We start from the raw sequence: 54,739 nt of genomic DNA, 5'->3' as shown, positions 1-54,739 counted from the left end.
CGCGCTTGTCGCCCTTCTCGTACTCGAAGGTTCCGGTCATGGAGTTGGCAATGACCTCAGCATCGGCACCGACGTAGGCCGGACGAGACAGGATCTCCACCGCTTCCGGACGGTTGGCGTTGTTGTTCTCATCCAGCCACTTGGCGGCACGGATCATCGCCTTGACCACACGAATATGAGTGTTGGGATACTTGTCGGCCCACTCTTTGGATACACCGAACACCTTCTCAGGATTGTCCTTCCAGATCTCGTAGTCGGTTATCACCGGCACGCCGATACCTTTGAAAACCGCCTGCTGGTTCCACGGCTCACCGACGCAGTAGCCGTAGATGGTGCCCGCTTCCATGGTTGCCGGCATCTGCGGCGGCGGGGTTACGGAGAGCAGCGCATCGGCCTGCAGCTGACCACTGATATCACCCTTTTCCGGGGCGTAGTAACCGGGGTGGATACCGCCGGCGGCCAGCCAGTAACGCAGCTCGTAGTTATGGGTGGAGACCGGGAATACCATGCCCATGTTGAACGGCTTGCCCTCGGCCTTGTACTTATCCACAACCGGCTTGAGGGCGTCGGCCTTGATCGGATGCACCGGCTTGCCGTCGGCACCGACCGGGATATTCGGTTTCATCTGCTCCCAGATGTCGTTGGAAACGGTAATCCCGTTACCGTTCAGGTCCATGCTGAACGCTGTGATAATATCGGCCTTGGTACCGAATCCGATGGTGGCGCCGAGCGGTTGACCGGCCAGCATGTGCGCGCCGTCGAGCTGACCGTCGATGACACGGTCGAGCAGCACTTTCCAGTTGGCCTGGGCCTCCAGGGTCACATACAGACCTTCATCCTCGAAATAGCGCTTCTCATAGGCGATCGCCAGTGGCGCCATATCGGTCAGCTTGATGAAGCCGAACTTCAGCTCCTCCTTCTCCGGGTACCCGATCTCGGCCAGTGCGGCGGTTGATGCGGACAGGGTGGCCAGGCTGATGGAAGCAGCCAACAGCATTTTCTTGCACAGCGAGCGTCGATTCAGAGTTGTTTTCATATTCAATCCTCTTGAAACACAAAAAAGGGCGCCGCTCCTGTCCCCGGGATTGATCACCCAGAAACCGGAACGGCGCCCTTGCCGTAATCGTCTGCTTGTTAAGACCTGAGGCGGTCTGCATTAACACTTCAGGGATTCGCACCTGCCGCCTTTGGCAGTGCAGCCCTCGTTACCAATAATTCTGCAGAGTACGTGCCAACTAGTTTTTCATGTTTAATATCAGTTGATTAGAATAGAAACAAACAACATACCGACTACAGCTGCACAAAAAACACGCACCAGCAGCATGCATATTGCACCTGCACTGATCAAAAATGGCGCAGCCCGAAGCAGAGTCCGTCGATAAAGCCGTTTTCGTTCGGTACCATCCCGCCCCGGGTCCCTGACAGCGCACTCTCGGCGCCATCCCGCCCCTCGATACGGTAATCGGCGACAGGGGCGTTCAGGCCCAGCGCTGCAGCAACCTCACGGTAAAGTGCGGTATTGAACACCTGATCCAGTACCGGGTGGTCCAGCGGCCCCTGCCACTGCCCCGCCTCCCGCATCTGCCCCAGCAACCAGGCGCCCTGCGAGCGCCAGGGGAAGTTGGAATCAGCACCGGAGAAGCGCTGCTCCAGCTGCTCGCTGAACAGCCCCCGGTTCTTCAGCGGCTCAATTTCGAGATCCAGGTAGGGTGGCAGGGACAACCACTGGTAGAGGAGATCGCTATGCTGATGGGACTCGAGCCAGTGGCACGCCTTCATCAAGGCCAGCAGCACGGCCCGATAGGTGTGAGGATACTCGGCGGCCCACTGCCGGGTGACACCGAACACCTTCTCCATCATGTTGCGCCAGACCTGATGGCCGGTGGCCACGATCCTGCCCACGCCGCGCACCTCGGCCAGCGAATTCCAGGGTTCGCCAACACAGCAGCCGTCGATCTGGCCCGACTTGAGCAGGTCGACCATCTGCCGCGGTGGTGCACCGATGAATTCCACCTGGCGCGGCGCGATCCCGGACACGTTGAGCCAGTAACGCAGTTGATAGTGGTGGCAGGAGTAGGGATAGACCGTCGCCAGTTTCAGCGGCCGCTCCAGGCCGGTCAGGTGGGCGCGCAACAGGCGTCCATTGAGCAGCGGATCCGGTCCCTGCGCGTCCGGCTCGATGCCGGCGGCATCGGCCAGCGCCGTCGCCAGGGTAATGGCGTTGCCGTTGCGACTCATCACCAGCGCGGTTTCCATCGCCACCGGCGGCGCACCAAGACCGAGCGACGACGCCAGCGGCATGGGGGCGATCATCTGCGCACCGTCGAGCAGACCATAGGCCACCTTGTCACGCACACTGGCCCAGGAGTTCTCGCGCTGCAGCCTCACCTCCAGCCCCTGCTCGGCGAAGAATCCTTGCTCCCGCGCCACTACCAGCGGCGCGCTGTCGAGTAGGGCAACGAATCCGAGGGTCAAACTGTTTTTCTCCGGCACCAGCCGATCCATATCCACGCTTGTGCCGCTCATAACACCTCCAATACCTTAATCACGCTGCGCGCCACATCCACCAGTTTCTGGGAGCGATCCATCGCCAGCTTGCGCAGGGTGCGAAACGCCTGCTCCTCATCGCACCCTTGATGTTTCATTAACATCCCCTTGGCTTTCTCGATAACCTTGCGATCGTCGAGTTCGGTGCGTGTCTGCAGCAACTCGGAGCGCAGACTCTGAAACTCCTCGAATCGGGCAATCGCCACATCGAGAATCGGCTTTACCCGGTTCGGCTTCAGCCCATCGACGATATAGGCGCTGACGCCGGCTTTGATCGCCGCTCGAATGTTGTCGGGATTGTCATCCTTATCGGCAAAAAACACGATCGGCCTCGGGTTCTGCTGGTTGACCACCGACATATGCTCCAGCGTATCCCTGTCCGGAGAGTCCATATCGATGATGACGATATCCGGCTGTACCCGCTCGACATGGTGGCGCAACGCCGCCGTTGTGGTCAGACGGCAGACCACGGTATAACCCTGGGCCTGCAGCTCCTGCTCAACCATGGCCGCACGTTCGGTCTCGTCGTCGACGAGCATGACCGATAAACCTTCATTTCCCACGCTGGGAACGCTCCTGTTAATGCTATGGATGAATTCACACTCTTATAAAAGGAATAGCGCGTAGCAATTCATATTCCAAATGCGGACGGCGCATTTTTCGCGTCCGCCTCCCCACATCCGGATCAAAGTCGCCTCATCATGGTGCACTCGACCATTCACAACGCCCCATCAATGACCACTCACCGGCACGAATCACCCTCGCGTACAGCAGGAAGGCTTTGATAATCCATTGTTTTGTGAGTGTGGCATCGCTTTTGCTTTAATCCCCTGCAGTCAAGTACAGAATGAGTAGACAGCGGGGCGCAATCTAACGGCCCGGCTGACGGAAGGCAAAGGCGCCTGACCATCGTTTCCCTTAAGGGTAGAAGCGATCGTCAGGCGCCTTTTTTTGTGGGATTTTTGCCGATGATCAACAACACTACCTGCCCCTATTGTGGCGTCGGTTGCGGTGTAAAGGCCGAGGTCCGCGACCGAGACATTATTGCCGTTTCGGGAGACGCGGAGCACCCGGCCAACTTCGGCCGTCTCTGCGTCAAAGGCAGTGCGCTGCACGAAACCACCGGCGCAAAGGATAGACTGCTGACGCCGAGGGTAGACGGACAGGACGCGAGCTGGGACAGCGCCCTGGACAGCGTCGCCGGTCGTCTGCAGCAGATCATCGAGCGTGATGGTCCAGGTGCGGTGGCGATGTATCTGTCCGGCCAGCTGTTGACCGAAGACTATTACGTGGCCAATAAACTGATGAAAGGGTTTATCGGTTCCAGCCACGTGGATACCAACTCCCGCCTGTGCATGTCCTCCACCGTGGCCGGTTACAAACGCGCCTTCGGCGGCGACCTGATGCCCTGCAGCTATGAGGATATCGACAGCGCCGAGCTGATGATTCTGGTCGGCTCCAACGCGGCCTGGAACCACCCGATCCTGTTCCAGCGCATGGCCGCCGCCAAGAAAGCCAATCCGGCACTGCGCGTCGTGGTCATCGATCCACGCCGCACCGCCACCTCGGACCTGGCCGACCTGCAGCTTTCACTCAAGCCCGGCAGCGATGCACTGATCTTCGATCTGCTGCTGTCCGAGCTGGAGCGTCGCAGCCGCCTGGATACCGACTACATTGCCGCACATACCGAAGGCTTCGACGATGCACTGGCCGCAGCGCGCGCCAGTGCACCCGATATCGCCAGCGTGGCTCTGGCTACCGACCTGGCAGAGGCGGAGCTGGCACAGCTGATCGACTGGTTCTGCAACACCGAGAAAACCCTGACCCTCTTTTCCCAGGGGATCAACCAGTCCAGCAGCGGCACCGACAAGGTCAACGCGATCATCAACTGCCACCTGGCCACCGGCCGACTGGGCAAACCCGGTATGGGACCCTTCTCGCTGACCGGACAACCCAACGCCATGGGCGGACGCGAGGTCGGCGGCCTGGCCAACCAGCTCGCCGCACATATGGATTTCGCCAGCGAAGCCAATATCGACCGGGTCCAGCGCTTCTGGCAGGCACCAAACATGGCTCGTCAGGAGGGTTACAAGGCGGTCGACCTGTTCGATGCGATCGAGCGCGGCGAGATCAAGGCGGTCTGGATCATGGCCACCAACCCGGTGGTCAGCCTGCCGGAAGCGGACCGCGTACGTCGTGCACTGGCGCAGTGCGAACTGGTGATCGTGTCCGAGTGCATGGCCCAAACCGACACCCTGGAGCTGGCCCATATCGCCCTGCCCGCTACCACCTGGGGCGAGAAGAGCGGCACCGTCACTAACTCCGAGCGTCGCATCTCGCGCCAGCGTGGGCTGTTAGCAGCACCGGGCGAGGCGCGTAACGACTGGTGGGCCATCGCCGAGGTTGCCAAGCGCCTGGGCTATGCCGCCGCATTTGACTACTGCACACCGGCGCAGATCTTCCGCGAACATGCGGCGCTGTCCGGGTTCGAGAACCAGGGCTCGCGCGGTTTCGACATCAGCGGGCTGAGCCAGATCAGCGATGCGGAGTACGACCAGCTGCAACCGATCCAGTGGCCGGTCAACGCTACCAACCCCGAGGGTAGCGAACGCCTGTTCAGCGATGGCAAGTTCTTTACCCCCTCCGGCCGTGCCCGCTTTCTGGCCATTACCCCGCGCCCACCGGTGCAGCAGCCCAATGCCAGCCTGCCGCTACAGATCAATACCGGTCGCATCCGCGATCAATGGCACACCATGACCCGGACCGGACGGGCCGCCCGTCTGCTGCAGCACCGTCCCGAACCCTTTATCGAGATCCATCCCCTGGATGCCGAGCGCTTCGGCATTCGCGACGGCGAGATTGCCGAACTGTCCAACGAACTGGGCCGTTATGTCGCCCGCGCATCGGTATGCGAGCAACAGCGGCCTGGTGAGGTATTTATCCCTATGCATTGGAGCCGTCAGTTTTCCGGCAGTGCCATCAGCGGTTCACTGATCGCCTCGGTAGTCGATCCGGTGTCCGGTCAACCCGAAGCCAAGCAGGGGCGCGCCGCCATTCGCGCACTGAATACAGGTTGGCAAGCCAGACTGCTGGTGCGCAACTCCATCGCCCTGCCCACTGGCTACTGGACACGGGTACCGCTGGAGCACTGCACCAGCTACCGACTGAGCGACACCGGCCTTGTGGACAACTGGGATGCCTGGTGCCGCCAATATCTCGGTAGCGCACCGGAGCTGCGTCTGGATGACCGCCATGAAGGCCGCTACCGCGCCTGTGGTCTGGAGAATGACAGGCTCAACTGGATGCTGCTGGTCGAGCGCGACAACAGCCTGCCCGATCTGGACTGGCTCGATCAGCAGTTCGCGCTCGATAACCTCGATATTGAACTGCGCCGGCAGTTGCTGGCGGCCACGGCCGCCGGTGCTCAGCCCTGCGGTGCCGTGGTGTGCAGCTGCTTTCAGGTGCGCGAACCCAACATACGTGCCGCTATCCAGGCCGGCGCTACCTCAGCCGAACAGCTCGGTGAGCAGCTCAAATGCGGCACCAACTGCGGCTCCTGCATTCCCGAACTCAAAGCACTGATTACAGACGAAAAATGCGCCGCACCCGCAACCGAACAGACAACCGCGGAGGTTGAAAATGCTGTGGAATACTAGCCTTTCCCTGTTCGATCAACTTATGAGCAGAATCACCGACTTCGGTTCCCGTCCTGCGCTGCACGAAAAACCTGCCTCTCGCCATACCAACACAGGCGTAGAGCATGGCCAGGTCCACTTGATCGGCTGCGGTCCCGGCGCTCTGGACCTGCTCACGGTACGGGCGTTCCGCCTGATTGAGCAGGCCGAAGTGGTGATCTACGACCGCTTGGTCGGCGACGACATTCTCGATCTGATCCCCAGTTCGGCGCAGCGCTACTATGTCGGCAAAGCTGCGGGCCAGCACAGCGTGACCCAGGCACGTATCGGCGAACTGATGGTGCAGCAGGCCCAGAGAGGCAAAACCGTGTTGCGTCTGAAGGGAGGCGACCCCGCTATTTTTGCCCGCATGGCCGAGGAGATCGATGCACTCAACGCTGCCGGTATCGAGTGGCAGATCGTCCCCGGCATCACCGCCGCGTCGGGTTGTGCCTCCGCAGCCGGCATCCCGCTGACCGACCGTGCCAGCGCGCACCAGGTCCGCTTCATCACCGCGACCCACCACGCCAGCCATCTCGAGCACGACTGGGCAACGCTGGCCAGAACCGACCAGACGCTGGTGTTCTACATGGGACTTGAAGCCCTGCCCGAGATCAGCGCTTCACTGCAGAGCCATGGCCTGCCCGCAGACTGGCCGATCCTGCTGATCGAAAACGGTACCCGGGACAATCAACGCAACCTGTTGTCAACGCTCGACCTTGTGGTGGAGCAGGCCAAGGAGGCGCAATTCAAGACCCCCAGCCTGATCATCGTCGGCGAAGTCACCCGTAGCGCCAAAGCCAATGTACTGGCACTTGCCCAAAGCCTGGAAGCCGCCTGACAATAGAGCTTCCATCCACAAACAAGAAATCAGGCAGTGGCAGCAAACAGGCAACAGTATATCGGGCTGATCCTGGCCGGCGGGCGTGGAACGCGCGCCGGGGGAGCTGACAAGGGTCTATTGCAATACGAGGGCCGCGCATTGATCGAGTACTCGATCGATGCACTGCACCCTTTTTGCGATCCCATCTTTATCAACTGCAATCGCAGCCAGGAGCAATACGCACAGTACGGGTTGCCGCTGATCGGCGATCCGGACGATAGTTTTCCCGGCCCGCTACGTGCACTGGCTCAGCTGCTGCCCTCGCTGCCTGCCGGCAACCTGATCACCCTACCCTGCGATACACCGGGCATCACCGAGCAACATATTCAGCAACTCATCGATGCCAGTCGGCAACAACCAGGCGCATGGGTTTATATCAGTGCTGGCGGCCGAGACCACCCTCTACACGCGCTTTTGCCGGCGGAGTTGATTCCGGCACTCATCGAGCACGTTAACGCCACTGGCGAAGTACGGCTGATGCGTGCACTGGCACACTTTCCTCATGTGAGCGTGGAGCTGGCGGAGGATCCGGCGCTGAACCTGAACCGGCCACAAGGGGGATAATTCACGGGTACGCTGACCGACACTCAGCAGGATGTCTAACGCCCGGACATAAAAAAGGCTTGCACACTTCCGTGTTGCAAGCCCTATTTCTGCTTCCCTGCGAAACTCACTCGTCCCTGGGTGAGCGAGGTGTCAGTTTCCGTCTGACCTGTGTCCATTTCCTGTTCCCTGAACAGCAGCTTCCTGCCGCCGTGCACTCCTGTAACCCTCGTGCTCCAATAATGGTCGCTCAGGGCCGGTTTGCCTATAGGAATTTTTCCTAATTTTACCCGGGCTCAGTATTTGGATCGCCGCCACTTGCCCACAGTCGGTGCGGTGCGCTGACTCTAACCGGTTCAGCTCGGAATACTACTCGCCCAGCTTCCACCCCGAGGTGATCGGATAGCGTCGATCACGACCGAATCCACGTTCGGTGATGCGCGGCCCGACCGGTGCCTGACGACGCTTGTACTCATTGATATCCACCAGGTGTACCACCCGGTTGACCTCGGTTTCATCGAAACCCTCGGCAATAATCGCCTTGGCGCTGTAGTCGCGCTCCACGTAGAGCTCGAGTATACGGTCCAGCACATCATAATCGGGCAGGCTGTCCTGATCCTTCTGATCCGGTCGCAATTCGGCCGACGGCGGGCGGGTGATCACACGCTGGGGTATAACCGGCGAGATCGAGTTGCGGTATTCGGCCAGACGGTACACCAGGGTCTTCGGTACATCCTTGAGCACATCGAAGCCGCCGGCCATATCGCCGTACAGGGTGGAGTAACCCACCGCCATCTCCGACTTGTTACCGGTGGTCAGCACCAGGTAGCCCTTCTTGTTCGAGATCGCCATCAACAGCACGCCACGACAGCGCGCTTGCAGGTTCTCTTCCGTGGTATCCATCGCGGTGCCGGCAAACTCGTCCGCCAGCGCGGACATGAAGCTCTCATACATCGGCTCGATCGAGATAACACTATGACGAATACCCAGCAGTTGGGCCTCTTCGGCCGCATCCTCGATACTGATATTCGAGGTATAGCGAAACGGCATCATCACCGCTTCAACTGCTGTCGCCCCCAGTGCATCCACCGCAACGGCAACAGTCACGGCCGAATCGATACCACCGGACAGGCCCAACACCACGCCCTTGAAGCCATTTTTCTGCACGTAGTCGCGCACGCCCAGTACCAGGGCGTTATACACAGACTCTTCCAGACCCGGCAGCGGCAGGGATGGCTGTGCAGCGTCAACCTGCCCACCCTCTAGATCCACATCCAGCGTATACAACGCCTCTTCGAAGAAGGCACCGGCGAAGACCTGAGTCCCTTCTGCATCCACGGCCTGAGAGCCGCCATCGAAGACCAGCTCATCCTGGCCACCGACCTGGTTCACGTAGAGCACCGGACAACCAGCGATCCGTGCTTGACGCCCGATTACCTCGGTACGCACCGCGGGCTTGCCGGCGTGGAAGGGTGAGGCATTGATATTCAGGATCAGGCTGACGCCTGCTGCCTTGAGCTGCTCGACCGGTGCCGAGTGCCAAATATCCTCGCAGACGCTAAGACCGATTCTGTGGCCGTCCAGCTCGAACAGTCCCGGTTCACTGCCGGCGGCAAAATAGCGTTTCTCGTCGAACACCTGGTAGTTGGGCAGACACTGCTTGGCATATTCGGTGAGCAGCTTGCCGTCACGAATCACACCCAGCATGTTGTAAAGTGCACCGTCACGATAACGCGGGTAGCCGACCACCAGCGTAATACCCGACACCTGCTGCTTCAGCGCTTTCAGCGCCTGATCGATACGCAGCTCCAGGCTGGGGCGAAGCAGAAGATCCTCGGGTGGATAACCGCTGAGCGCCAGCTCCGGATAGAGCACCAGATCGGCACCCAGTTCATCGCGGGCCTTGATGGCCGTTTCGATAACCCGTTCAGTATTGCCCGGAATATCACCCACCAGCAGGTTCAACTGGGCCATCGCGACCCGGATCACTTTACTCATCTGTACTCTTGATAGCAGTCAGCGGGAGAACCCGTCACTCTTGTTCAATGCGCCCCGCCACGGCATAGGGTGCCGGATCGATGACAGGGGAACGTTCAAGCAGAATATCACTCAGCAGGCGGGTCGAGGCCGGGGCCAACACCAGACCGTTACGGTAGTGGCCGCAGTTCAGGTACAAGCCGTTGTAGCCGGGTACGGCACCGATAAAGGGGATCCCCTCGGGCGAACCCGGACGCAGTCCTGCCCAGTGATATTCGACCGGGTATTGTGCCAGATCCGGCAGAATTTTCAGCGCTGTTTGGTGTAGCGAGTCACGCGCTTCGTCGGTGGTCCCTTTGTCGAAACCGACATGTTCCAGAGTGCTACCAACCAGAATACGACCGTCGTTACGCGGAATCAGATAGCGGCCGTCGAGCATCACGATGCGATCGATCAGCCCCACAGGAGCCTTGAACACCATCATCTGACCACGTACAGGCTCAACCGGGAGCCGCAGTCCCAGAGAAGCGATCAACTGCGCGCTCCAGGCGCCCCCGGCAATGACGGTGGCATCCGCCCGGAATTCACCACGACTGGTACGCACCCCTTGGATCCGTTCGCCCTGGAGAATGAACCCCTGCGCCTCGCACTGCTCCACCAGTTCGATATTGGGGTGCTGTTCCACGCTAATACGCAGCGCACGTCCCAATCGAGGGTTGCGGATACTGGCCACCTCGGGCATCCACATCGCCGAAGTGAAATCGGGATTGAGTCGCGGTTCCTTGTTGTGGATAAACTCGGCGTCCACTTTGATCAGCGGCCGATAGTGGTCATGCCCCCAACGCAGTGCCTCTGCCTCGTCCTGCACATCCACCATCAGGATACCTTTCTGGCGCAGTTCCGGATCACAGCCGGTCTCGACACACAGCTCCTGCGCCAGCAGCGTGTAACTGCTCTGCGACCAGAGCGCCAGACGGGTGATGGCATCACCATGGCGCCAGGGATAGAGTGGCGACACGATACCGCCGCCAGCCCAGGACGCCTCATGAGCGCTGACACCACGTTCAATCAGGGTCACCTTGACACCGGAGCGTGCCAGCTCGCGGGCAGTCATCAGTCCGATGACGCCCGCGCCTACAACGACTGTCTCTTTCATGAGTAAATTCGAGGTTCTACTACTTCTTAAGCAGGAAGTTCACGTTCGCAATCGGTGACGTGCCCGCGCTGACCGTGATATTACCGCTGGTAAAGGTCGAGGAGTTACCCGCCGTCTTACTAACAATATCGCCACCGAGCGTCACGTTGGGATCAAGGTACTCGTTGGTCTCCGTGGTCGTGGCATAGACCGTCACGTTGCCATAATTGACGGGAACAAGACATTCATAGCTGCGCGAGTTACCCGTACCCGATACGGTGCAGCTGCCGTAGCTGGTCGCAACCGACACACTGGTCAATGTCAGGCTGCCGGTCGAGCCTTTCTCTATCAGACCAGTAACCGCGATCGTCGCTCCCGAGCCAAGGATATTGACATCAATTGCAGAGGATACCGTTTCTAGGCCCGATGCGACGATGCTGTTACTCTGCCCTTCGAAGCTGGAACCAGTCCCGTACCGGTTACCCAGAAGGCCTGTGTTGTCACCAGCACTTTCGGCAAATATCTGCACCGTGGCACCACTGGCCGTAGCCCCAGCCTGTACCAGGCCGCGGCTGTACACGGCGTAGAAGTTGGCCGCGTCGTCAATGGTGTTGACCTCTTCGTCGGTCACCGAGGCCAGTGTGCTGTTCTCAGTATCCCAGTCGGACAGCAGCGTCATATTGATCTCGAAGAAGGGGGTATAAGCAAGCCAATCATTACCGGCGCGCATACCGGAGGAGGCGGCCACGTCGGTCATCTTGGCAATCCAGTTGTCGTCGTAGCTCATATCATCGTAGTAGAGGCCACGAGCGAGCAATTGCGACAAGCCACCCTCAACCATATCCAGATCGACACTGGCCAGTGATGCCCCCAAAGCGCTTACGCCCAGCGCGCTTAACGCTGCCGTTTCGGTAAATGTACGATCATGCACCTGGTCGTGAACATACTGCTGATAGCTGGCCAGACCTGCACTGGTTGTCGGGTAGTTATAGGGGATAGTAGGCAGATCGATCAGCTTCCAATCCGGGAACAGCTCAAACAGGCCGTCAACGCGGCGGAATCGACAGGCTTCTGCATAGATATCACCACCAGCTGTGGCCTCACCGGCGAAGGTAATGGTATTAGCGGCCAAAGCGGTTGGATCAAGTTTATAGTGCTTATGTGCTGTACTGGGGGCAACCTCTTTGAAGCCGGGTACGCCATCGTTTGAGTAAACAGTCGTATCGGATGCGTCATGGTGGCCGGCGCAGCAGCGGGTACAGTACTGGGACTGGGTAAAGCTTCCGCCGCCTGAATAAAGCGTACCAGTGGTCGCGGTTGTTACCGTTACACCTTGCTCAACTTCAAGCGCACCGTCGTTATATTTATAGTGATGAGGCGTTTCGCCCGCAGTACTACCGGTCACGAGGTTACAGAAGCAGTTAACCGTGACAAACTCCTGCTGCACCAGCTTAGTGGTGGTCACGTCATAGGTCACGGTCTCGAAACGCACCTCGGTGCTCTCGTTGCTCTGGTCTACATCCGGCAGGGGCTTGGACGTTTCCTGCGTTTTATCGTCACCTATATCGATAGGTATTACGTCCGGCACATCACCAGCGGCATGGCTCACTGCCGGTGAGTCACCACCGAAACCTGTAACGCCTAACAGAGGTGCAAGATTCGGATCGACACGGGCCAGGAGGGTGGAGAGAGCTACACTGCTGACGCCATCAGTACCATTCCAACTGACGGTGACCGTTATCTCTTTGTATTCGGAGGCATTAACCGCGGAGGATACGGTGTTGATACCGCTCCAGTTCAAGGTATAGTCGATCGACGATTTGCCGACGGATACCGCCTCGACTTCGGAGGTCGGGGATGCCGCCGAGCCTATCTGATCGAACTCGACAATCGTCTGATAATCCCTAAACTCCTCGAGTTTCTTTTCAGCCAATGCCATGGCCACAGCACGCTGTTCAGAATCGGTGGCGCCCTTAATAAAGCTTGACTGGAGCTGAAGCAGCGCAGCCATTCCCACCGTCACCACCACCAGAGCTATCAAAACCTCGATAAGTGTGAAACCAGCGGTCTTACCTAATCTGTTACGAATATGCGCCATGACCAACACCCTATTTCAGATCTGTCCAAGAGCCTGGAAATCTTGCCAGTGAGTCGAACTTACCACCCGAGTTGGCAAAGTTTTCCAGCAGACTCTTTACATAGACCAGCGTAAAACTCCCCGTGGGAAGATCTACATCTCCATTCACCAATATCGAGCCGTAGAATTTAGCTGTACCGGTTATGCTTATGCCAAAATCATCGCTATCCGTACCGGTATAAATATCGGTGAAAGCAAATAGAATGCCGTAAAAGGTCGTCCCTCCATTTGCAGTCACATCGCCATGCACCACCAGGATGAACGGAGCATCGGGGCTCCCGATGGTCTTACCTTTGATATCGCAATCCCCCTCGATCCAGATCAGGGGTAACTCGCCATCGTATGCGCCGCCCGAATAAAACATATCGCCGGTTGAAGCGTCCAAGTCATCGCATTCGACGCCATATTGCATGCCCAAGGTTCGATAGATCGTCCATGCGGTTGGGTCCACACCTGTATCCGGTGCCGATAGACCCCTAGCCGTCAAGCAGGCATCGGAATCGGTATATACATTGACCCCAAACAGATTCTCGAAAGAGTCCGGTACACAACTGTCGGCGACAACATCACTGCAATTATCCGCCGGATCGACTCCGCTCTCCGCCTCACACAGATGGTTATCCGCCTGCTGACAGGTACATTGCTCACAGATCCACTCGTACGTAGAGTCCTTTGTGCGCGTAGCATTGTTTCCTTCGTTCAGATACTCATCGAGGTTACAGGTCTGCCAGGATGCCACCCCCTGGGTGGTCGAATTTTTTACCCAGGCCGATACAGGTACGCCATCTCCACCACCGTTCGGGTTGGTTACGATGGTGAAGCTACCGCTTGGTGGAAAATTCCCCCCCGCCATCAGGGGTGGCAGCTCACCGGTATCGATCAGCGGTACGATGCCATATTTCTCTTCAATCGTAGCGGAGCCGGTTTGGTCAGGCGATTCCCCCACACCCGTTACCGTGGCATAGCCGCCGGATACTGTGACAGACACGCTGGCCTCGGTGGCACTGCTGGCGGGGATCGAAATGGTCGTATTCCCATTGGGTGTCCAGGCTGAAGGATCCTCGACATACTTCATTGCACCGTAGTCCAATCCGCCTTGGGCAACATGGAATGCTTCTTTCGCGCGATTGGTATTGGCTGAGGTTTTCAATTCGAGTGTGGTCAACCGGCTGACAGTCAGCACCGTAATGGTCAGCAGAGCCAGAAGTACAATGGCGACAATCAGCGTTACCGCTCCATGCTGCGAGCGAAAACCAGATCGTGACAATCCGTTGAAGCGGCGACTATATGTCATTTCTCACCCTCACTTCCTCTATCAGCTCCTTAACCAACCGGTCATCCGATGACGATTCACCGCGCAGGGTAATGCGAATCGAGCGCGCAGCTGCAGAGGCGAAGGACGCCGCCGATGGCAGGCGCTGGAACAGCAACTGAGTAATGACGGTCGTGCTGTTATCGGTCAGGTTTTGCCAGTTACTGGGCAGCACCGAACAATCCACGTCCCCGGTCAAGGTTGATGACGACGCCCATAACACCTCGACGGCGCCCTGCGCATCATCCATGCGATAGCCCATCAGGTGCTCGATGGTCGCCGCCCCATCCGCGTCGTAATCGTAGGACAGGACCACGCAGGAGTCGCTGTCGGATGATTTCGGCGAAGTAAACACATTGACTGGCAGCCCGCCGGACACAACCGCAGCATGCGGATTGCCGGTCAACGAACCACCGGCCCAATAACCGGAACGCCTGATATCTCGGACCATCATATCCATTACCGTCCTCATCTCCTGGCTCAGCCGTACGGAGGTCACAGTCTGCCGGGTTATGCCCAACGTCGACACATACATCGAGATGGCGATAGCGGTGACGATCAGGCCCAACAGCAGCGCAATCATCAACTCGATCAGGGTAAAGCCAGCCTGTCGCTTCATTCTCAGCATGACTCATACCCCGGCACGCTGGAGCCGCTGGGCACACACACACGCAATCGACCAAGCAGACTCATCGTGATGCGCATCTGATTTCCGCTGTCGTTAGTAAAGAAAATCGAACCCGCCGGCGACAGCGTCCCCCGCTTGGGATCGAAAGTGACGGTTGATCCGGCCACCGACGACGCACTCATGGTCACGCCTGGAAAATCATCCACATCGGTGACCCGACGTACCCCGTCCACCGTACAGTAGCTGTTGGATGTATCGGCACAGTCGCACGAGGATGCTGTCGATGCCTCCTCCAGCCCGTAGCACCAATCGGTGGACGGAGAATCATCGAATTTCACAAAAATCGTTTGATTTCGCTTTATCGACTCGGCGCGTGCGAGCTGAAGATCGGCATATAGAGTTTGTGCCGCGTTGGTAAGGCGTCTATTCTCGAAGAAGTCACGAAAGGCAGGAGCGGCCACCGTCGCCAGTATGACGACAACGGCCAGTGTAACCAGCAGTTCTATCAGGGTGAACCCGGTTTCTCTAGCATAGAGATCCTCGAAATATACCCGCGCGTCTTTCCGTGGAAAAAGTGCCATCACCAGATCAAATCCTTTCGCCAGGATGTTAGGATTGGGTTGGTCAAGCATAGCAGCATAAAGGAACTACAGTGAACCATTCAAACAGGGGTTTTACATTAATCGAGCTCATGATTGTAGTTGTTGTTATTGGCATCATCGCTACAGTTGCCTATCCCTCGTACAGGAACTACATGCGAGAGGCCAGGCGAGCGGAGGCGCAGGCTGTGCTTTTGGACGCACAGATCAAGCAGGAGCGTTACCGCGCCTACAACAACTCCTATGCCACTTCCGCTCAGCTGACTGCCGAAAGCCTAGGGCTGAATAGTGCCGACTACTACACCTTTACCGTAACCAATGTGACCTCCTCCACCTATACGATCAACGCCGCGCCAGCATCGGGCAGTGATCAGGTCAATGACTGTGGAGGTGCGACACTGACAGTGAATCAAAGTAATACCAAAACCCCCGCTAGCTGCTGGAAGGACTAGCGGATAGGAAGCTGTCGACGCTAGTCGACAGCCATGATCCTGACCTCGAACAACAAGGTTTTCCCCGCCAGCGGGTGGTTGAAGTCCACCATCACCCGTTCGTCGTTATACTCCGTGATCACGCCCGGGATCTCACCTCCGGGCTCCTGGAATGAGACCACCAGGCCCGGCTCCAGCTCCATATCCTTGAATTCGCTGCGCGGCATCACCTGCACATTGCTGGGGTTATGCTGACCGAAGCCACGCTCAGGGGCGATGGTGAGCTCGACATGATCGCCAGGTTTCAGCCCCAGCATCGCCTGCTCGAACCCCTCGGGGATGTTGCCGTCGCCAAAGACGAACGTCGCAGGGGCGGCGTCGAAGTTGGAATCGACGATCTGGCCATCCTGGAGCTTGATCGCGAAGTTAAGCTTGATCTCTTTTCCCGGCCCAACAACAGCCTGTTCACTCATCTTATTTGTCTCCGGCGGCATTGCCGCCAAACAGCATGTCAAATACCAGCAGGCCGGCCCCCAGGGTAATCGCGCTGTCGGCAAGATTAAACGCCGGGAAATACCAGCCTGCATAGTGCAAGGATATGAAATCGACCACGTGACCATGCACTATCCGGTCGTATAGATTACCCACCGCGCCACCCAACAGCAGCGCAAGCCCCACGCCCAGCCACCAGGGGCTGGCAGGAGTGCGACGCATCCAGACCAACAGCAGGGCACTGACACCGCAGGCGATCAGGATAAACAGCCAGCGCTGCCAACCGCCGGCACTGGATAAAAAACTGAACGCCGCCCCCTTGTTGTAGAGCAGCGTCAAGTCAAATACCGGCAGCAGAGGCACTGGATAGGCGTACTCAAGCAGCGTGTCGGCCAGGTACTTACTCCCCAGGTCGAGCAGAATGACAAGCAGCGTGATCCAGAGCCAGCGCAATGCGCTGGCTTTTACAGGGATATGGGTCATCAGGCGTACTGGCGCTGCTCTCCGTCACCGCTGACGTTTTCTATACAGCGGCCACAGAGTTCAGGCTCTTCCGCGTGCTGACCGACATCCTCACGGTGGTGCCAGCAGCGCGCACACTTGGCCTGCTCGGACGCTTTGACCGCCACTTTCAGACCTTCGACATCGGTTGCACGGGCATCGCCGGCTTCGCTCAGCGGCTTTAGCTGCGCCACCGAGGTGATCAGCACGAAACGCAACTCGTCACCGAGGCGGGCCAGATCACTCTCGAGCTTGTCATCGACATACAGGGTCACTTCTGCCGCCAGCGAGGCCTTGACCAACTTTTCGCCGCGTGCGTCTTCCAGGCACTTGTTGACCGCATCCTTGACCGCCATCACCCGCTGCCAGAAGGCAGGACCGAAGGCATCGCTATCGGCAAACGCCGCCAGCCCTTCGTACCAAGTGGTCAGCAGCACGCTATCGCGCCGTTCGCCCGGCAGTACCTCGTAGATCTCCTCGGCGGTGAAGCTGAGGATAGGTGCGATCCAGCGGGTCAGCGCTTCGGCGATATGGAACAGCGCGCTCTGGCAGGAGCGGCGTGCCAGACTGTCCGGCTTGGTGGTGTACTGGCGATCCTTGATGATATCAAGGTAGAAACCGCCCAGCTCACGCACGCAGAAGTTGTGCACCTGCTGGTAGACATCGAGGAAACGGTAGCTATCGTAGGCATCAATCACCTTTTTCTGCAGTGCCGCCGTCGCACCCACGGCCCAACGGTCCAGCGCCAGCATCTCCGACGGTGCCACCATGTCGGAGGCCGGATCGAAACCGTTCAGGTTGGCCAGCAGGAAGCGTGCGGTGTTACGGATACGACGGTAGGAGTCGGCCGTGCGCTGCAGGATCTGCTGGGAGACCGCCATCTCGCCGGCGTAATCGGTCGACGCCACCCACAGGCGCAGGATGTCGGCACCCAGGGTATCGGTCACCTCCTGCGGCGCGATCACGTTACCGAGCGACTTGGACATCTTGTAGCCCTTCTCGTCGACGGTAAAACCGTGGGTCAGCACCTGTTTGTACGGTGCGCAATCATTGATCGCGATGGAGGTCTTCAGCGAGGACTGGAACCAGCCACGATGCTGATCCGAACCCTCCAGGTACATATCGGCCGGGAAACGCAGCCCTTCACGTTGCTCCAGTACCGAATAGTGGGTCACACCGGAGTCGAACCAGACATCCAGGGTATCGGTAACCTTGTCATAGTCGGCGGCCTCGTCGCCGAGCAGCTCGGCCGCGTCCAGCTCGAACCAGGCGTCGATACCGCCCTGCTCGATGCGTTGAGCCACCTGTTCGATCAGTTCCTGGGTGCGTGGATGCAGTGCGCCGCTCTGCTTGTGCGTAAACAGGGTGATCGGCACCCCCCAGGTCCGCTGACGGGAGACACACCAGTCCGGGCTCTGTTCAACCATCGCCTCGATCCGGTTCTGGCCCCACTCGGGGAACCACTGCACCCCCTTGATCGCTTCCAGCGCATGGCTCTTGAGCTGCTTCTCCTCCATGGAGACAAACCACTGCGGCGTGGCGCGGTAGATCAGCGGGGTCTTGGTACGCCAGCAGTGCGGATAGCTGTGTTCGAAACGCTTTTTATGCACCAGTTTGCCTTCGCGCTCCAGCGCCTCGCAAACCGGCTCGTCCGCCTTGTACACGTGTACGCCGGCCAGCTCACCGGCGTCATCGGTATAGGTGCCGTTTGCCTGCACCAGGTTCAGTGTACCCAGCCCATACTGCTGGCCGACAACAAAGTCCTCCATACCGTGATCCGGTGCGGTATGCACGGCACCAGTACCGGCATCGGTGGTGACATGGTCGCCCAGGATCACCGGCACCTGGCGAGCGTAGAACGGGTGCTGCAGTTGCAACAGTTCCAACGCGCTGCCGTTACAGGTGGCCAGCACCCGGTACTGCTGCACGCCCCAGCGCGCCATGATGGCGTCGACCATCTCGGCGGCCAGCACCAGACGTTCGCTGCCCTGGTTGATCTGCGTCTCGACCAGCGCGTAATCGAGAGTACCGTTCAGCGATACCGCCTGGTTGGCCGGAATGGTCCAGGGCGTGGTGGTCCAGATCACAACAGATACAGGGCCTTCACCGGCCTCCGTACCGAACAGTTTAAGTACCTTGCCCTGATCCACAGCGGTAAAGCGCACATCGATCGCCGTCGAGGTTTTTTCCTGGTATTCCACCTCGGCCTCGGCCAATGCAGACTGGCCGACCACGCTCCAATACACCGGCTTGTAGCCATTCACCAGATGGCCATTGTCGATGATCTTGCCCAGGGCGCGGACGATATTGGCCTCGGTTCCGAAGTTCATTGTCAGGTAGGGGTTGTCCCAATCGCCGATCACGCCAAGACGGATGAAGTCAGCCTTCTGCCCCTCCACCTGTTCATGGGCATACTCGCGGCACTTCTGCCGAAACTCACGATAGGGCACCTTGTCTCCCGCCTTGCCGATCATCGTCTCGACCTTGTGCTCGATCGGCAGACCATGGCAGTCCCAGCCCGGTACGTAGGGTGCATCGAAGCCGCTCAACGTCTTCGATTTGACGATCATATCCTTGATCACCTTATTCACCGCATGACCGATATGGATGTTGCCGTTGGCGTAGGGAGGGCCATCATGCAGGATGAACTGCGGACGCCCCTTACCCTCTTCACGCAGCTTGGCGTAGAGATCGATCTGCGCCCAGCGTTCAAGCCGAGCCGGTTCGCGGGCGGGCAGATTGCCGCGCATCGGGAAGGCCGTTTCCGGCAGGTTCAGTGTCGGTTTGTAATCGGTCATGTTGGATTGTTCCCAGCTTCAACTTTGCGTCGATGCCAAGGCCAGCCAGTCGCGGGCTGCCTCGATATCCGCGTTAATCTGTACCTTGAGCGCGTCCAGTCCGTCGAAGCGACGCTCCGCACGCAGAAAATGTAAAAACTCCACCTGCATCAGCTCGCCATACAGGTCGCCCTTGAAATCGAGCAGATGCACCTCGAGTACCGGCTGACGGCCATGAATGGTCGGCCTGATCCCAACATTGCAAACGCCCGGATAGCGCTGCCCGTTGATCAAGCCGTGCACCACGTATACGCCGCGTAGCGGGCAGGCGAAGCGGTGCATACGCACATTGGCGGTGGGAGCGCCGAGCTGCCGTCCCAGCTTCTGACCATGCATCACCCGTCCGATAACGCGGTAGGGGCGTCCCAATAGCCGGCCGGCAAGTCCGAACTCGTGCGCCTGCAGAGCCGCCCGGACCCGGGAGCTACTGACCCGTTCGCCATCGACCTCCAGAGTCGCGGTCTCCTCCACCGAGAAGCCGATCCGCCCGCCGGCACGTTTAAGCAACTCGAAGTCGCCTCGCCGGTCGCAGCCGAAACGGAAGTCATCGCCGACAACCAGGTGACGGATGCCCAGTTTCTGGACCAGCAACTGCTCGATGAACTGATCTGCCGACATGCTGCGTAAGCGCGTATTGAACATCAGGCAGAGCACCCGCTCGACACCCTTGAACTCTAGAAAACGCACCTTTTCGCCAAAGCGAGTCAAACGCGGCGGTGCCTGTTCCGGCGAGAAAAACTCCCGCGGCTGAGGCTCGAAGATGATCACCACACTGGGCAGGTCGAGCTCTGCCGCTTTTGCCTGCAGCTGCTCAAGTACACGCTGATGCCCAAGGTGCACGCCATCAAAATTGCCAATGGTCGCGACGCAGCCCCGATGACGCTCACGCAGATTGTGTAAACCGCGGATCAATTCCATACGCGATCTGATCTTTTACCCCTAGAACCCAAGACCCAAAGGTCGAGAAAAGCCACCGCGAACGCCGCGCCTGTCAAATGCGAACGCAGGAGTATACCGTACAACGCCAGTATTGATTAAGTCCTGCACACCGGCAAACCCTGTTATCCACGCAGATGCCGCAATCTCAGACCACAAATCACCAGCACCAGCAGATAGATCCCCAGGCCGCCCGCAACCAGCAGCGACATCCACTGTACACGCTGCCACAGTCCCGCCGCCAACCACCGGTCGGTGGGCGTATTCAGCCAAAACAGCAGCAGGCAGAGCGCGCCGTTTGCCGCCATCAGGCGCATCACGAAGGTACGCCATCCGGTCTGCCAGGTGAAAACGCCAGCCCGGAGTAGGCCGCGCAACAGTAACACGGCATTCATATAAGCAGACAGCGTGGTCGCCAGCGCCAGACCGGCGTGCGCCAATGGCCAGATCAAGATCAGGTTCAACACCATATTGGCGCCCATCGCCTGCATCGCGATCTTGACCGGGGTCTTGGTATCCTGACGCGAGAAGAACCCGGTCGCCACCACCTTGATCAACATGAACGCGACCAGACCCAAGCCATAGGCACGCAGACTGCGCGCCGACATCTCGATATCCAGTGCACTCATCTCACCGTAGTGGAACAGGGTGACCAATAGCGGCTCCGCCAGCACCACCAGTGCCAGCGCCGCCGGAACCCCTATCAGCAACACCATGCGCACCGCCCAGTCCAGCGTCTGGCGAAAATGCTCGGACGACTGCTCGGCATGGCGACGCGACAAACTGGGCAGAATCACCGTCGCAATGGCGATGCCGAACACACCCAACGGCAGTTCGGAGAGGCGGTCCGAGTAGTACAGCCAGGAAACACTGCCGGTCTGCAGAAAGGAGGCCAACACCGTATCCAGCAGCAGGTTGATCTGGGCGACCGACACACCGAACAGCGCCGGCAGCATCAGCCTCAAGATCCGCTGCACGCCTTCGTCCCGCCAACCTCGTTGTGGTATCGGCATCAGCTGCAGCCGGGCCAGGAACGGCAGCTGGAACAGCAACTGCAACGCACCGGCCATGAATACCCCCCAGGCCAGTGCCAGGATCGGCGGATCGAACAGCGGGCTGAGCATCATTGCCGAACCGATTAGACTCAGGTTCAGCAGCACCGGAGTAAAGGCTGGGATAGCGAAGCGACCGTAAGCGTTCAGGATCGCACCGCAAAACGCGGTCAGCGATATCAACATCAAGTAGGGAAAGGTGATCTGCAGCATCTGCGCCGCCATCTCGAACTTTTCCCCACCGGCCAGGTAGAAACCCGGTGCAAACAGCGCGGCTAATACTGGTGCACCGATCACGCCCAGCAGCGTAACCAGTAGCAGCACAGAACCCAGCGAACCCGCAACCCGGTGCACCAGCAGCTGGACCGCGGCCAGATCGCGCTGACTGCGATATTCGGACAGAACCGGAACAAATGCCTGGGAGAAGGCACCTTCGGCAAATAGCCTGCGCAAAAAATTGGGGATCTTGAACGCCACAAAAAAGGCGTCAGCACTTCCGCTGGCACCAAAATAGCCCGCGATCACGACATCACGCACCAGCCCCAGCACACGCGAGAGCATCGTCATCAGGCCGACGACACTGCTTGATCGGAGCAATCCGACTGAACGGGTTTCCTGTTCGGGCACTGGAGTTTCCATGCTGTGGTTGCTATTCGCGGTTTAGATTGAGATAAGCAGCGCAGATAATACAGCGGCCAGGCCCCACGGCGAAGCGCCCATTAAAAAACGGGCACAGACTTGACACCCAGCGCCGTAACATGAATAATCTCGCGTCTAATTTTTCGACGCTTACACGTCGTATTCTGAATCACTTCTAATTTGAGGAGCCAGATCGTGGCGAATTCCGCAGGATCTCGTAAACGCGCTCGCCAGGCCGAAAAGCGTCGTCAGCACAACGCTAGCCTGCGCTCCATGGTGCGCACTTATTTCAAAAAAGTTCTGAAAGCCATCGCCAGCGGCGACCAGGCTGCTGCCCAGGAAGCTTACAAGGTTGCCCAGCCGCTGCTGGACAGCTCTGTCAACAAGGGCATCTTCAAGAAGAACAAGATCGCTCGCACCAAGAGCCGTCTGAACGCACGGATCAAGGCGATGGCCGCGTAAGCAGCCAGCCGATCGGCGCTCCAAAAAAAACCGGCCGCAAGCCGGTTTTTTTGTGCCCGAGGCAAGCATCAGCACAGCTCACACATAAAAAAGCCGACATCAAAGCCGGCTTAGTCGATCAAAAACCTCAGCTGATCAGGCCAGCACCAGATTATCCCGGTGCACCAACTCCGGCTCACCCATAAAACCCAGTCGCTCAACGATCTCGCTGCTGGCGAAGCCGATGATCCGGCGGGCATCCTCAACACCATAATTAACCAGACCGCGCGCCATGATCGCGCCCGCCTCATCCAGCATCAGCACCATCTCACCACGCGAGAACTCACCCGATACCGATTTGACACCCGCCGGTAGCAGACTTTTACCCCCGGAGACCAGCGCCCTGACAGCACCAGCGTCCAGCACCAGAGTCCCCTTTGCCTGCAGATGACCGGCGATCCACTGTTTACGCGCCGCCACGGGCTCTTTCTCCGGTACCAGCAGCGTGCCCAGCTCCTCACCGGCAAAAAGCCGCATCAACACATCTGGCTCTCGCCCACTGGCGATTACCGTCTGCGCACCGGAGCGTGCCGCCAGGCGAGCAGCACGCACCTTAGTTGCCATACCGCCGCGACCAAGTTTGCCACCGCCCCCAGCCATAGCAATCAGACGATCATCCTCAGCCCGCGCTTGATGCACGAACGGCGCATCTGGGGTGGAGCGGGGATCCGCCTCGTACAACCCCTGCTGATCAGTCAACAGTATCAGCGCATCCGCCTCGATCGCATTGGCGACCAATGCACCCAGCGTATCGTTGTCGCCAAAGCGTATTTCGCTGGTCACCACGGTATCGTTCTCGTTGATCACCGGAATCACACCCAGATCAATCAACGTACTCAACGCCGAGCGCGCATTCAGGTAACGCTTGCGATTGGACAGGTCATCATGAGTCAGCAGCACCTGCGCAGTGTGCAGACCATGGCGGGCAAAGCTCGATTCATAAGCCTGCACCAGCCCCATCTGCCCCACGGCGGCAGCCGCCTGCTGACGATGCACCTCTTTCGGACGATCACGCCAACCCAAACGCTTCATACCCTCGGCGATTGAACCGGAAGAGACCAGCACCACCTCGACACCGCGCGCGCGCAGCTGCGCCACCTGGTCGACCCAATGCCCGATAGCCGCAAGATCAAGCCCGCGACCGTCATTGGTCAGCAATGCACTTCCGATCTTAACCACCCAGCGCCCACCATGCGCCAAACCTTCGCGACCCGCCACCACCTTCGCTCCTCTCTACATCCGCCGCCGTTAACGCACCCACTCGACGTCGACATCGTAGTCGTCGTCATCAAAATCGTCGTCATCCAAGCCATCGACTGCAGCCTGGCGCCTTGCCCGCGCCTCAGCCTTAAGCCGCTCGAGATTCTCCCGCGCCTCGGCATCGATAATCGCACGCGTTTCGCGCTCCTGCTCCAGCAGCGTAGGATCTTCCGCCACGGCCGCTGCGCGAGCATCCAAAAAATCCTGAAGATCGTGCACCAGAGCCTGCAACCCCTGCTTGTTCAGCGCCGACACTCGATACACCGGCGCCGACCACTGCAACGCATCAACCACTGCCTGACAGGCGGCATCCTGTTCTTCGGTCGCAACCATATCCAGCTTGTTCAACACCAGCCAGCGCGGTTGCTCTGCCAGGGTCGGGCTGAACTTGGTCAGCTCGGCCACCGCCGTCACCGCCGCTTCCGCCGGGGTCAGCTCATCCCAGGGCGCCATATCCACCAGATGCAGCAACACGCGATTGCGCGCCAAATGCTTGAGGAAGCGGATACCCAGCCCCGCACCCTCAGCTGCACCTTCGATAATGCCAGGGATGTCAGCGACGACGAAACTGCGATGCGCCTCGGTGCGCACCACACCCAGGTTGGGCACCAGGGTAGTAAAGGGGTAATCCGCCACCTTGGGCTTGGCCGCCGAGATGGACCGGATCAGCGTCGACTTGCCGGCATTGGGCAGCCCGAGCAAGCCGACGTCAGCCAGCACCTTCAGCTCCAGCCGTACGTTGCGCAGCTCGCCCGGGGTACCGTTGGTGGTCTGACGCGGCGCCCGGTTTACACTGCTCTTGTAGCGAGTATTGCCCAGACCATGAAAACCACCCTGGGCGATCTTTTCAATCTGACCAACTTGAGTCAGGTCCGCCAGCACCTCATCGGTATCGATATCCACCACCGTGGTACCAACCGGCAACTTCAGCACCAGATCCTCACCCTTGGCGCCAGTACAATTACCGCCTCGACCACCCTCACCATTGCGCGCGTTGTAACGGCGGGTATAGCGATAGTCGATCAGCGTATTCAGCCCCTCATCCGCTTCAACGAATACAGAGCCGCCATCGCCGCCATCACCGCCATCCGGCCCCCCTTTCGGGATAAACTTCTCGCGCCGAAAGCTCATGCACCCGTTGCCGCCCTTGCCGGCCTCAACCGTAATGATCGCCTCGTCGACAAATTTCATCTGATTCCTCCCGAAAGCTCAGGTACCGCCCCCGTCACCAGAGGGCACTATCAGCGGATTTGACCCGCCCTTTAACAAAAAAAGCCCCGCCTTGGCGGAGCTTTTTCTACTTCAGTGAGCCGCTCAGGCAGGAACTACACTGACGTACTTACGATTCTTCGGGCCTTTGACTTCGAACTTCACAACACCATCCGCTTTGGCGAACAGAGTATGATCCTTGCCCAGACCTACGTTCTCACCAGCGTGAACCTTGGTACCACGCTGACGGATCAGAATATTACCGGCAATCACTGCCTGGCCACCGAAACGCTTCACGCCCAGACGTTTGGACTGCGAGTCGCGACCGTTACGCGTGGAACCACCAGCCTTCTTATGAGCCATTGTTCAATCTCCTGTCTGATTAGCCACTGATACCAGTGATTTTAACCTCAGTGAACCACTGACGGTGGCCCTGACGCTTCATGTGATGCTTACGACGACGGAACTTGATGATGCTCACTTTGTCGCCACGACCGTGAGACACGACTTCCGCCGCAACCTTGGCACCATCGACAACCGGCGCGCCGACTTTGACGTCGTCGCCATTGCCAACCAGCAGCACACGATCGAACTCGACGTTAGCACCCGGCTCCACAGCCAGCTTTTCCAGCTTCAGAGTCTGGCCTTCCTGAACGCGGTACTGCTTACCGCCGCTCACAATAACTGCAAACATGTTTTTCTCCAGTATTAGGCCTGCCCGGCTACTAAGATTGATAACACCTACTTCTAAGGGTTTAAGGCACGACGGTCTCACAACCGGCGGCACCCTATGATAGGGAGCTAAAGATGGACAGGCTCAGGGCGCGCAATTCTACACAAACTCCCCCGTCGACTCAAGCGCTTTAGCCTTTACATTAGCCAAGGGGATCGGCCTTTTCTTGACACCCTGAGGCCTTGTCCCTAGCATGCGGCGAACCATTCTGTCGACCGACATAGTAACGCTATGCAGCCACACCAGCTCAACCCGCTGATTGAACCGCAGTTCGACGCGGTCACCGAGTACATCCTCAACCACCTCGGATCCAACGTTCCCCTGGTGGAGAGCATCGGCCACTACATAGTGGAGAGTGGCGGCAAACGCCTGCGTCCGCTGCTGGTACTGCTGGCGGCCAACGCCTGCGGCTACTCCGGTCAGCAGCACATCCCGCTGGCGGCGGTGATCGAATTTATCCACACCGCCACCCTGCTGCATGACGATGTGGTCGACAACTCCGAACTGCGACGCGGCAACGCCACCGCCAACGCCAAATGGGGCAACGCCCCAAGCGTACTGGTCGGTGACTTTCTCTACTCCCGCTCCTTCCAGATCATGGTCGAGATCGGTGAGATGGCGATCATGCAGGTGATCTCCAACGCCACCACGGTGATTGCCGAAGGCGAGGTGCTGCAGCTGCTCAACCAGCGCAACCCGGATACCACCGAAGAATCCTATATGAACGTGATTCTCGGCAAGACCGCGATGCTGTTCGAAGCCGCCACCGAATGCGGCGCGATTCTGGCCAACGCCAACCCACAACAACGCGAAGCACTGCGACTGTACGGTCGCCATCTCGGCATCGCCTTCCAACTGGTCGACGATGTCATGGACTATCTTTCCAGCAGCGAAGAGATGGGCAAAAACGTCGGCGACGATCTGGCCGAGGGCAAAGCCACACTACCGCTGATCCATGCCATGCGGGAAGGATCGGACAGCGAGCGCGCACTGGTGCGCGAAGCGATTCGCAAGGGTGGTCTGGACGATCTGGCTCCTGTCCTCGACATCGTGCACCGTACCGGGGCGATCGAGTACACCAAGGCTCAGGCCCAGGCTCAGATCGATCACGCGCTTGCAGCGCTGACCGAGTTGCCGCAGAACAGCTTCCGCGACACCCTGACCAGCATCGCCCGGATGGCGGTCGAACGTACCAGCTGAAGCAACCGCTCCGTGCACCGCCTACTGGCGGTGCAACAGGTACGCCACCTCGCGCTCCAACCCTCGCGGCGTCTCGACACGCTCTCCTGCTGCCAGCGTAATCACCGTAAACGCCGGCTCGAACAGATCGCGCACCTCGCTTTCAAATACCGAGAACGGCGGCCCATCACCCTCACTCACCGAGAACTGCGAACGATCGTCGCCCGCCAGCTCCAGCGTCACCAGCAGCATCTCGACACCGGGCTCGATACGCTGCGCCAACCGCTCCGCGTAGCGTCGCCTCATCGCCGGCGGCAACGCAATCAACGCCGCCCGATCGTACACCGCGCCGATCCCACGAAACACCTCCCAGGGCAGCTCGAAGATATCGCCGGTCAACAGCACGATGCCGTCGCGCTCGCGACGGTGGTAGTTGTCGATGGTGATCGCCTCGACCTCGACACCCTGCTCGTGGAAAAAATCGCGACAGGCGATATCACTGAGCTCCATGCCCAACACCTCATACCCCTGCTCGCGCAGCCAGAGCATATCCCGTGACTTGCCACACAGCGGCACCAACACCCTGGTACCGGGCTTGACGATCAACTTTGACCAGAACTGCTGCAGCCAGGGGTTAAAATCCGCTTGATGAAACCCGATTCGACCTTCCTGCCAGCGCTGATGCCAGAAGTTATGCTCCATAATTCCAATATCCCACCTAAGTCGATCGCTGAATGCGTAAATTAACTGATGCAGTCCGTGCCTCACGGACCGCTAACCGGTATAATAACCCGCTATTCTGAAAAAAAACGGATGTGGATAAACAGTTTTCTCATGACCAGACCCTCTTCCTTTGAACGCGAAGACCTCATTAAGTGCGGTCACGGCGAGATGTTTGGCCCGGGCAATGCCCAGCTGCCAGTCGACAATATGCTGATGATGGATCGCATCACCCGGATCAGTGCCGAAGGCGGTGAGTTCGGCAAAGGCGAGATAATCGCCGAGCTCGATATCCACCCCGATCTCTGGTTTTTCAACTGCCATTTCCCCGGCGACCCGGTCATGCCCGGCTGCCTGGGCCTGGATGCCATGTGGCAGCTGGTCGGTTTCTTCCTTGGCTGGCGCGGCAACAAGGGCCGCGGTCGTGCATTGGGTTCCGGCGAGGTAAAATTCACCGGCCAGGTTCTTCCCAGCGCCAAGAAAGTCACCTACAACATCCAGCTGAAGCGTGTTATCGAGCGCAAACTGGTGATGGGAATCGCGGACGGCTCGCTGTCGGTTGACGGTCGCGAGATCTACACTGCAAAGGATCTGCGTGTCGGCCTGTTTACCCAGACCGATAACTTCTAATCCATAAGCGCAGCCCGCTGCATGATCCTTGTTCAACTTCACTCAGGAACTTGATCATGCGCTGCATATCCAACAACCAGAGTTCGAAAATATAGAGAGGCTACACATGCGACGTGTCGTAGTGACCGGTATGGGGATTGTTTCCTGCCTTGGTAACGACAAGGAGACAGTTCTGGATTCTCTGAAACAGGGACGCTCCGGCATCAAGTACCAGCCGGAATATGCCGAGCTGGGCTTCCGCAGCCAGGTGGCTGGCAGCGTCGACCTGGATATCGATGCCGTGATCGACCGCAAGCTGCGCCGCTTCATGGGCAATGCGGCGGCCTATGCCTATATCGCGATGGACCAGGCGGTAAAAGATTCCGGCCTGAGCGAAGACCAGGTCTCCAATGTGCGTACCGGCCTGATCGCCGGCTCCGGCGGCGCCTCCTCCGCCGATATCGTTGAGACTGCAGATATCCTGCGCGACAAGGGTGTCCGCCGCGTAGGCCCCTACCGGGTAACCCGCACCATGGGCTCAACGGTATCGGCCTGTCTGGCAACACCGTTCAAGATCAAGGGCGTCAACTACTCCATCACCTCCGCCTGCGCGACCAGTGCTCACTGCATCGGTAACGCCATGGAGCAGATTCAGCTCGGCAAGCAGGACGTGGTGTTCGCCGGTGGCGGCGAAGAGCTGCACTGGTCGCTTACGGTGATGTTCGATGCCATGGGCGCACTGTCCAGCAAGTACAACGAGACACCGGAAAAGGCCTCTCGCGCCTACGACGCCAACCGCGACGGCTTCGTCATCGCCGGTGGCGCCGGCATGCTGGTACTCGAGGAGCTGGAGCACGCCAAAGCGCGCGGCGCCAAGATCTACGCCGAGCTGGTCGGTTACGGCGCCACCTCCGACGGTTATGACATGGTCGCCCCGTCCGGTGAGGGTGCAGTACGCTGCATGCAGCAGGCTCTGGCCACCGTTGACGGTGAAGTCGATTACATCAACTCCCACGGCACTTCGACCCCGGCGGGCGATATCCAGGAGCTGAAGGCGATGAAATCCACCTTCGGCGACAAGATGCCGCCGGTCAGCTCGACCAAGTCGCTGACCGGTCACTCCCTGGGCGCCACCGGCGTGCAGGAAGCGATCTACTGCCTGCTGATGCAGCAGAACGACTTCATCTGCGCATCTGCCAACATCGAAGAGCTGGATCCGGAAGCAGAGGGTCTGCCGGTCGTGACCACACGCCAGGACAATGTGAACCTGGAGCGCGTCATGTCCAACAGCTTCGGTTTCGGCGGCACCAACTCAACGCTGATATTCCAGAAGTATCACGACTGATCCGGCGTTCGCGACATAAAAAACCCGTCCTAGGACGGGTTTTTTATTAAGTACAGAATGTACGCTATGCCGCAAGCGCATGGATGCGCAGGAGCGGCTATATCAGGTTGTGGAAACTTCCAGCACTCAGTCGATCGCACCAATCTCCCGCATCGCCTGCTCCATCCACAGCGCCATCTCGCCATGGAGTTCATCGACACTGCGACCCTCGACCTGTATCGGCGCCCCCACTCGAACCTGCACCGTGCCCGGATACTTGATAAATGACTTGCCAGGCCAGAACAGACCAGCGTTGTGCACTAAGGGCACAATCGGCACTTCGGCCTTGACCGCGAGCATCGCGCCACCCTTGTTCATGCGCCCAATCTTGCCGGCCGGCACCCGGGTCCCCTGGGGGAAGATCAGTACCGGCAGGCCACTCTTGAGGCGGGCGACACCCTGCTCCAGCAACTGGCGCAGTGCGCCCCGGCGGTCTGAACGATCCAGCGCGATCGGCTTGAGCAGGGCCAATGCCCAACCGAAGAACGGGATCTTCAGCAGCTCACGCTTGAGCACTACCACCTGCGGCCGTACCAGCAACTGCAGGTAGAGCGTCTCCCATTCACTCTGGTGATTCGCCACAACCACGAACGCCCCGGAGGCCGGCAGGAGTTCGCGCCCTTCAACCTCGACACGCACCCCGCAACAGACACGCAGCCAGGCGATATAGAAGTAATTGATGCTGCTGAGCATGGCAAAACGCGGCCTGAACGGCAGCAGGGGCCCAATCAGCAGACATACAGCGGCATAGAGGACGGTGACAGGATAGAAGCCAAGATAGTACAGGGCCGCTCTCAGCCACAGCAGAGGTGTCGATCGCTGAGCCAACTCAGCCTCCTGTTACCGGTGGAAAGAAAGCGACCTCGTCGCTGTCGGTCAACTGAGTTTGCAATGTGCACATCTCCTGATTGACGGCGCAGAGCAGACGCTGGTCGCGCAGCGTAGCCGCCCAGGGCTCGCCCCGCTCCTGAGCCAACCAGGCGATCAGCTGCTCGACTGTATCGACCCCTGACGGCAGCGCCAGGGTTTCGCTATCGATGCCCAGCTGTTCCCGTACGCTGGCGAAATAAACCAGTTTCATTGCTCATCCTCACGTCGCCAGTGCCCGCTCTTGCCGCCCTGCTTCTCCACGAGCTGGACAGCCTCGATCACCATACCGCGATCCACCGCCTTGCACATGTCATACAGCGTCAGCGCCGCCACCGAAGCGGCTGTGAGCGCCTCCATCTCGACACCGGTCTGGCCGCTGACCTTGCAGCTGGCCTCGATATCGACGCAGCTATCAGCCTCGTTCGGGGTTAACTCCACCCGGACCCCGGTCAGCATCAACGGATGGCAGAGCGGAATCAGTTCATGCGTGCGCTTGGCCGCCTGGATGCCCGCGATCCGCGCAACCGCAAGCACATCACCCTTTTTATGGCCGCCTTCGAGGATCAGCTTAAGGGTTTGCGGCAGCATCCGCACCCGCCCTGCTGCCACCGCCTCGCGCGTGGTGACCGCCTTGTCGGACACATCGACCATCGTTGCACGTCCCTGCTCGTCCAGGTGGGTCAAACGACTCATACTCCTGCCTCCGCACGCTTGTGGTTGAACACCGGATTGGCGTACATCTGTTTCATGATCTCACGCGCCGGGCCCTCGACCTGGGCCAGATGGGCATCGAACTGACTCTGCGCTTCCGCATCCACCTGCTCGCCTGCGGCGGCCAGGTTCGACGGGTGCAGGAAATAGTTCAGGTAGATCTGGCGATCGATCTCCTGTGCCAGCTGCTCCGGCGTTTCGAAACTGCCGCGAATCGGCTCGCCGAAGCCGACGTGCACATGCCCCTTGTTGCCGGTTATGCCCTTGACGATACTGTCGATATCCTCGAACTCGCCCTTCTGGTAGACGCCGGCACTGGCCTTGGTCGCCAGCTCGTTGGCCTTGCTGGCGTCGCAGGGATCATACTCGTAGGAGATCGACACCGGCACGATATTGAGCCGTTCCACTGCCTCGCTGAAACTGCGCTCCTTGCGCTGCGACATGTAGAACATCTTCAACAGTGCCGGGTCGGTGCGGTCGTTGCCATCCTTCGCACGCCCCTCCCGCTGCGCAATCCAGATCGAGTGGCCGCTCTGGATACTGTGATCGATATAGCCGGAGAGCTGATTCAGTGCCGTCATCATCTCCCGTCCGCGTGCCGAGCGATTGACGATGAAGCTCTTGTTCAGGCGCATCAGATCGGAGATATAGGGCTTGCGTAGCAGGTTGTCGCCGATGGCGATACGCACCGTGCTCATGCCGTACTGGTACCTGACCCAATTGACGAAGGCCGGATCCATCGCGATATCGCGGTGGTTGGATACAAACAGATAGGCTTCATCCTCATCCAGCCGCTCCAGACCCGAGCAGGTCATGCGCGTGGTGGTGCGTGCAATCATCTTGGCCATGTAATCCGCCACCATTGTCTGGAAGCCTTTCACATCCTCGACGTCGCCGATACGCGCCGCAAGCAGGATCCGCACGATCGGCCGAAATATCCAGCCAGCCCACTCGGAGAGCCTTGGGAACTGATAATGAGTGATCGCGCGAATAAACTCATCGTTGTGAATCAAACCGTGGAGGACGTCGGCGACCTCGTCATCCCGGTAGGGCCGAATCGCCCGATACGGATCGTTAAGCAGATCTTGTTCACTCATGCGCAGCAAGCACCCTCGAGCATCGCGTCAAAAAGGCGCATATTTTAGCGAAACATTGGAAAATTTTCATTTTTCACGGGCGCAGCAACATCGCCAACGGGAAGAACTCGAGCATCTGCCCCTGTTCAACCAACGTACCGGCCGGTACCCGCAGCAGACCGTTGGTATTCAGCAACGAGCTCAGCATGCCGGAACTCTGGTTGCTCCAGGGCGTGGCGACGCCATCACTGGTGCAGTTGACGCGCAGATATTCATCCCGACTCTGCGCCCGCATGCGGCTGAACCCCGCCCTGACCGGCAGCGAAAACGGCTCGGTTGTGGTCACTCCCTGCGCCTTCAGCAGACAGGGTTGTGCCAACAAGGCAAAGGTGATCAGTGCAGAGCCAGGATTCCCCGGCAAGGCGTAGAGCGGCACGTCTGCCACCCATCCGGCCGCAAAGGGCTTACCCGGCTTGATGTTGACCTTCCACAGATCGATCCGGCCGAGCTTTTCGATCGCGGCCTTGACGTGATCCTCCTCCCCCACCGAGACGCCGCCTGTGGTCAGGATCAGATCGGCCACTTCCGCGGCTTGCCGCAGCGCGACCTCTGTCGCCTCCGGCGTATCGGCAACCGCGCCCAGCTCCACCACCTGCATCCCCAGGGTCTGCAGCAGGCCGCGGATCAGGTAAGCGTTGGAGTTATAGATCTGACCCGCGGCGAGCGGTAAACCCGGCTCCACCAACTCATCGCCGGTGGAGAGTATCGCCACCCGTAGCGGCTTATACACATCCACCTCGGCAACACCGATCGAGGCCAACACCCCCAACGCCACTGGCGTGAGGCGCGCTCCCGCCCCCAGCACCAGAGTTCCAGCGGCCAGGTCCTGCCCGCGCGGACGGATATTCTGCTGCGCGCGGACACCAGCCGGCACCACCACCCGATCCCCTTCGACCCGCACCTGCTCCTGCATCACCACCGCATCGGCACCAGCGGGTATCTCCGCGCCGGTAAAGATCCGTGCCGCGCTCGCCGCAGTGAGTGCTGCAGGAGCGCTCCCGGCGGGAATGCGCTGACTTATCCGCAGCCACGTCTCGTCGTTCGGATCGAGGTCAGACAGGCGTACCGCATAACCATCCATCGCACTGTTGTCGGCCGGCGGCACATCCACCTCGGCATAGATATCGCTGGCCAGGATACGACCGGCCGCCGCTGTCAACGGACAGCGCTCCCGTTGCGCGCGGCACTCAGCCCGTGCCAGCAGCTGTTCCCGCGCCTGCGCCAGGGGCATCAACCCGGGCTGGCCGCAGCCCGGCTGATCGCATCCGCTCATGGCAATGCCCGGCGCTGATCGCGGGCGCGGATCAGCGTATCGACAAAGTTACAGGGGCGATGCCGGCTATCAAGCTGCTCGGCGATCACCTTGTCCCAGCCGGTACGGCAGGCGCCGGTGGAGCCCGGCAGGCAGAAGATCAGTGTGCCGTTGGCCAGACCGGCCAGCGCCCGTGACTGAATAGTGGAGCTGCCGATCTCCTGCCAGGAGATCTGCCGAAACAGTTCGCCAAAGCCCTCTACCTGCTTGTCCAGCAACGGCGCGATCGCTTCAGGGGTGGAGTCGCGATGAGAGAAGCCGGTCCCCCCGGTCAGCACTATCACCTGCACCTCGGGATCGGCGATCCACTGGGATACCTGAGCGCGCAGACGATAGACATCATCGGCTACCAGTGCACGATCGGCGAGGCGATGACCGCTTTCCTGCACACGCGCCGCCAACAGATCGCCGGAGGTATCGGTTTCGCTGGTCCGGGTATCGGAAACGGTGAGTACCGCGATATCGAGGGGGATAAACGCTTTTTCGGCTTGGTGTGCCATACAGGCTCCTACAAAGAACGGGGGGTCAGGGCGCTACAGAGTACAGGGGTTTACGACGAACCTGCCAGCTCTACTAGCCACCGGTCATATTCATGAAACGCAGAATCTGCGGTTCTTCGTCGAGACGGAACTCATGCTTCTCAGGCTTGATATCCATCGCCTCGATCAGCGTCTGCTGCAGCCGTTCCAGATCGCCGGGAGATTGGCGCATCACCTCTCTGAGATCCACCGAGTGCTCATTGCCGAGACAGAGCAGCAGCCGGCCTTCGACGGTGACCCGAACCCGGTTGCACTCGCTGCAGAAATTATGACTGTGCGGGGAGATGAAGCCGATTCTTGATGCGGAATCGCTCATGCTGAAATAGCGCGAGGGGCCGCCGGTGCTGTCCGCGCTGGCCTGCAGGGGGTAGCGAGCGTCGATCAGCTCGCGTATTTCATCGCTGGAGCAGTAGGCTTCGGCACGGCCATGCTCGGTGATCTGGCCCAGCGGCATCTCCTCGATAAAGCTGATATCCAGACCCGAGTCGCGCGCGAACTCGACCAGGTCCAGCACCTCGTCATCGTTGCGCCCCTTGAGGACCACGGCATTAAGCTTGATCCGCTTGAACCCGGCGCTACGCGCGGCCTCGATACCGGACAGCACCTGCTCCAGCCGCCCGGTACGGGTCAGCTCCCGAAAACGCTCCGGCTGCAGGGAATCGAGGCTGATATTGAGACGCTGCACGCCGGCACGCACCAGATCCTCGGCCATATGCGGTAACTGGGAACCATTGGTGGTCAATACCAACTCAATGGGTAACCGGCCCAGACGCTCAATCAGGCTGAGTATGCCGCGCCTAACTAGCGGCTCCCCGCCGGTCAGTCGGATCTTGCGCACCCCCAGACCGACGAAAGCGGCGGCCACATCGTATAACTCTTCCAGGGACAGTACGTCGGCACGGGGCAGAAACTCCATCTTCTCCGACATGCAATAGACGCAGCGAAAATCACAACGATCGGTTACCGACAGGCGCACATAATCAACACGCCGGCCGAAACGGTCGATCAGTTGCGGGGGGGTTGATGTGCTCATACTGTTGTCTCCAATGCCGGGAGCGTAATGCCTGTGAAAATTGACTCGGCCGGTACGATCACGCATTGTCTGCAGCCACACCGACCAAACCCGTCGAACGAGGCGCGAAAATGCTGTACATCACGCTTAAGCATATACATTTAACGACCGTTGCATTGACGATCACACTGTTTCTGTTTCGCGCAGCCCTGATGCTCTGGCGCCCGCAGGCGTTGAACTGGCGCTGGCTGCGCATATTGCCCCACATCGTCGATAGCGTCTTGCTTGCCAGCGCCATCGGCCTGATGCTGGTGATCCACCAGTACCCATTGGTCAATCACTGGCTCACGGCCAAGGTCCTCGGGGTAGTGATGTACATCCTGTTCGGCACCGTCGCACTCAAACGCGGACGCAGCAAAACCGTACGCATTCAGGCGCTGTTTATGGCGCTACTGAGCCTTGGCTACCTGATCGGCGTCGCCCGCACCCACTCGCCGACTCTGGGCCTCTTCTAGCAGCTGTACGGCGTAAAGTTCACGCACCAGGCGCTGCAGTTCCGAGCGCCAGGGGCGTTGGCGTATACCGAAAGTATTAAGCAACTTACTGCATTTGAGTACCGAAGACGCGGGACGTTCCGCGGCCTCTGGCATATCACGCGATGATACCGGCACCAGCTCGGTGACGGCGAGCTCTTCATATTGCCTGGCCGCCGCCAGAATCGCCTCGCTGAACCCGTAGCGAGTGGTCACTTCGGCGCCGCAGTAATGGTAAGTACCCCAGGCCTCCGCGCCATTGGCCAGCTGTTTCAGGATCGCCTGCAGTACCCGCGCCACATCGTCAGCCGAGGTGGGGCAACCGCGGCGATCATCTACCGCCTGGATACTGCGCTCATGACGCGCCTGCTCCAGCGTGCGCAGCAGGAAATTGTTACCGCTCTCACTGAAGATCCAGCTGACCCGCAGGATGATATGACGTGGCAGCAGGCGTCGAATATGCTCTTCGCCCTGCCACTTGCTGTCACCGTAGATGCCGAGCGGTGCCGCATCGTCTGACTCGTTGTAGCCACTGGCGTAGTGGCCATCGAACACGTAGTCGGAGGATAGATGCAGCAGCGGAATGGACAACTCTCCACACAGCGCCGCCAGCTCTGCTACACCTTGGGCGTTTAGCGCATAGGCCTGCTGCGGATCGTTTTCTGCGGGGTCCACACGGTTGAACCCAGCGCAGTTGACCACGTAATCCGGCAGCACCTCGGCCAACTTGTCAGCAATCTGCTTTCGATTGGTGATATCGAGCTGGCGTCTTGAGCAAGACACGACATTAAAGTCCGGATCGCGCTCAAGCAGCCTCACCAGTGCCCGGCCGATCTGGCCACGAGCACCGGTTATCAGAATACGGCTGGGCTCTGCGAAGGGTGTCGCACTCATCGATCAGAAGGGGATATCGTCGTCAAAGGGATCCATATCCGGTGCCGGGGCCGCCGGTGCCTGCTGGGGTTGCGACGCCGGACGCTGCTGCTGACGCGGCTGACCCTGAGGCTGGGACTGGGGCTGGCCATACCCCATTGGCTCGGACTGAGCATAACCGCCGCTTTCACCGCCACGGCCATCGAGCATCTGCAGTTCGCTGGCCACGATCTCGGTGGTATACCGATCCTGGCCATCCTGTCCCTGCCACTTGCGCGTGCGCAGAGAGCCCTCGACGTAGACCTTGGAGCCCTTGCGCAGATACTCACCGGCGATCTCAGCCAGGCGATTGAAAAATACGACGCGATGCCATTCGGTACGCTCTTGCTGCTGACCGGACTGTTTGTCTTTCCAGGATTCGCTGGTCGCCAGGGTCACGTTGGTAACCGCGTTGCCCGAAGGCATGTAACGCACTTCCGGGTCGCCCCCGAGGTTGCCGATCAGAATCACTTTATTGATGCCGCGCGCCATCTTTCTCTCCAGTTGGTTGTACTTGCAAGTTACGCGTCCGGCCACCTCCTGTGCCCGGCACTTTGATCTACTGCGAGAATAACACAGCAAGGCGGTTTTAGGCGCCCCCGCTGTACGCCTATAATAGCGCTTTTGCCCGGGGAAATTGCCAGCAAGCCCATGGTGCTTGACCATAGGTATATTCGCACGCCCCCTTTCTGCCGGAGAGTTCATGGACAAGATTCTGGTACGTGGCGCTCGTACCCACAACCTGAAGAATATCGACCTGGATATACCCCGCGACAAGCTGATCGTGATCACCGGACTGTCCGGTTCGGGCAAATCCTCTCTGGCGTTCGACACTCTGTACGCCGAGGGTCAGCGCCGCTACGTGGAGTCCCTGTCGACCTATGCCCGCCAGTTCCTGTCGATGATGGAGAAGCCCGATGTGGACCACATTGAGGGACTGTCACCGGCGATCTCCATCGAGCAGAAATCCACCTCGCACAACCCGCGCTCCACCGTCGGCACCATCACCGAGATCTACGACTACCTGAGACTGCTGTTCGCCCGTGCCGGCGAGCCGCGCTGTCCGGATCACGACCTGCCGCTGGCAGCGCAAACCATCAGCCAGATGGTCGATCAGGTGCTGGCCCTACCCGAGGGCAGTAAACTGATGCTGCTGGCCCCAGTCGTTCAGGATCGTAAGGGTGAACATCTGCACACCCTTGCCGACCTGCGCGCCCAGGGCTTCGTCCGTGCACGTATCGATGGCATCGTGGTCGACCTGGACGAAGCACCGGCGCTGGATAAGAACCGCAAACACAACATCGAGGTCGTGGTCGACCGTTTCAAGGTAAGGGATGACCTGCAGACCCGGCTGGCCGAGTCGTTCGAGACCGCACTCGGGCTAACCGACGGCGTCGCCCGTGTGGCATGGATGGACGAGGTGCGCGAAGAGCTGGTGTTCTCCTCCCGCTTCGCCTGCCCCACCTGTGGACATAGCATCCAGGAACTGGAACCCCGGCTGTTCTCGTTCAACAATCCGCACGGCGCCTGCCCCAGCTGTGACGGCCTGGGTGTACGCCAGTACTTCGATCCGATCAAGGTGGTACACGATTCGAGCCTGACCCTGTCCGAGGGCGCCATTCGGGGCTGGGACCGGCGTACGCTCTATTACTACCAGCAGCTTAAGTCAGTTGCCGAGCACTTCGGTTTCAACATGGACACCCCGTTCCGCGATCTGGATGCGCAGCACCAGAAGGTGATCCTCAGCGGTAGCGGCAAGGTAGAGGTACCCTTTCAGTACGTCAACGACCGCGGCACCGTCGTCACCAAATCCCATCCATTCGAGGGCGTACTGAACAACCTGGAGCGCCGCTACCGCGAGACCGAGTCCGAGATGGTGCGAGAGGATCTGGCCAAGTACCTGAACATGCAGCCCTGCCCGAGCTGCCAGGGCACCCGCCTGCGTCGCGACGCACGCCACGTCTATATCGATCAACGTACGCTGCCTGAACTGGTACGTCTGCCCATAGGTTCCGCCCGGGACTACTTCACCGGACTCAAACTGAGCGGCAAACAGGGCGAGATCGCCGAAAAGATCCTCAAGGAGATCCGCGACCGGCTCTCGTTCCTGGTCAACGTCGGTCTTGATTATCTGTCCCTGGAGCGCAGCGCGGAGACTCTCTCCGGCGGCGAGGCCCAGCGTATCCGCCTGGCCAGCCAGATCGGCGCCGGACTGGTCGGCGTCATGTACATCCTCGACGAACCCTCCATCGGCCTTCACCAACGGGACAATGAGCGACTGCTCAAAACCCTCGAGCATCTGCGCGACCTTGGCAATACGGTGATTGTCGTCGAGCATGACGAGGATGCGATACGGCTGGCAGACTGGGTCATCGATATCGGCCCAGGTGCCGGCGTTCATGGCGGCCGGGTGATCGCCGATGGCCGCCCCGAGGAGGTGATGGCCTGCACCGAATCGATGACCGGACAGTACCTCAGCGGCAGCCGCAAGATCGAGGTCCCCAAGCAGCGTCACGCCTGTGACCCCAACCGGATGTTGAAGCTCTATGGAGCCAGCGGCAACAACCTCAGAAACGTCCGTCTGGAGATACCGGTGGGACTGCTGACCTGCGTTACCGGGGTGTCGGGATCGGGCAAGTCGACGCTGATCAACAACACCCTGTTCCCGGTGGCCGCAACAGAATTAAATCATGCCACTACACTGGAAGCCGCCCCCTACTCCAAGATCGAAGGGCTGGATCATTTCGACAAGGTGATCGATATCGATCAGAGTCCGATCGGCCGCACTCCCCGCTCCAACCCGGCCACCTACACCGGTATCTTCACCCAGATTCGCGAGCTGTTCTCCGGGACCCAGGAAGCCCGCTCCCGGGGCTATAAACCGGGACGTTTCAGTTTCAACGTCAAGGGCGGCCGCTGCGAAGCCTGTCAGGGTGATGGCGTGATCAAGGTGGAGATGCACTTCCTGCCCGATATCTACGTGCCCTGCGACGTTTGTAAGGGTAAGCGCTACAACCGGGAAACCCTTGAGGTCAAGTACAAAGGCAAGAGCATCCACGAGGTGCTCGATCTGACCGTTGAGGATGCCCGCGAGTTTTTCGATGCCATACCCGCACTCGCCCGACGTCTGCAGACGCTGATCGATGTGGGGCTGAGCTATATCCGTTTGGGCCAGGCGGCGACGACCCTGTCCGGTGGCGAAGCACAGCGCGTGAAGCTTGCACGCGAACTATCCAAGCGCGATACCGGCAAGACGCTCTACATCCTAGATGAACCTACCACCGGCCTGCACTTCTACGATATCCAGCAACTGCTGAGCGTGCTCGATCGCCTGCGCGATCACGGCAACACCATCGTGGTGATCGAGCACAATCTCGATGTGATCAAAACCGCGGACTGGATCATCGATCTCGGCCCCGAAGGCGGCAGCGGCGGCGGCGAGATCATCGCCACCGGCACACCGGAAGAGGTGGCACGCAACCCTGCATCCCATACCGGTCGATTCCTCAAACCGATGCTGTAAGCAGAACCGCGTCCACTCTATCGAGCTGGACGCGTTCTTTTAAACGCTTATGAAAAATCAGCTAAAAAAAAACCCGATCCGCGAGGATCGGGTTTTTTTAACGGCTTATGGCGATTGCTTAGTCTTCAGCAGACTCTTCAACCACAACAGCCTGGCCAGCGGCACGATCAACCAGTTCAACATAAGCCATCGGCGCGTTGTCGCCGGCGCGGTAACCGCACTTGAGAATGCGGACATAACCACCCGGGCGGTTCGCGTAACGCGGGCCCAGTTCGTTGAACAGTTTACCTACAGCTTCATTACTGCGGGTACGTGAGAATGCCAGACGACGGTTAGCAACCGAGTCGGTTTTGGCCAGAGTAATCAGCGGCTCAGCAAAGCGGCGCAGTTCTTTAGCTTTAGGCAGAGTCGTCTTGATCAGTTCATGTTCGAACAGAGACACTGCCATGTTTTTGAACATCGCTTTGCGGTGCGCACTTGTACGATTAAAGTGACGACCAGATTTACGATGACGCATTTTCTAAATCCTTCACAACTCAGGGTTAGAAGCCAGACTTCAGGAAGCGGCCTTGTCGTCGCCCTTGAGGCTGGCCGGCGGCCAGTTCTCAAGACGCATACCGAGCGACAGACCTTTGGACGCCAGCACGTCCTTGATCTCAGTCAGCGACTTCTTACCCAGGTTAGGAGTCTTCAGCAGCTCTACTTCGGTGCGCTGGATCAGATCGCCGATATAATAGATCTGCTCTGCTTTCAGACAGTTAGCGGAACGTACAGTCAGCTCCAGATCATCGACCGGACGCAGCAGAACCGGATCGATCTCCGGCTCGGCCGGCTCGGACCGTGTCTGTTCACTGGCGTCTTCGAGGTCAACGAATACTGCGAGCTGTTGCTGCAGGATAGTTGCCGCGCGACGGATGCACTCTTCCGGGTCGATGGTACCGTTGGACTCGATATCGATTACGAGTTTATCCAGGTCGGTACGCTGCTCGACACGTGCGCTCTCTACAGCGTAGGAGACACGCAGAACCGGGCTGTAGCTGGCATCCAGCTGCAGACGGCCAATAGCACGAGTTTCGTCATCCTCGCTGATACGGGAATCGGCAGGCACATAGCCGCGACCACGCGTAACCGTCAGGTGCATATTCAGGTTTGCGCCACTATTGAGGTGCGCAATCACGTGATCCGGATTGGCGATCTCAACATCCTGATTCAGCTGGATGTCACCAGCTGTCACAGGACCGGGCTCAGACTTGCTAAGCGTCAGCACCGCTTCATCAGAATTGTGCAGCGCGATAGCAACACCCTTGAGGTTCAGCAGGATCTCGATGACATCCTCCTGTACCCCTTCGATGCTGCTGTATTCGTGCAGCACTCCATCAATCTCTACTTCCGTGATGGCACAGCCAGGCATGGAAGAGAGCAGAATACGGCGCAGCGCATTGCCCAGGGTATGACCGAATCCACGCTCCAGAGGCTCAAGAGTGACCTTGGCGCGTGTCTTGCTGATCTCCTGTACGTCAATGTGACGTGGGCTAAGAAACTCGTTTACTGAACGCTGCATAGTTCCACCAGTCAAGAGTTCAAGAATTACTTCGAGTAGAGCTCAACGATCAGGTGCTCGTTGATATCGGCAGACAGGTCACTACGCTCCGGACGGGTCTTGAAGACACCTTCCATCTTCGCAGCATCTACCTCGATCCACTCGACCGGTGCACGCTGTGCGGCCAGTTCCAGTGCGTGCTTGATACGCAGCTGGTTTTTGGCTTTTTCACGTACAGCGACCACATCACCTTCCTGCACCTGGTAAGAGGGCACGTTCACAGACTGACCGTTAACGGTGATCTGACGGTGAGAGACGATCTGACGAGCTTCCGCGCGGGTTGAACCGTAACCCATGCGGTAGACGACGTTGTCCAGACGGCTTTCGAGCAGCTGCAGCAGGACTTCGCCTGTTGCACCTTTCTGACGTGCCGCTTCTTTGTAGTAGCTACGGAACTGGCGTTCCAGGATGCCGTAGGTACGACGTACTTTCTGTTTTTCACGCAGCTGAAGACCGTAGTCGGACAGACGTCCACGACGAGCGCCGTGTACACCCGGTACTGTTTCAGCTTTGCACTTGCTGTCGAGTGCGCGCACACCGCTCTTCAGGAAGAGGTCGGTGCCTTCGCGACGGGACAGCTTGCACTTAGGTCCAAGATAACGAGCCATATTACCGTCTCCAGATTAAACGCGACGCTTTTTCGGCGGACGACAGCCGTTGTGCGGAATCGGGGTTACGTCCGTGATGTTTGTGATCTTGTAGCCGCAGGCGTTCAGCGCGCGGACTGCAGATTCACGACCCGGTCCCGGGCCCTTCACAAACACGTCCAGGTTCTTCAAACCGTATTCCAGTGCAGCATTACCGGCACGCTCAGCAGCAACCTGCGCAGCGAACGGAGTGCTTTTACGGGAACCACGAAAACCTGAACCACCGGATGTAGCCCAGGACAGTGCGTTACCCTGGCGATCGGTGATGGTGATGATGGTGTTGTTAAAAGAGGCATGGATGTGCGCGAGGCCATCCGCTACCTGCTTTTTAACCTTTTTACGTGTGCGATTACCTGGCTTTGCCATATTCGGAAATTCCTATCGCTTACTTACGGATCGGCTTGCGCGGGCCCTTGCGGGTGCGAGCATTGGTCTTGCTGCGCTGACCGCGAACCGGCAGGTTGCGACGATGACGCAGGCCACGGAAACAACCCAGGTCCATAAGACGCTTAATGTTCATGTTGACTTCACGACGCAGGTCGCCTTCAACAGTCAACTTGGCAATTTCACCACGAACATTATCGAGCTGCTCTTCAGACAGATCACCAACCTTGGTGCTCGGCTCGATGCCGGTGGCTGCGCAGATCTGCTGAGCAGTCGTGCGGCCAATACCGTAAATGTAAGTCAGAGAAATTACCGCATGCTTATTGTCAGGAATATTGACGCCAGCTATACGGGCCATTCAATGTACTCCATATTTCTGTTCCCGATTGACTGATACGGGAACCGTTGTAATCAATTAGTTCGTGGAAGGCGCGCAATACTACACCTTGATCATTTTTAAATCAAGGCAGCAGCGACAACCTTCCTACGACCAGCCTTGTGTGGATTAACCCTGACGCTGCTTGTGTCGGGGTTCCACTTTGCAGATCACGCGCACGGAACCGTTGCGACGTACGATCTTGCAGTTGCGGCAAATCTTTTTAACAGATGCGCGTACTTTCATGATCCACCTCATTAGGCTTAGCGCAGGAGACCCGCGCCGCCTTTAAGATTCGATTTCTTCATCAGCGATTCGTACTGATGTGACATCAGATGCGACTGCACCTGAGCCATGAAGTCCATAACCACTACCACGACGATCAGCAGGGAGGTACCTCCAAAGTAGAAAGGTACGTTCCAGGCCACGACGAGGAACTGGGGCATCAGCGATACGGCAGTGATGTACAGCGCGCCGAACAGGGTCAGGCGGCTCAGTACCGTATCGATGTAGCGTGCGGACTGCTCACCAGGACGGATCCCCGGGATAAAGGCACCCGATTTTTTCAGGTTGTCTGCGACATCTCGCGGATTGAAGACAATCGCGGTGTAGAAGTAGCAGAAGAACACGATCGCAATAGCAAACAGCAGGATGTACAGCGGCTGTCCCGGCCCAAGAGCCAGAGCCACATCCTGCAGCCAGCCCATGCCTTCACCCTGGCCGAACCACTGCCCGACGGACGCCGGAAACAGCAGGATACTGGAGGCGAAGATTGGCGGGATAACCCCGGCCATATTCACCTTCAGCGGCAGGTGGCTGGACTGAGCGGCGTAAACACGGCGGCCCTGCTGACGTTTGGCGTAGTTGATGGTGATGCGGCGCTGGCCGCGCTCCATAAATACGACAAAGCCCACAGTAGCAACCGCCATCACGGCGATAGCCAGCAGCGCGAGGATATTCAGATCACCCTGACGCGCCGCTTCAAAGGACTGGCCGATTGCACTGGGCAGACCGGCCACAATACCTGCGAAGATCAGAATCGAGATACCGTTACCGATACCCTTTTCGGTCACCTGCTCACCCAACCACATCAGGAAGACAGCGCCTGAGACGAGCGTTACCACTGCCACGAAGTAGAAGCTGATATCGGCCACGAAGGCCACGCCCTGATTAGCCAGACCTACCGCCATACCCAGCGACTGCACAGTGGCCAGAACCACAGTGCCGTAGCGGGTGTATTGGTTGATCTTGCGACGCCCAGCTTCACCTTCCTTCTTCAACTGTTCAAGGGTCGGGCTCACTATGGTCATCAGCTGCATGATGATCGATGCAGAGATGTACGGCATGATACCCAGTGCCAGGATCGACATACGCTCCAAAGCACCACCCGAGAACATGTTGAACAGGCTCAGGATGGTGCCCTGATTCTGATCAAACAGCGCAGCGAGACGATCCGGGTTAATGCCCGGAACCGGGATATGCGCCCCGATCCGGTACACGATAACCGCTATCAGCACGAAGCGCAGACGAGCCCAAAGCTCGCCCAAACCGCTCTGCATCCCCGCTGGTATTTGTCCTTTCTTAGCCATTTACGCCTCGACTTTACCGCCAGCAGCTTCGATCGCAGCCTGAGCACCCTTGGTCACTTTAAGACCTTTAACGGTGACTGCCTTGTTGATCTCTCCAGACAGGATCACGCGCGCAGACTTGATCTCTTCGCGAATGATGTCAGCCTGTTTCAGCGCGTCCAGATCAACCACGTCAACACCAGCTGCTACCAGCTCGTTCAGACGGATCTCAGCGACGTAACGCGCCTGACGGGAGTTGAAGCCAAACTTCGGCAGACGACGCTGAATCGGCATCTGACCACCTTCAAAACCCGGATTTACACTACCGCCTGAGCGGGATTTCAAACCCTTGTGACCACGGCCACAAGTTTTACCCAGACCGGAGCCGATGCCACGACCGACACGCTTCGGTGCCTGTTTAGAGCCGGCGCCCGGGCGCAGAGAATTCAAACGCATTGGGTCACTCCTCTTACTCGCCTACTACCTTAACCATGTAGTAGACCTTGTTGATCATGCCACGTACCGACGGAGTGTCTTCCACTTCGACGACGTGACCGATGCGGCGCAGACCCAGACCTTTGACGCACTCTTTGTGCTTCGGCAGTTTGCCGATCGGGCTGCGAACCAGAGTTACCTTGATCTTGTCAGCCATTGTTAGCTCCCCAGGATCTCGTCAACAGACTTGCCACGCTTGGCAGCAATGTCTTCAGGTGCGTGCATGGAGGCCAGACCCTTAACAGTCGCACGGACGACGTTGACCGGGTTGGTTGAGCCATAGCACTTGGCCAGTACGTTGTGCACGCCTGCCAGTTCGAGAACTGCACGCATTGCACCACCGGCGATGACACCAGTACCTTCGGAAGCCGGCTGCATGTAAACCTTGGCGGAGCCGTGGTTTGCCTTGACCGGATACTGCAGGGTGTGACCGTTCAGGTGCACGTTGACCATATTGCGGCGGGCCTGCTCCATCGCTTTCTGGATAGCGACCGGCACTTCACGCGCCTTGCCACGACCGAAACCGACACGACCATTGCCATCACCGACTACAGTCAGCGCTGTGAAACCGAAAATTCGACCGCCCTTAACCACTTTGGCGACGCGGTTTACCTGAACCAGCTTCTCCTGCAGTTCACCGTCTTTCTGTTCGTGATTTGCCATATTCGAAACCTTTAGAATTCCAGGCCGCCTTCGCGAGCAGCATCAGCGAGAGCCGCTACGCGACCGTGGTATTTGAAACCGGAACGGTCAAATGCGACTTCAGTAACGCCTGCATCTTTTGCACGCGCTGCGATCAGAGAACCGACCTTTTTAGCCGCTTCGATGTTACCGGTTGCGCCTTCGCGCAGATCCTTTTCCACGGTAGAGGCGCTAGCCAGTACAGTGCTGCCGTCGGCAGAGATGATCTGTGCGTAGATGTGGCGCGGGGTGCGGTTAACGCAGAGACGTACGCTACCCAGTTCGCGCATTTTTGCGCGGGAACGGCGCGCACGACGGATACGAGCTTCTTTCTTAACGTTCATGACCCTGCCTTACTTCTTCTTAGCCTCTTTGCGGCGTACATATTCGTCGACATAACGAACACCCTTACCTTTGTAAGGCTCAGGCGGACGGAATGCGCGAACTTCTGCAGCAGCCTGACCTACTACCTGCTTGTCAGCACCGCTGAGCACGATAGTGGTCGGGTTCGGAGTTTCCGCAGAAACACCTTCAGGCAGTTCGTAATCGATCGGGTGAGAGAAGCCCAGCGTCAGGTTCAGCACCTTACCCTTGGCGGCAGCGCGGTAACCAACACCCTGGAGAGCCAGGGTCTTGTTAAAGCCTTCGCTTACACCGATCACCATGTTATTGACCAGCGCGCGGGTGGTACCAGCCAGGGCATTTGCCTGCTTGGAGCCGTCGCGCGGCGCAAATTTCAACTGACCGTCGGCCTGCTCAACAGCAACAGACGGGTGAACATCCAAGCTCAGCTGACCGTTCTTGCCTTTCACAGCAAGGCCCTGGCCGTCGAGCTTGATCTCAACACCTGACGGTAGTACTACGGGTTTCTTCGCAACTCGTGACATGAGAAATCCTCTTAGAATACCGTGCAGACTACTTCACCACCGACACCCGCTTGGCGAGCGGCGCGGTCAGTCATAACACCTTTACTGGTAGAGATGATCGCGATGCCCAGACCATCGGCGACCTTCGGCAGGTCGGATGCGTTCTTGTAGATACGCAGACTGGGACGGCTAACGCGCTTGATCTCTTCGATTACCGGCTTGCCTTCGAAGTATTTCAATTCGATGGTCAGTACCGGCTTCACATCACCTTCAACAACGTAGTCGGTGATGTAACCTTCCTCTTTCAGAACCTTGGCGACTGCCAGCTTCTGCTTGGAGGACGGCAGGGACACAGCCTTCTTCTCAGCCATGTGTCCGTTACGGATACGGGTGAACATATCCGCGAGTGTGTCTTGCATACTCATGCTTTTAACATCCTCTTAGTGCAGCGCGACGCGGTAGCGAAGCCTTCGCAGGCTTCGCCCTGACCGCCGTGCTTACCGTTTGGCGTGCTGTTACCAGCTCGCCTTCTTCAGGCCCGGGACATCGCCACGCATGGCAGCTTCGCGCAGTTTGTTACGGCACAGTCCGAACTTACGGTAAACACCGTGCGGACGACCGGTAACCTGACAGCGACGCTGCTTGCGCACCGGGCTGGCGTCGCGCGGCAATTTCTGCAGCGCGATCTGTGCATCCCAAACTTCATCTTCTGAGCTGTTCGGGCTTGCAACAATTGCTTTGAGCGCAGCACGCTTAGCGGCATATTTATCAGCCAGCTTCTCGCGCTTGAGCTCACGATTGATCATAGAAACTTTAGCCATGGTTCAATCCCTGTCTTATTTCTTGAACGGGAACTGCAGCGCAGCCAGAAGAGCACGACCTTCGTCGTTGTTCTTCGCCGTAGTGGTGATGGTGATATCGAGACCACGCAGCTTATCGACCTTGTCGTAGTCGATTTCTGGGAAGATGATCTGCTCTTTGACACCCATGCTGTAGTTACCGCGGCCGTCGAAAGACTTGGCGTTGAGACCACGGAAGTCACGGATACGCGGAATGGAAATATCGACCAGGCGATCGAGGAATTCCCACATACGCTCGCCGCGCAGCGTTACTTTGCAGCCGATCGGCCAGCCTTCACGTACCTTGAAGCCCGCGATAGACTTGCGAGCCTTGGTAATGATCGGCTTCTGGCCTGCGATAGCAACCATGTCAGCCATGGCGTTATCGAGCTGCTTCTTGTCACCCAGCGCTTCACCCACACCCATGTTCAGAGTGATCTTGGTGATGCGGGGTACCGCCATAACGTTAGGAGACTGGAGCTCCTCTTTAAGCTGCTGCTTAACTTCGTTTTCGTAAAGCGCTTTCAATCTGGACATTGCACCAACCCCTCTTACTTATCTCCGGCGATGAGCTCGCCGGTGGACTTGAAGAAACGTACTTTGGTGCCGTCTTCAAGCAGCTTGAAGCCAACACGATCGCCCTTGCCGGTCTGAGCGTTGAAGATGGCCACGTTGGAGGTCGCGATCGCCGCTTCCTTCTCAACGATGCCACCCTGCTGCTGCAGCATCGGGTTCGGCTTCTGGTGCTTCTTGATCATGTTGATGCCAGACACGATCAGACGATCGTTTTCGAGCACGCGCATAACCTTGCCACGCTTGCCCTTGTCTTTACCTGCGATCACGATGACTTCATCGTCGCGACGAATCTTACGCATTTAATTTACCTTATCCTTTCCTACTACCTTCCTCATGCTCAAAAACGCCAAGCCCTTTCGGGATTGGCGTTTTCAGCAAGAACCCTCTATGAGAGCAGGGGTCTTAGAGCACTTCAGGCGCCAGGGAAATGATCTTCATGAACTTCTCGTTACGAAGCTCACGCGTTACTGGCCCGAAGATACGAGTACCGATCGGTGCGTCGTTGTTGTTCAGCAGAACCGCAGAGTTTGTATCAAAGCGGATCAGTGAACCGTCGGGACGACGAACACCTTTACGGGTACGCACTACGACAGCCTTAAGAACCTGACCTTTTTTCACCTTGCCGCGCGGAATCGCTTCTTTGACGGTGACCTTGATGATGTCGCCGACGGAAGCGTAGCGGCGGTGAGAACCGCCCAGGACCTTAATACACATCACGCGCTTGGCGCCGCTGTTATCAGCCACATCAAGCATCGTTTCAGTCTGAATCATGGTCTACTCCAAAACTGTAAAACCTGTCGCCTGCCTCTCTAGCAGGCGAACCGGCAATTGGAGCAGCAAAGGCGCAATATATTACACCTTAGCTGCGCGCTCTTCAATGCGAACCAGAGACCAAGTTTTGGTCTTGGACAGCGGGCGAGACTCGGCGATGGTCACCAGATCACCCAACTGACACTCATTCTTCTCATCGTGAGCGTGCAGTTTGGTAGAGCGCTTGATGTACTTACCGTAGATCGGGTGCTTCTCTTTACGCTCAACCAGAACTGTGATGGTTTTATCCATCTTGTCACTGACGACCTTGCCGGTCACAGTACGAGTACGTTTTTCCGCGCTCATTTAGTCACCTGCTTTTCGTTGAGTACTGTCTTAACGCGAGCGATGTCGCGACGAACCTGACCCAGCAGATGGGTCTGTGCCAGCTGGCCAGTGGCCTTCTGCATACGCAGGTTGAACTGATCCTTCAGAAGACCCAGCAGCGACTGCTGCAGCTCTTCTACGGACTTGTCACGCAGTTCTTGTGCTTTCATCACATCACCGTCCGCTTAACAATAGTGGTAGGAACCGGCAGCTTGGCTGCTGCCAGCGCAAAGGCTTCAGCTGCGAGCTCTTCCGGCACACCGCTCATTTCGAACAGCACCTTGCCCGGCTGGATCTGAGCGACCCAGTACTCGACGTTACCCTTACCCTTACCCATACGAACTTCAAGCGGCTTGGTGGTGATCGGCTTGTCCGGGAAAACACGGATCCAGATCTTACCACCACGCTTAACGTGACGAGTCATGGTACGACGGGCCGCTTCGATCTGACGCGCAGTGATACGACCACGCTCGGTTGCTTTCAGTGCGTATTCGCCGAAGCTAACCTTGCTGCCGCGCTGTGCCAGGCCGCGGTTGCGACCCTTCATGACCTTGCGGAATTTGAGACGTTTCGGTTGCAGCATTGACGTCTACCTCACTTAGCTTTCTTCGCGGGCGCTTTCTTCTCGGCGCGAACCTGTTCCAGGCCACCGAGGATCTCGCCCTTGAAGATCCATACTTTGACGCCGATCACACCATAAGTGGTGTGCGCTTCGTAAGTTGCGTAGTCGATATCGGCACGCAGGGTGTGCAGCGGCACACGACCTTCGCGGTACCATTCGGTACGCGCGATCTCAGCGCCACCGAGACGACCACTAACCTGGATCTTGATACCCTTGGCGCCGATACGCATAGCGTTCTGCACCGCGCGCTTCATGGCACGACGGAACATCACACGACGCTCGAGCTGGCTGGCAACGCCCTGGGCGACCAGTTTGGCATCCAGATCCGGCTTGCGTACTTCTTCGATGTTGATGTGCACGGGCACACCCATCATCTCGGAAACAGCAGAGCGCAGCTTCTCGACATCCTCACCCTTCTTACCGATAACGATACCCGGGCGAGCGGTATGGATAGTGATCTTCGCATTCTGCGCCGGACGCTCGATCTCGATACGGCTAACAGACGCGTTCTTCAGCTGATCTTCCAGGTAGCTACGTACCTTGAGGTCGTTCAGCAGCTTGTTGGCATAGTCGGCTTTGTCCGCGTACCACACAGAGGTGTGATCCTTGATGACACCAAGCCGGATGCCGGTCGGGTTTACTTTCTGACCCATAATGAACTCTCCTAGCACTCAGCCTTAGTCGGCCACCTTGACGGTGATGTGTGACGTACGCTTCAGGATGCGATCAGCACGGCCTTTGGCACGTGGCATGATGCGCTTCATGGTCATACCCTCATCAACGAACACTGCAGATACACGCAGCTCGTCGACGTCAGCACCTTCGTTGTGCTCTGCGTTAGCAATAGCAGACTCCAGCACCTTCTTGACCAGGTCAGCACCCTTCTTGTTGCTGAACGCCAGGATATTCAGAGCTTCGCCCACAGACTTACCACGGATCTGATCTGCGACCAGACGGGCCTTCTGAGCGGAGATGCGGGCGCCTTTATGTTTGGCGATAACTTCCATCATCTACCCCTTACTTCTTCTTGGCCTTCTTGTCGGCTGCATGACCGCGGAATGTACGTGTTGCAGCGAACTCACCCAGTTTGTGACCGACCATATCTTCGGTGATGAACACCGGGACATGCTGACGGCCGTTATGTACTGCAATCGTTAACCCGACAAAGTTCGGGAAAACAGTAGAACGACGTGACCAGGTTTTGATCGGACGACGTTCGTTAGCCTCGATTGCAGCCTCTACCTTTTTCAGCAGGTGAAGGTCGATAAATGGACCTTTCTTCAGTGAACGTGGCACAGCTGATTCCTCTTATTTAGCCTGACGACGGCGTACGATCAGTTTATCGGTACGCTTGTTCTTGCGAGTCTTGTAACCCTTGGTCGGGATACCCCACGGCGTAACCGGGTGACGACCACCAGAAGTACGACCCTCACCACCACCATGCGGGTGATCAACCGGGTTCATTACCACACCGCGAACGGTCGGACGAACACCACGCCAGCGCTTGGCACCAGCTTTACCCAGCTGACGCAGGCTGTGCTCAGAGTTACTTACTTCACCCAGGGTTGCGCGACACTCAATCAGAACTTTACGCATCTCGCCAGAACGCAGACGCAGAGTAGCGTATGCGCCTTCACGCGCCACCAGCTGAGCGGAAGCGCCGGCAGAACGCGCCAGCTGCGCACCTTTACCCGGCTTCAGCTCGATGCAGTGCACAGTGCTACCCAGCGGCACATTGCGCAGCGGCATAGTATTGCCCGGCTTGATATCAACGATTTCACCAGACTGTACAGAAGCACCAGCCTGCAGTCCCTTGGGAGCGATGATGTAGCGACGCTCGCCATCAGCGTACTTCAGCAGTGCGATGTGAGCTGAACGGTTAGGATCGTATTCAACGCGCTCAATAACCGCGGGAATGCCGTCTTTGTTACGACGGAAATCGATTACGCGGTAATTCTGCTTGTGACCACCACCAATGTGACGAGTCGTAATACGACCGTTGTTGTTGCGACCACCAGACTTCGATTTTTTCTCGACCAGCGCAGCGAAAGGCTTACCCTTGTGCAGGTCAGCGTTAACTACCTTGACGAGGTGACGACGCCCAGCAGAGGTCGGCTTAGTCTTAACAAGTGCCATTATTTAAACCTCTCTTATTCGCCAGCCAGGAAATCGATCTCGGAACCATCGGCCAGTCGAACATACGCCTTGCGAACATCGCTGCGCTTACCCAGGCCACGTGCAGTGCGCTTGGTCTTGCCTTTGATGTTCAGGACGTTGACGCCTTCAACTTTGACGTTGAACAGCTCTTCGACAGCCTGCTTGATTTCCGGCTTGGTCGCGTCTGAAGCTACGCGGAACACTACCTGCTGGGTACCTTCAGCTACGATAGTGGCCTTCTCGGAGATGTGCGGCCCGAGCAGCACTTTGTAGATGCGTTCCGGGTTCATGCGTACACCTCCTCGATCTTCTTCAGAGCAGGAACGGTAATCAGCACCTTCTCGTAGCCGATCAGGGAGACCGGGTCGATACCTGCCGCGTCACGCACACCAATGTGCGGTACGTTGCGTGCAGCCAGGTACAGGTTCTGCTCAACGTCTTCAGTAATCAGCAACGCGTTGTCCAGGCTCAGCTCTTTGAGCTTGGCAACAAACTGCTTGGTCTTGGGCGTCTCAATGGCGAACTCTTCAACCACAACGAGACGATCCTGACGCACCAGCTCAGACAGGATGCAGCGCATTGCAGCGCGGTACATCTTCTTGTTCACTTTCTGAGCGTAGTCACGGGGCTGTGCTGCGAAGGTCACACCACCGGTACGCCAGATCGGCGAACGGGTAGTACCCTGACGAGCACGACCGGTACCCTTCTGACGGAAGGGTTTAGCACCGCCACCGGAAACGTCGGAGCGGCTTTTCTGCGCTTTGGTACCCTGACGGCCGGCTGCCATGTAAGCAGTTACAACCTGGTGTACCAGCGCCTCATTGAACTCTTTACCAAAAGCCAGCTCGGATACTTCAACCGAACCGTTGGCTCCAGTCAGATTCAGATTCATGGAAACCTCCCTTAGGCGCGTGCTTTAACAGCAGGTTTAACGATGACGTCGCCGCCCATAGCGCCAGGAACGGCACCCTTGACGATCAGCAGATTACGCTCGGCATCGATGCGCACGATTTCCAGAGTCTGGACTGTGCAGCGCTCGGCACCCATGTGACCGGCCATCTTTTTACCTTTGAAGACACGACCCGGGGTTTGGCACTGACCAATGGAACCCGGAGCACGGTGAGAAAGCGAGTTACCGTGAGTCATATCCTGGGTACGGAAATTCCAGCGCTTTACGCCACCCTGGAAGCCCTTACCTTTAGACTGACCTGTTACGTCAACCTTCTGACCTGCTTCGAAGCGCTCAACAGTCAGCGCATCGCCGACGTTGATTCCCTCATCACCATTCACGCGGAACTCCCACAAACCGCGACCGGCTTCGACGCCAGCCTTGGCAAAGTGACCAGCTTCCGGCTTGGACAGGCGGTTAGCCTTTTTCCCACCGGTAGTCACCTGCACAGCAGCGTAGCCGTCGGTTTCAACGGTCTTAACGCTGGTTACACGGTTCGGTTCCACCTCGATGACGGTGACTGGCACGGACACGCCCTCATCTGTGAAGATGCGAGTCATACCCGCTTTACGTCCGATAAGTCCTACAGACATTTTGTTACCTCTTGCCAGTTGTGTACGGGGCTGTCACCCACTATGGCTGCCCTTTACAGGTGCATTCCACAAATAGCGCTTCATTAAGTGAATAATTTCGCGCGGTGCTGATTAGCCGAGGCTGATCTGCACTTCAACACCCGCAGCGAGATCCAGCTTCATCAGTGCGTCGACTGTCTTTTCAGTCGGCTCAACGATGTCCAGAACACGCTTATGCGTACGAATTTCGTACTGATCACGCGCGTCTTTGTTGACGTGCGGAGAGATCAGGACGGTGTAACGCTCTTTACGGGTAGGAAGTGGGATCGGACCACACACCTGAGCACCTGTCCGCTTGGCAGTCTCAACGATCTCCTGAGCGGATGAGTCGATCAGGCGATGATCAAAAGCCTTCAGACGAATTCTGATTTTTTGGTTCTGCATTCTGATCACGCATTTCCTGTAAGTTTCGTTACGGCAATAGCCGACCTCCCCTTGGGTAAAGGGGACGCAAATTTTACTCAGTAGGGGTATGAGCGTCAACTGGAAAGGTACAAATTTTAACCAGTTGCGTGCAGAGGGTGTAACGAGGAGGGTTGAAACGAAAAAGACCCTCAAAAGAGGGTCTTTTCAGATCAACTAATCAGCGATTAGGCGATGATCTTGGATACAACGCCGGCGCCAACGGTACGGCCACCTTCGCGAATCGCGAAGCGCAGACCTTCTTCCATGGCGATCGGGTTGATCAGGGTGACAGACATCTGGATGTTGTCGCCCGGCATAACCATCTCAACACCTTCCGGC

General features: G+C 58.3%; 67 protein-coding genes (1 of these 67 cut by a window edge). 10 read left to right on the top strand and 57 right to left on the bottom strand.

What is annotated here, in order from left to right:
• The 3 genes from IEX40_RS16430 to IEX40_RS16420 all read right to left on the bottom strand — a co-directional run.
• On the bottom strand, window positions 1–1,036 hold the 5' portion of the coding sequence (locus tag IEX40_RS16430) for a CmpA/NrtA family ABC transporter substrate-binding protein (protein WP_188750245.1). The gene continues 356 nt to the left of window position 1, outside the view; the window shows 1,036 of its 1,392 coding nt (coding positions 1–1,036); it begins with the start codon at window positions 1,034–1,036; its stop codon lies beyond the left edge, outside the window.
• A 308-nt stretch (window positions 1,037–1,344) separates the two neighbouring features.
• The gene (locus IEX40_RS16425) at window positions 1,345–2,526 is read right to left on the bottom strand and encodes a CmpA/NrtA family ABC transporter substrate-binding protein (protein WP_188750243.1); all 1,182 of its coding nucleotides are present in this window, start codon (window positions 2,524–2,526) and stop codon (window positions 1,345–1,347) included.
• Complete coding sequence (locus IEX40_RS16420) at window positions 2,523–3,086, bottom strand: ANTAR domain-containing response regulator (RefSeq protein ID WP_188750241.1); 564 nt, start codon at window positions 3,084–3,086, stop codon at window positions 2,523–2,525. Before IEX40_RS16420 ends, IEX40_RS16425 begins: the two co-directional genes overlap by 4 nt.
• A 429-nt stretch (window positions 3,087–3,515) precedes the next feature.
• On the opposite strand from IEX40_RS16420, the gene IEX40_RS16415 reads away from it, so the two are divergent.
• Genes IEX40_RS16415 through mobA form a run of 3 tightly spaced genes read left to right on the top strand, consistent with a single transcriptional unit; the run spans window position 3,516 to window position 7,668 of the window.
• The gene (locus tag IEX40_RS16415) at window positions 3,516–6,203 is read left to right on the top strand and encodes a nitrate reductase (protein WP_188750239.1); all 2,688 of its coding nucleotides are present in this window, start codon (window positions 3,516–3,518) and stop codon (window positions 6,201–6,203) included.
• Entirely contained in the window at window positions 6,187–7,062 is an 876-nt protein-coding gene (cobA, locus tag IEX40_RS16410) for a uroporphyrinogen-III C-methyltransferase (RefSeq protein ID WP_188750237.1), read from the top strand. The genes IEX40_RS16415 and cobA overlap by 17 nt, the downstream gene beginning before the upstream one ends.
• 36 nt (window positions 7,063–7,098) lie before the next feature.
• Entirely contained in the window at window positions 7,099–7,668 is a 570-nt protein-coding gene (mobA, locus tag IEX40_RS16405) for a molybdenum cofactor guanylyltransferase (RefSeq protein WP_188750235.1), read from the top strand.
• Window positions 7,669–8,016: 348 nt separating this feature from the next.
• Here mobA and IEX40_RS16400 read toward each other — a convergent pair whose 3' ends face one another.
• Genes IEX40_RS16400 through IEX40_RS16375 form a run of 6 tightly spaced genes read right to left on the bottom strand, consistent with a single transcriptional unit; the run spans window position 8,017 to window position 15,417 of the window.
• Window positions 8,017–9,645 (bottom strand): NAD+ synthase, encoded by a 1,629-nt coding sequence (locus tag IEX40_RS16400; protein WP_188750233.1) that lies wholly within the window; start codon window positions 9,643–9,645, stop codon window positions 8,017–8,019.
• Between the two features lie 34 nt (window positions 9,646–9,679).
• Window positions 9,680–10,780, bottom strand: a complete 1,101-nt coding sequence (gene thiO / locus IEX40_RS16395; protein ID WP_188750232.1) for a glycine oxidase ThiO — start codon at window positions 10,778–10,780, stop codon at window positions 9,680–9,682.
• Window positions 10,781–10,799: 19 nt separating this feature from the next.
• Window positions 10,800–12,857: a prepilin-type N-terminal cleavage/methylation domain-containing protein gene (locus tag IEX40_RS16390; protein WP_188750229.1), complete on the bottom strand. Its 2,058-nt coding sequence runs from the start codon at window positions 12,855–12,857 to the stop codon at window positions 10,800–10,802.
• Window positions 12,858–12,867: 10 nt separating this feature from the next.
• The gene (locus IEX40_RS16385; RefSeq protein WP_188750228.1) at window positions 12,868–14,190 is read right to left on the bottom strand and encodes a pilus assembly PilX family protein; all 1,323 of its coding nucleotides are present in this window, start codon (window positions 14,188–14,190) and stop codon (window positions 12,868–12,870) included.
• Window positions 14,180–14,836, bottom strand: coding sequence for a PilW family protein (locus IEX40_RS16380; RefSeq protein WP_188750227.1), 657 nt, complete (start codon window positions 14,834–14,836; stop codon window positions 14,180–14,182). Before IEX40_RS16380 ends, IEX40_RS16385 begins: the two co-directional genes overlap by 11 nt.
• On the bottom strand, window positions 14,830–15,417 hold the full coding sequence (locus tag IEX40_RS16375) for a GspH/FimT family pseudopilin (RefSeq protein WP_188750226.1): 588 nt from the start codon (window positions 15,415–15,417) through the stop codon (window positions 14,830–14,832). Before IEX40_RS16375 ends, IEX40_RS16380 begins: the two co-directional genes overlap by 7 nt.
• Before the next feature lie 71 nt (window positions 15,418–15,488).
• Between IEX40_RS16375 and IEX40_RS16370 the strand changes: the two genes are divergently transcribed.
• A complete protein-coding gene (locus tag IEX40_RS16370) occupies window positions 15,489–15,887 on the top strand; it encodes a type IV pilin protein (protein ID WP_268235808.1) in 399 nt (132 codons plus the stop codon).
• Between the two features lie 20 nt (window positions 15,888–15,907).
• Here IEX40_RS16370 and IEX40_RS16365 read toward each other — a convergent pair whose 3' ends face one another.
• The 5 genes from IEX40_RS16365 to murJ form a co-directional block, all read right to left on the bottom strand.
• The gene (locus IEX40_RS16365) at window positions 15,908–16,339 is read right to left on the bottom strand and encodes an FKBP-type peptidyl-prolyl cis-trans isomerase (protein WP_188750225.1); all 432 of its coding nucleotides are present in this window, start codon (window positions 16,337–16,339) and stop codon (window positions 15,908–15,910) included.
• 1 nt (window position 16,340) lies between these two features.
• The gene (gene lspA, locus IEX40_RS16360) at window positions 16,341–16,841 is read right to left on the bottom strand and encodes a signal peptidase II (protein WP_188750224.1); all 501 of its coding nucleotides are present in this window, start codon (window positions 16,839–16,841) and stop codon (window positions 16,341–16,343) included.
• Window positions 16,841–19,657, bottom strand: a complete 2,817-nt coding sequence (gene ileS, locus IEX40_RS16355) for an isoleucine--tRNA ligase (protein ID WP_188750223.1) — start codon at window positions 19,655–19,657, stop codon at window positions 16,841–16,843. Before ileS ends, lspA begins: the two co-directional genes overlap by 1 nt.
• Before the next feature lie 18 nt (window positions 19,658–19,675).
• Window positions 19,676–20,614, bottom strand: a complete 939-nt coding sequence (gene ribF / locus IEX40_RS16350; RefSeq protein ID WP_188750222.1) for a bifunctional riboflavin kinase/FAD synthetase — start codon at window positions 20,612–20,614, stop codon at window positions 19,676–19,678.
• 143 nt (window positions 20,615–20,757) lie between these two features.
• Window positions 20,758–22,323 carry a murein biosynthesis integral membrane protein MurJ gene (gene murJ / locus IEX40_RS16345; protein ID WP_188750221.1) on the bottom strand — a complete coding sequence of 522 codons (1,566 nt, stop codon included), beginning with the start codon at window positions 22,321–22,323 and terminating at the stop codon, window positions 20,758–20,760.
• 195 nt (window positions 22,324–22,518) lie between these two features.
• Here murJ and rpsT point away from each other — a divergent pair, with 195 nt between their 5' ends.
• Window positions 22,519–22,785 carry a 30S ribosomal protein S20 gene (gene rpsT, locus IEX40_RS16340; RefSeq protein ID WP_188750220.1) on the top strand — a complete coding sequence of 89 codons (267 nt, stop codon included), beginning with the start codon at window positions 22,519–22,521 and terminating at the stop codon, window positions 22,783–22,785.
• Between the two features lie 135 nt (window positions 22,786–22,920).
• Here the strand turns inward: rpsT and proB are convergent, their stop codons facing one another.
• The 4 genes from proB to rplU form a co-directional block, all read right to left on the bottom strand.
• A complete protein-coding gene (gene proB, locus IEX40_RS16335) occupies window positions 22,921–24,045 on the bottom strand; it encodes a glutamate 5-kinase (RefSeq protein WP_188750219.1) in 1,125 nt (374 codons plus the stop codon).
• A 27-nt stretch (window positions 24,046–24,072) separates the two neighbouring features.
• Entirely contained in the window at window positions 24,073–25,275 is a 1,203-nt protein-coding gene (cgtA, locus tag IEX40_RS16330) for an Obg family GTPase CgtA (RefSeq protein WP_188750218.1), read from the bottom strand.
• Between the two features lie 123 nt (window positions 25,276–25,398).
• On the bottom strand, window positions 25,399–25,656 hold the full coding sequence (gene rpmA, locus IEX40_RS16325; RefSeq protein ID WP_188750217.1) for a 50S ribosomal protein L27: 258 nt from the start codon (window positions 25,654–25,656) through the stop codon (window positions 25,399–25,401).
• Between the two features lie 19 nt (window positions 25,657–25,675).
• Window positions 25,676–25,987, bottom strand: a complete 312-nt coding sequence (gene rplU, locus IEX40_RS16320; protein ID WP_188750215.1) for a 50S ribosomal protein L21 — start codon at window positions 25,985–25,987, stop codon at window positions 25,676–25,678.
• A 270-nt stretch (window positions 25,988–26,257) separates the two neighbouring features.
• Here rplU and IEX40_RS16315 point away from each other — a divergent pair, with 270 nt between their 5' ends.
• The gene (locus IEX40_RS16315; protein ID WP_188750213.1) at window positions 26,258–27,226 is read left to right on the top strand and encodes a polyprenyl synthetase family protein; all 969 of its coding nucleotides are present in this window, start codon (window positions 26,258–26,260) and stop codon (window positions 27,224–27,226) included.
• Between the two features lie 21 nt (window positions 27,227–27,247).
• Here the strand turns inward: IEX40_RS16315 and IEX40_RS16310 are convergent, their stop codons facing one another.
• On the bottom strand, window positions 27,248–27,907 hold the full coding sequence (locus IEX40_RS16310; protein ID WP_188750211.1) for a thiopurine S-methyltransferase: 660 nt from the start codon (window positions 27,905–27,907) through the stop codon (window positions 27,248–27,250).
• Between the two features lie 132 nt (window positions 27,908–28,039).
• Between IEX40_RS16310 and fabA the strand changes: the two genes are divergently transcribed.
• Complete coding sequence (gene fabA / locus IEX40_RS16305; RefSeq protein WP_188750209.1) at window positions 28,040–28,555, top strand: 3-hydroxyacyl-[acyl-carrier-protein] dehydratase FabA; 516 nt, start codon at window positions 28,040–28,042, stop codon at window positions 28,553–28,555.
• A 106-nt stretch (window positions 28,556–28,661) separates the two neighbouring features.
• The gene (gene fabB / locus IEX40_RS16300) at window positions 28,662–29,879 is read left to right on the top strand and encodes a beta-ketoacyl-ACP synthase I (protein ID WP_188750207.1); all 1,218 of its coding nucleotides are present in this window, start codon (window positions 28,662–28,664) and stop codon (window positions 29,877–29,879) included.
• 126 nt (window positions 29,880–30,005) lie between these two features.
• Here fabB and IEX40_RS16295 read toward each other — a convergent pair whose 3' ends face one another.
• The 7 genes from IEX40_RS16295 to moaA form a co-directional block, all read right to left on the bottom strand.
• Complete coding sequence (locus IEX40_RS16295; protein WP_188750205.1) at window positions 30,006–30,746, bottom strand: lysophospholipid acyltransferase family protein; 741 nt, start codon at window positions 30,744–30,746, stop codon at window positions 30,006–30,008.
• A 1-nt stretch (window position 30,747) separates the two neighbouring features.
• On the bottom strand, window positions 30,748–30,999 hold the full coding sequence (gene moaD / locus IEX40_RS16290; protein WP_188750203.1) for a molybdopterin converting factor subunit 1: 252 nt from the start codon (window positions 30,997–30,999) through the stop codon (window positions 30,748–30,750).
• Window positions 30,996–31,481, bottom strand: a complete 486-nt coding sequence (gene moaC / locus IEX40_RS16285) for a cyclic pyranopterin monophosphate synthase MoaC (protein ID WP_188750201.1) — start codon at window positions 31,479–31,481, stop codon at window positions 30,996–30,998. The genes moaD and moaC overlap by 4 nt, the downstream gene beginning before the upstream one ends.
• The gene (locus IEX40_RS16280) at window positions 31,478–32,596 is read right to left on the bottom strand and encodes a 1-acyl-sn-glycerol-3-phosphate acyltransferase (RefSeq protein WP_188750199.1); all 1,119 of its coding nucleotides are present in this window, start codon (window positions 32,594–32,596) and stop codon (window positions 31,478–31,480) included. Before IEX40_RS16280 ends, moaC begins: the two co-directional genes overlap by 4 nt.
• A gap of 73 nt (window positions 32,597–32,669) precedes the next feature.
• Complete coding sequence (locus IEX40_RS16275; RefSeq protein ID WP_188750197.1) at window positions 32,670–33,908, bottom strand: molybdopterin molybdotransferase MoeA; 1,239 nt, start codon at window positions 33,906–33,908, stop codon at window positions 32,670–32,672.
• A complete protein-coding gene (gene moaB / locus IEX40_RS16270; protein ID WP_188750195.1) occupies window positions 33,905–34,447 on the bottom strand; it encodes a molybdenum cofactor biosynthesis protein B in 543 nt (180 codons plus the stop codon). Before moaB ends, IEX40_RS16275 begins: the two co-directional genes overlap by 4 nt.
• A gap of 73 nt (window positions 34,448–34,520) precedes the next feature.
• On the bottom strand, window positions 34,521–35,519 hold the full coding sequence (moaA, locus tag IEX40_RS16265) for a GTP 3',8-cyclase MoaA (protein ID WP_188750193.1): 999 nt from the start codon (window positions 35,517–35,519) through the stop codon (window positions 34,521–34,523).
• Window positions 35,520–35,629: 110 nt separating this feature from the next.
• On the opposite strand from moaA, the gene IEX40_RS16260 reads away from it, so the two are divergent.
• Complete coding sequence (locus IEX40_RS16260) at window positions 35,630–36,013, top strand: SirB2 family protein (RefSeq protein WP_188750191.1); 384 nt, start codon at window positions 35,630–35,632, stop codon at window positions 36,011–36,013.
• Here IEX40_RS16260 and rfbD read toward each other — a convergent pair.
• Together rfbD and ssb are read right to left on the bottom strand one after the other, a co-directional pair.
• On the bottom strand, window positions 35,948–36,925 hold the full coding sequence (gene rfbD / locus IEX40_RS16255; protein WP_188750189.1) for a dTDP-4-dehydrorhamnose reductase: 978 nt from the start codon (window positions 36,923–36,925) through the stop codon (window positions 35,948–35,950). The genes IEX40_RS16260 and rfbD overlap by 66 nt on opposite strands.
• Before the next feature lie 3 nt (window positions 36,926–36,928).
• Window positions 36,929–37,435 carry a single-stranded DNA-binding protein gene (ssb, locus tag IEX40_RS16250; RefSeq protein ID WP_188750187.1) on the bottom strand — a complete coding sequence of 169 codons (507 nt, stop codon included), beginning with the start codon at window positions 37,433–37,435 and terminating at the stop codon, window positions 36,929–36,931.
• Between the two features lie 211 nt (window positions 37,436–37,646).
• On the opposite strand from ssb, the gene uvrA reads away from it, so the two are divergent.
• Entirely contained in the window at window positions 37,647–40,466 is a 2,820-nt protein-coding gene (gene uvrA / locus IEX40_RS16245) for an excinuclease ABC subunit UvrA (protein ID WP_188750185.1), read from the top strand.
• 118 nt (window positions 40,467–40,584) lie between these two features.
• On the opposite strand, the gene rplQ is transcribed toward uvrA, so the two are convergent.
• The 29 genes from rplQ to IEX40_RS16100 all read right to left on the bottom strand — a co-directional run.
• The gene (gene rplQ, locus IEX40_RS16240) at window positions 40,585–40,983 is read right to left on the bottom strand and encodes a 50S ribosomal protein L17 (RefSeq protein WP_188750183.1); all 399 of its coding nucleotides are present in this window, start codon (window positions 40,981–40,983) and stop codon (window positions 40,585–40,587) included.
• 39 nt (window positions 40,984–41,022) lie between these two features.
• Window positions 41,023–42,027 (bottom strand): DNA-directed RNA polymerase subunit alpha, encoded by a 1,005-nt coding sequence (locus tag IEX40_RS16235; protein WP_188750182.1) that lies wholly within the window; start codon window positions 42,025–42,027, stop codon window positions 41,023–41,025.
• Window positions 42,028–42,053: 26 nt separating this feature from the next.
• Window positions 42,054–42,674, bottom strand: a complete 621-nt coding sequence (gene rpsD, locus IEX40_RS16230; protein WP_188750179.1) for a 30S ribosomal protein S4 — start codon at window positions 42,672–42,674, stop codon at window positions 42,054–42,056.
• Window positions 42,675–42,689: 15 nt separating this feature from the next.
• Window positions 42,690–43,079 carry a 30S ribosomal protein S11 gene (gene rpsK / locus IEX40_RS16225; protein WP_036184377.1) on the bottom strand — a complete coding sequence of 130 codons (390 nt, stop codon included), beginning with the start codon at window positions 43,077–43,079 and terminating at the stop codon, window positions 42,690–42,692.
• Between the two features lie 19 nt (window positions 43,080–43,098).
• Window positions 43,099–43,455, bottom strand: a complete 357-nt coding sequence (gene rpsM, locus IEX40_RS16220) for a 30S ribosomal protein S13 (RefSeq protein WP_036184374.1) — start codon at window positions 43,453–43,455, stop codon at window positions 43,099–43,101.
• A gap of 147 nt (window positions 43,456–43,602) precedes the next feature.
• Complete coding sequence (gene rpmJ / locus IEX40_RS16215; protein WP_007021200.1) at window positions 43,603–43,719, bottom strand: 50S ribosomal protein L36; 117 nt, start codon at window positions 43,717–43,719, stop codon at window positions 43,603–43,605.
• A 17-nt stretch (window positions 43,720–43,736) separates the two neighbouring features.
• Window positions 43,737–45,062: a preprotein translocase subunit SecY gene (gene secY, locus IEX40_RS16210; protein ID WP_188750177.1), complete on the bottom strand. Its 1,326-nt coding sequence runs from the start codon at window positions 45,060–45,062 to the stop codon at window positions 43,737–43,739.
• Complete coding sequence (gene rplO / locus IEX40_RS16205; protein WP_188750175.1) at window positions 45,063–45,497, bottom strand: 50S ribosomal protein L15; 435 nt, start codon at window positions 45,495–45,497, stop codon at window positions 45,063–45,065.
• 13 nt (window positions 45,498–45,510) lie between these two features.
• Complete coding sequence (gene rpmD / locus IEX40_RS16200) at window positions 45,511–45,693, bottom strand: 50S ribosomal protein L30 (RefSeq protein WP_188750173.1); 183 nt, start codon at window positions 45,691–45,693, stop codon at window positions 45,511–45,513.
• Window positions 45,694–45,695: 2 nt separating this feature from the next.
• Window positions 45,696–46,199 (bottom strand): 30S ribosomal protein S5, encoded by a 504-nt coding sequence (gene rpsE / locus IEX40_RS16195; protein WP_036184357.1) that lies wholly within the window; start codon window positions 46,197–46,199, stop codon window positions 45,696–45,698.
• Between the two features lie 11 nt (window positions 46,200–46,210).
• The gene (gene rplR, locus IEX40_RS16190) at window positions 46,211–46,561 is read right to left on the bottom strand and encodes a 50S ribosomal protein L18 (protein ID WP_188750171.1); all 351 of its coding nucleotides are present in this window, start codon (window positions 46,559–46,561) and stop codon (window positions 46,211–46,213) included.
• Window positions 46,562–46,570: 9 nt separating this feature from the next.
• Window positions 46,571–47,104 (bottom strand): 50S ribosomal protein L6, encoded by a 534-nt coding sequence (rplF, locus tag IEX40_RS16185; protein ID WP_188750169.1) that lies wholly within the window; start codon window positions 47,102–47,104, stop codon window positions 46,571–46,573.
• Window positions 47,105–47,115: 11 nt separating this feature from the next.
• Complete coding sequence (gene rpsH, locus IEX40_RS16180) at window positions 47,116–47,508, bottom strand: 30S ribosomal protein S8 (RefSeq protein ID WP_188750167.1); 393 nt, start codon at window positions 47,506–47,508, stop codon at window positions 47,116–47,118.
• Window positions 47,509–47,598: 90 nt separating this feature from the next.
• A complete protein-coding gene (gene rpsN / locus IEX40_RS16175; RefSeq protein ID WP_188750165.1) occupies window positions 47,599–47,904 on the bottom strand; it encodes a 30S ribosomal protein S14 in 306 nt (101 codons plus the stop codon).
• A gap of 15 nt (window positions 47,905–47,919) precedes the next feature.
• On the bottom strand, window positions 47,920–48,459 hold the full coding sequence (gene rplE, locus IEX40_RS16170) for a 50S ribosomal protein L5 (protein WP_188750163.1): 540 nt from the start codon (window positions 48,457–48,459) through the stop codon (window positions 47,920–47,922).
• 14 nt (window positions 48,460–48,473) lie between these two features.
• A complete protein-coding gene (gene rplX / locus IEX40_RS16165; protein WP_036184345.1) occupies window positions 48,474–48,797 on the bottom strand; it encodes a 50S ribosomal protein L24 in 324 nt (107 codons plus the stop codon).
• A gap of 103 nt (window positions 48,798–48,900) precedes the next feature.
• Window positions 48,901–49,269, bottom strand: coding sequence for a 50S ribosomal protein L14 (gene rplN, locus IEX40_RS16160; protein ID WP_188750161.1), 369 nt, complete (start codon window positions 49,267–49,269; stop codon window positions 48,901–48,903).
• Window positions 49,270–49,350: 81 nt separating this feature from the next.
• Window positions 49,351–49,614 (bottom strand): 30S ribosomal protein S17, encoded by a 264-nt coding sequence (rpsQ, locus tag IEX40_RS16155; RefSeq protein ID WP_188750159.1) that lies wholly within the window; start codon window positions 49,612–49,614, stop codon window positions 49,351–49,353.
• A complete protein-coding gene (rpmC, locus tag IEX40_RS16150) occupies window positions 49,611–49,805 on the bottom strand; it encodes a 50S ribosomal protein L29 (RefSeq protein ID WP_027853968.1) in 195 nt (64 codons plus the stop codon). The genes rpsQ and rpmC overlap by 4 nt, the downstream gene beginning before the upstream one ends.
• Window positions 49,805–50,218, bottom strand: a complete 414-nt coding sequence (rplP, locus tag IEX40_RS16145; protein ID WP_188750157.1) for a 50S ribosomal protein L16 — start codon at window positions 50,216–50,218, stop codon at window positions 49,805–49,807. The genes rpmC and rplP overlap by 1 nt, the downstream gene beginning before the upstream one ends.
• Window positions 50,219–50,229: 11 nt before the next feature.
• The gene (rpsC, locus tag IEX40_RS16140; RefSeq protein WP_188750155.1) at window positions 50,230–50,910 is read right to left on the bottom strand and encodes a 30S ribosomal protein S3; all 681 of its coding nucleotides are present in this window, start codon (window positions 50,908–50,910) and stop codon (window positions 50,230–50,232) included.
• A gap of 24 nt (window positions 50,911–50,934) precedes the next feature.
• Window positions 50,935–51,267, bottom strand: a complete 333-nt coding sequence (gene rplV, locus IEX40_RS16135; RefSeq protein ID WP_425515648.1) for a 50S ribosomal protein L22 — start codon at window positions 51,265–51,267, stop codon at window positions 50,935–50,937.
• A gap of 7 nt (window positions 51,268–51,274) precedes the next feature.
• The gene (rpsS, locus tag IEX40_RS16130) at window positions 51,275–51,553 is read right to left on the bottom strand and encodes a 30S ribosomal protein S19 (protein WP_036184305.1); all 279 of its coding nucleotides are present in this window, start codon (window positions 51,551–51,553) and stop codon (window positions 51,275–51,277) included.
• Window positions 51,554–51,565: 12 nt separating this feature from the next.
• The gene (gene rplB, locus IEX40_RS16125) at window positions 51,566–52,393 is read right to left on the bottom strand and encodes a 50S ribosomal protein L2 (RefSeq protein ID WP_188750153.1); all 828 of its coding nucleotides are present in this window, start codon (window positions 52,391–52,393) and stop codon (window positions 51,566–51,568) included.
• A gap of 14 nt (window positions 52,394–52,407) precedes the next feature.
• The gene (rplW, locus tag IEX40_RS16120) at window positions 52,408–52,704 is read right to left on the bottom strand and encodes a 50S ribosomal protein L23 (RefSeq protein WP_188750151.1); all 297 of its coding nucleotides are present in this window, start codon (window positions 52,702–52,704) and stop codon (window positions 52,408–52,410) included.
• Window positions 52,701–53,306 carry a 50S ribosomal protein L4 gene (rplD, locus tag IEX40_RS16115; RefSeq protein WP_188750149.1) on the bottom strand — a complete coding sequence of 202 codons (606 nt, stop codon included), beginning with the start codon at window positions 53,304–53,306 and terminating at the stop codon, window positions 52,701–52,703. Before rplD ends, rplW begins: the two co-directional genes overlap by 4 nt.
• An 11-nt stretch (window positions 53,307–53,317) precedes the next feature.
• Window positions 53,318–53,956 carry a 50S ribosomal protein L3 gene (gene rplC / locus IEX40_RS16110; RefSeq protein WP_036184294.1) on the bottom strand — a complete coding sequence of 213 codons (639 nt, stop codon included), beginning with the start codon at window positions 53,954–53,956 and terminating at the stop codon, window positions 53,318–53,320.
• A 111-nt stretch (window positions 53,957–54,067) separates the two neighbouring features.
• On the bottom strand, window positions 54,068–54,379 hold the full coding sequence (gene rpsJ, locus IEX40_RS16105) for a 30S ribosomal protein S10 (RefSeq protein WP_036184292.1): 312 nt from the start codon (window positions 54,377–54,379) through the stop codon (window positions 54,068–54,070).
• Window positions 54,380–54,585: 206 nt separating this feature from the next.
• On the bottom strand, window positions 54,586–54,739 hold a 154-nt coding region (locus IEX40_RS16100), incomplete at its 5' end, for an EF-Tu C-terminal domain-related protein (protein ID WP_505712066.1).

This window comes from Marinobacterium zhoushanense, assembly GCF_014641945.1.
GTDB lineage: Bacteria > Pseudomonadota > Gammaproteobacteria > Pseudomonadales > Balneatricaceae > Marinobacterium_D > Marinobacterium_D zhoushanense.
Note: the sequence above shows the minus strand (reverse complement) of the source record. Positions and strands in the feature narration are given on the sequence as shown.

Bases quoted from the DNA above. Each gene is read 5' to 3' on its own strand.
- IEX40_RS16425 (WP_188750243.1), bottom strand. From the start codon at position 2,526: ATGAGCGGCACAAGCGTGGATATGGATCGGCTGGTGCCGGAGAAAAAC.
- rplQ (WP_188750183.1), bottom strand. From the start codon at position 40,983: ATGCGTCATCGTAAATCTGGTCGTCACTTTAATCGTACAAGTGCGCAC.
- murJ (WP_188750221.1), bottom strand. From the start codon at position 22,323: ATGGAAACTCCAGTGCCCGAACAGGAAACCCGTTCAGTCGGATTGCTC.
- rplC (WP_036184294.1), bottom strand. From the start codon at position 53,956: ATGTCTGTAGGACTTATCGGACGTAAAGCGGGTATGACTCGCATCTTC.
- fabA (WP_188750209.1), top strand. From the start codon at position 28,040: ATGACCAGACCCTCTTCCTTTGAACGCGAAGACCTCATTAAGTGCGGT.
- IEX40_RS16365 (WP_188750225.1), bottom strand. From the start codon at position 16,339: ATGAGTGAACAGGCTGTTGTTGGGCCGGGAAAAGAGATCAAGCTTAAC.
- lspA (WP_188750224.1), bottom strand. From the start codon at position 16,841: ATGACCCATATCCCTGTAAAAGCCAGCGCATTGCGCTGGCTCTGGATC.
- cobA (WP_188750237.1), top strand. From the start codon at position 6,187: ATGCTGTGGAATACTAGCCTTTCCCTGTTCGATCAACTTATGAGCAGA.
- ileS (WP_188750223.1), bottom strand. From the start codon at position 19,657: ATGACCGATTACAAACCGACACTGAACCTGCCGGAAACGGCCTTCCCG.
- rplV (WP_425515648.1), bottom strand. From the start codon at position 51,267: ATGATGGAAGTTATCGCCAAACATAAAGGCGCCCGCATCTCCGCTCAG.
- IEX40_RS16260 (WP_188750191.1), top strand. From the start codon at position 35,630: ATGCTGTACATCACGCTTAAGCATATACATTTAACGACCGTTGCATTG.
- IEX40_RS16385 (WP_188750228.1), bottom strand. From the start codon at position 14,190: ATGACATATAGTCGCCGCTTCAACGGATTGTCACGATCTGGTTTTCGC.
- IEX40_RS16310 (WP_188750211.1), bottom strand. From the start codon at position 27,907: ATGGAGCATAACTTCTGGCATCAGCGCTGGCAGGAAGGTCGAATCGGG.
- IEX40_RS16315 (WP_188750213.1), top strand. From the start codon at position 26,258: ATGCAGCCACACCAGCTCAACCCGCTGATTGAACCGCAGTTCGACGCG.
- rplF (WP_188750169.1), bottom strand. From the start codon at position 47,104: ATGTCACGAGTTGCGAAGAAACCCGTAGTACTACCGTCAGGTGTTGAG.
- rpmJ (WP_007021200.1), bottom strand. From the start codon at position 43,719: ATGAAAGTACGCGCATCTGTTAAAAAGATTTGCCGCAACTGCAAGATC.
- moaC (WP_188750201.1), bottom strand. From the start codon at position 31,481: ATGAGTCGTTTGACCCACCTGGACGAGCAGGGACGTGCAACGATGGTC.
- moaB (WP_188750195.1), bottom strand. From the start codon at position 34,447: ATGGCACACCAAGCCGAAAAAGCGTTTATCCCCCTCGATATCGCGGTA.
- rpsK (WP_036184377.1), bottom strand. From the start codon at position 43,079: ATGGCAAAGCCAGGTAATCGCACACGTAAAAAGGTTAAAAAGCAGGTA.
- rplN (WP_188750161.1), bottom strand. From the start codon at position 49,269: ATGATTCAGACTGAAACGATGCTTGATGTGGCTGATAACAGCGGCGCC.
- rpsN (WP_188750165.1), bottom strand. From the start codon at position 47,904: ATGGCTAAAGTTTCTATGATCAATCGTGAGCTCAAGCGCGAGAAGCTG.
- rplE (WP_188750163.1), bottom strand. From the start codon at position 48,459: ATGTCCAGATTGAAAGCGCTTTACGAAAACGAAGTTAAGCAGCAGCTT.
- moaA (WP_188750193.1), bottom strand. From the start codon at position 35,519: ATGAGCACATCAACCCCCCCGCAACTGATCGACCGTTTCGGCCGGCGT.
- rpsH (WP_188750167.1), bottom strand. From the start codon at position 47,508: ATGAGTATGCAAGACACACTCGCGGATATGTTCACCCGTATCCGTAAC.
- IEX40_RS16390 (WP_188750229.1), bottom strand. From the start codon at position 12,857: ATGGCGCATATTCGTAACAGATTAGGTAAGACCGCTGGTTTCACACTT.
- rpmC (WP_027853968.1), bottom strand. From the start codon at position 49,805: ATGAAAGCACAAGAACTGCGTGACAAGTCCGTAGAAGAGCTGCAGCAG.
- rplD (WP_188750149.1), bottom strand. From the start codon at position 53,306: ATGAATCTGAATCTGACTGGAGCCAACGGTTCGGTTGAAGTATCCGAG.
- thiO (WP_188750232.1), bottom strand. From the start codon at position 10,780: ATGAAAGAGACAGTCGTTGTAGGCGCGGGCGTCATCGGACTGATGACT.
- rpmA (WP_188750217.1), bottom strand. From the start codon at position 25,656: ATGGCTCATAAGAAGGCTGGTGGTTCCACGCGTAACGGTCGCGACTCG.
- fabB (WP_188750207.1), top strand. From the start codon at position 28,662: ATGCGACGTGTCGTAGTGACCGGTATGGGGATTGTTTCCTGCCTTGGT.
- rpsM (WP_036184374.1), bottom strand. From the start codon at position 43,455: ATGGCCCGTATAGCTGGCGTCAATATTCCTGACAATAAGCATGCGGTA.
- rplR (WP_188750171.1), bottom strand. From the start codon at position 46,561: ATGAACGTTAAGAAAGAAGCTCGTATCCGTCGTGCGCGCCGTTCCCGC.
- ribF (WP_188750222.1), bottom strand. From the start codon at position 20,614: ATGGAATTGATCCGCGGTTTACACAATCTGCGTGAGCGTCATCGGGGC.
- rplU (WP_188750215.1), bottom strand. From the start codon at position 25,987: ATGTTTGCAGTTATTGTGAGCGGCGGTAAGCAGTACCGCGTTCAGGAA.
- rpsJ (WP_036184292.1), bottom strand. From the start codon at position 54,379: ATGCAGAACCAAAAAATCAGAATTCGTCTGAAGGCTTTTGATCATCGC.
- IEX40_RS16400 (WP_188750233.1), bottom strand. From the start codon at position 9,645: ATGAGTAAAGTGATCCGGGTCGCGATGGCCCAGTTGAACCTGCTGGTG.
- IEX40_RS16415 (WP_188750239.1), top strand. From the start codon at position 3,516: ATGATCAACAACACTACCTGCCCCTATTGTGGCGTCGGTTGCGGTGTA.
- IEX40_RS16420 (WP_188750241.1), bottom strand. From the start codon at position 3,086: ATGCTCGTCGACGACGAGACCGAACGTGCGGCCATGGTTGAGCAGGAG.
- rpsD (WP_188750179.1), bottom strand. From the start codon at position 42,674: ATGGCTCGTTATCTTGGACCTAAGTGCAAGCTGTCCCGTCGCGAAGGC.
- rplB (WP_188750153.1), bottom strand. From the start codon at position 52,393: ATGGCACTTGTTAAGACTAAGCCGACCTCTGCTGGGCGTCGTCACCTC.
- rpsQ (WP_188750159.1), bottom strand. From the start codon at position 49,614: ATGAGCGCGGAAAAACGTACTCGTACTGTGACCGGCAAGGTCGTCAGT.
- rpmD (WP_188750173.1), bottom strand. From the start codon at position 45,693: ATGGCTGACAAGATCAAGGTAACTCTGGTTCGCAGCCCGATCGGCAAA.
- rplO (WP_188750175.1), bottom strand. From the start codon at position 45,497: ATGCGTTTGAATTCTCTGCGCCCGGGCGCCGGCTCTAAACAGGCACCG.
- uvrA (WP_188750185.1), top strand. From the start codon at position 37,647: ATGGACAAGATTCTGGTACGTGGCGCTCGTACCCACAACCTGAAGAAT.
- rplW (WP_188750151.1), bottom strand. From the start codon at position 52,704: ATGAACCCGGAACGCATCTACAAAGTGCTGCTCGGGCCGCACATCTCC.
- rpsC (WP_188750155.1), bottom strand. From the start codon at position 50,910: ATGGGTCAGAAAGTAAACCCGACCGGCATCCGGCTTGGTGTCATCAAG.
- rpsE (WP_036184357.1), bottom strand. From the start codon at position 46,199: ATGGCAAATCACGAACAGAAAGACGGTGAACTGCAGGAGAAGCTGGTT.
- IEX40_RS16375 (WP_188750226.1), bottom strand. From the start codon at position 15,417: ATGGCACTTTTTCCACGGAAAGACGCGCGGGTATATTTCGAGGATCTC.
- IEX40_RS16380 (WP_188750227.1), bottom strand. From the start codon at position 14,836: ATGCTGAGAATGAAGCGACAGGCTGGCTTTACCCTGATCGAGTTGATG.
- IEX40_RS16235 (WP_188750182.1), bottom strand. From the start codon at position 42,027: ATGCAGCGTTCAGTAAACGAGTTTCTTAGCCCACGTCACATTGACGTA.
- IEX40_RS16280 (WP_188750199.1), bottom strand. From the start codon at position 32,596: ATGAGTGAACAAGATCTGCTTAACGATCCGTATCGGGCGATTCGGCCC.
- IEX40_RS16275 (WP_188750197.1), bottom strand. From the start codon at position 33,908: ATGAGCGGATGCGATCAGCCGGGCTGCGGCCAGCCCGGGTTGATGCCC.
- cgtA (WP_188750218.1), bottom strand. From the start codon at position 25,275: ATGAAATTTGTCGACGAGGCGATCATTACGGTTGAGGCCGGCAAGGGC.
- ssb (WP_188750187.1), bottom strand. From the start codon at position 37,435: ATGGCGCGCGGCATCAATAAAGTGATTCTGATCGGCAACCTCGGGGGC.
- secY (WP_188750177.1), bottom strand. From the start codon at position 45,062: ATGGCTAAGAAAGGACAAATACCAGCGGGGATGCAGAGCGGTTTGGGC.
- rplP (WP_188750157.1), bottom strand. From the start codon at position 50,218: ATGCTGCAACCGAAACGTCTCAAATTCCGCAAGGTCATGAAGGGTCGC.
- rfbD (WP_188750189.1), bottom strand. From the start codon at position 36,925: ATGAGTGCGACACCCTTCGCAGAGCCCAGCCGTATTCTGATAACCGGT.
- rplX (WP_036184345.1), bottom strand. From the start codon at position 48,797: ATGCGTAAGATTCGTCGCGACGATGAAGTCATCGTGATCGCAGGTAAA.
- moaD (WP_188750203.1), bottom strand. From the start codon at position 30,999: ATGAAACTGGTTTATTTCGCCAGCGTACGGGAACAGCTGGGCATCGAT.